Raw genomic sequence first — 56,793 nt, 5'->3', positions numbered from 1 at the left:
CAACAGCGAAAGTCTCAATTCTCCCTTGTCTTAGCCTTCTGTAAGATGGCGGTGATGATGATTGTTTAAAAAGTGTGAAGGAATTGTCATTCGAACGAATGATTACGGTGAATCAAATAAAATTGTCACCATTTATTCACGTGAACTCGGAAAAGTAGGACTCATGGCAAGAGGGGCGAAAAAGCCCAATAGTCGCTTAGCTTCCGTCACACAATTATTTACGTATGGATACTTTTTTATACAAGCAGGTTCAGGAATGGGTACTCTCCATCAAGGAGAAGTTATCTCATCTATGAGAAGCATACGCGAAGATATCTTCACAACAGCGTATGCTTCTTATATTCTTGAATTAACAGATAAAGCTACTGACAACAATAAACCCAATCCATTTCTATTTGAACTGCTGCACCAAACCATTCATTATATAAACGAAGAGTATGATGCAGAAATCTTAACATTTATTTATGAAATGAAAATGTTAAACGTTCTAGGTCTTCACCCTACATTAAATGAATGTGCAGTCTGTCATCAAGGTGAAGGAACATTTCATTTTTCCATTCGAGAAGGCGGGTTTATTTGTCATCGATGCTTAGAAAAAGATCCTTATCATTTGAAAATTAGTCCGATGACGGTTAAACTATTAAGACTATTTTATTACATTGATTTAAAGCGGTTAGGTTCTATTTCTGTTAAGCCCGAAACAAAAAAACAATTAAAGTTTGTAATTGATCAATATTACGAAGAATATTCAGGATTGTTTTTAAAAACAAAGCGGTTTTTGAATCAGATGGAGTCTTTAAAACAATCGCTCTCTGATGAGAAATAGGAAAGATAATCAGTGATATGCAAGGAATTGCTGTCGCTAGGGTGCCTCGTAGTATGTAGGGGACACCCTTTTTACTGTGGAGCAAAGGGGGAGTTTCGCTTATTGTAAGTGTAATGCCTGCTTTTTTTGAAAAGCCGTGGTAAAATAAACGGCATTCTAAAAAGATAAAATGCTAAAATTAATAAGTTATAGCTTTTACTTTTGCTTAAAAAGTATATAATGTTTTATAAATAGTATGTCACATTTGATGATTAGGTGGTGAGTACAATCGAACTGAACAAACGACAAGAACAAATTTTGCAAATTGTCAAAGACGAAGGACCTATTACAGGTGAGCATATTGCAGATCAGCTTAGCCTTACGCGGGCAACGCTAAGACCGGACTTGGCTATTTTAACAATGGCTGGTTATTTAGAAGCGCGACCGCGCGTAGGTTACTTTTACACAGGTAAAACAGGAGCACAGCTTCTTACAGATAAAATAAAAAAAATACAGGTGCAAGAATATCAGTCTATCCCGGTAGTCGTGAACGAAAATGTGTCGGTATATGATGCTATTTGTACAATGTTTCTAGAAGACGTGGGGACCCTTTTTGTAGTGGATGAGAAATCTCAGCTAGTGGGAGTACTGTCGCGTAAAGATTTATTGCGCGCGAGTATCGGAAAGCAAGAGTTAACATCTATTCCTGTTCATATTATCATGACGAGAATGCCCAACATTACATATTGCTATCGCGAAGATTTGTTAATTGATATTGCTAAGATCTTAATTGAAAAACAGATTGATGCTATGCCCGTTATTAAAGAGGGAGACGGCAATTTTGAAGTGGTGGGACGCATTACCAAAACAAATATTACAAAACTACTAGTAGCATTAGCAAATGATGAAGTATTATAAGTGAAAAAGGATTAAAAAGGGGATGCACAAAATATGAACAACCCATGTCTTTATGTCATTTCGGATTCTGTAGGTGAGACAGCTGAACTAGTTGTAAAGGCTGCATCAAGTCAGTTCAATATGACAGACTTTGTAATTAAAAGAGTACCTTACGTAGAGGACATCGCAACACTTTCAGAAGTGGTTTCAGTAGCGAAGATGAACAACGCTATTATTGGCTTTACGCTAGTAAAGCCCGAAATGAGAGAATTTTTAATTCAAGAAGCGTCCAAGAACGGGGTAGAGGTATTTGATATTATTGGACCTTTAATTGATAAAATTCAATCTTCTTATCAACTTTCTCCTCGCTATGAGCCTGGCATGGCTAGAAAATTAGACGAAGATTATTTTAAGAAAGTAGAAGCCATTGAATTTGCAGTGAAATATGATGATGGGCGTGATCCGAGAGGCATTCTTAGAGCGGATATCGTATTAATCGGTGTATCAAGAACGTCTAAAACACCTCTTTCTCAATTTTTAGCACATAAGCGTTTAAAAGTAGCCAATGTTCCGATTGTACCTGAAGTAGATCCGCCAGAAGAGCTGTTTCACGTATCACCTGAGAAGTGTATAGGGCTTACTATTAGTCCCGAAAAATTAAACGATATTCGTAAAGAGCGTTTAAAGTCTCTTGGTCTAAACGATAAAGCAATTTATGCTAATATTGGCCGTATTAAAGAAGAACTTGAATTTTTCCAAGGGATTGTAGATAAGATCGGCTGTGAAGTGGTTGACGTATCCAACAGAGCCGTAGAAGAAACAGCTGGTATCATTCTTAATACCATCAAAAAGAAATAAACGATGGATCTCCTCTGTGCGTGACATAAAGGAGATTGCTTTCTTATTTTTTTAGACTGTAAGCCTAAAAAAATATACCGAAGATGAATATGACAGAACTTTTAAAAACAAGTGACTTTTGTATAGAAAATATAGGTTGTTTATATTATAATAAAAAATTGTGATAAAAAAGAATAGTTTTAGGTTTAGACTTTGTTAAGAACGAATAAACTATTTATATAAAAGTCAAGTCAAAATCGAAAAAAGTATTCGACAAATGCCATCTACAGGAAATAACAAATTGTTAGAAGGAATCTCTGGAGGGATGTAGAATACAGAGTTATAGCAAAAGAAAAAGTAAAGTTTTTGTCGATGCTGATGCATGCCCTGTTAAAGCAGAAATCGTTGAACTTACACATACATATGACATCGAGCTTGTGTTTGTTGCTTCCCATGCTCACATGCAAACAAATCCTACACCAGGAAAATGGGTCTATGTGGATGCAGAAAAGGAAGCCGCAGATTTATATATTTTAAATCACGCAGTCAAGCAGGATATTGTCGTAACTCAAGATACTGGCTTAGCAAGCATGTTAGTAAGTCGAGGGGTTTACGCACTGTCTCCTCGTGGAAAGTACTATAATGACGACGAAATGAATACGGTGCTTTTCTTTCGCTATGTTTCTGCAAAAGAGCGACGGTCAGGGCGTCATACTAAAGGCCCAAAGGCATTTAGTGAAGAAGATCGCCAGCATTTCATTCAAGCTTTTGAAAAAATGTTGTCGAAACTTGCAGGAATTTAGCACTTAGTGAAGAATATTATATGAAATACGGAGCTGTTACTATGGCAAATCGAATTCCTGATGAAGTAATCGACCGTATTCGGCATTCAGTAGATATTGTCGACGTCATAAGCGATTATGTACAACTAAAAAAACAAGGGCGCAATTATTTTGGACTCTGTCCGTTTCATGGGGAAAGCACACCATCTTTTTCAGTATCGCCTGATAAACAAATTTATCATTGCTTTGGATGCGGTGCAGGAGGTAATTCATTTTCATTCATAATGGAATTAGAAGGACTGTCCTTCACGGAAGCAGCTCAGCAGCTTGCTGAAAAAGGAGATATTCCTTTCGAACATGAGATACATCCTCATGAAGAAGATAATCAAAAGCCTAGCAATAAAATGATTGAAGCACACGAGCTTTTAAAGAAATTTTACCATCATTTATTGGTAAATACAAAAGAAGGCCAAGATGCTTATGATTATTTAATAAATCGAGGGTTTTCACGCGAAATTATCGATGAATTTGAGATAGGTTTTGCTTTAGATTCGTGGGAATTTGTAAGTAAGTTCTTAACAAAACGTGGGTTTAATCCGCAAGAGATGGAACATGCAGGTTTAATCATTAAACGCAACCAAGATGAAACGTACTTTGATCGTTTTCGTGATCGAATTATGTTTCCTATTGCTGACTTGCAAGGCAAAACAATTGCATTTTCAGGGCGCCTGCTAAAAGAGATAAAAGGGCAGCCTAAATATTTAAACAGTCCCGAAACTTCTATTTTTAACAAAAGTCGCACACTCTACAACTTTCACCGCGCTAAAAAACATATACGCAAAAATCAGCAAGTTATTTTATTTGAAGGATTTGCAGATGTTATTTCGGCTGTTAAAGCGGGGTGTCCAAACGCAATTGCAACAATGGGAACTGCCTTAACAGAAGAACAAGCCAAGATTATTCGCCGAAATGTAGAGTCCGTTATCATTTGCTATGATGCAGATTCTGCCGGAATTGAAGCAGCGCACAAAGCAACTGCTATCTTAACAAATGTGGGTTGTACCGTTAAGATTGCTGTGATGCCGGATGGTTATGATCCGGATGATTATATTAAAGAATACGGGGCAGAGAAGTTTCAAAATGATGTTATTAACAGCAGCTTGACCTTTATGGCATTTCAAATGAGGTATCTCCGCCGAAAACGAAATCTACAAAATGAATCTGAACGTATGCAATACATTGAAGACGTTTTGAAAGAAATAAGTCTCCTTACGAAAGCCGTAGAACGAGATCATTATTTACGCCAATTGGCACAAGAGTTTTCCATTTCATTAGATGCGCTTAAAGAACAGCAGTATCAAGTGTATCGAACTGAAAAAAAGAAAAAGGATAATGATTCTCCAAATCGAAATAATATAAATAGACAACCAGTCGTAAAGAGAAGCTTATTACCGGCTTATCAAAATGCAGAACGTTTTTTGATCGCTCATATGTTGAAAGATAAGGATGTAGCATTTAGAATTCAAGACCGACTTCAAGGTCAGTTCAATGTCGAAGAACATCGTGCGCTTGTTCTATATTTGTATGCCTATTACGAGGAAGGACATGAGCCTAATCCGAGCGGATTTATCGAACGGTTGCCCGAGTCTTCGTTGTCTAGTCTAGCTTCAGAACTGGCGATGATGTCAATTAATGATGAATTGTCGGAGCAAGCATTGAATGATTATATCCAAACTATATTGATTTACCCACAAAGGGTAGCGGTAGAAAAAAAAGAAGCAGAAAAGCAAGAAGCAGAGCGTCAAAAAGATTATTTAAAAGCTGCGACAATAGCAATGGAAATTTTACAGTTAAAAAAAACGTTAAAATAAACGATATTGCGTATTAGTCCCACTTTTAGAAGGTTTTCCTTAAAATTTTGGAAGGAGGGGATCTGATGGCTGAAAAATCAGCTCAATCAAAACAACTTGATTCAGATTTAACAATTGAACAAGTAAAAGATCAATTGACCGAAATCGGAAAAAAACGTGGTGTGCTCACATACGAAGAAATTGCAGAGCGTATGGCGAACTTCGAAATTGAATCCGATCAAATGGATGAATATTATGAATACCTTGGAGAACAAGGTGTTGAAGTAATGAGTGAATCTGAAGCAAATGATGACGATGCCGATCCCGATATTCAAGAACTGTCAAAAGAAGAAGAGTTTGATTTAAATGATTTAAGTGTACCTCCTGGTGTGAAAATTAATGATCCAGTTCGTATGTACTTAAAAGAAATCGGACGCGTTGACTTATTGTCAGCAGAGGAAGAAATCAATTTAGCAAAACGTATTGAAGAAGGCGATGAAGAAGCGAAACGTCGTCTTGCTGAAGCAAACTTACGTCTTGTTGTAAGTATCGCTAAACGCTATGTTGGACGCGGTATGCTGTTTCTTGATTTAATTCAGGAAGGAAACATGGGTCTTATCAAAGCGGTAGAAAAATTTGATTATCGCAAAGGTTATAAATTCAGTACGTATGCGACATGGTGGATTCGTCAAGCTATTACTCGTGCGATTGCTGACCAAGCAAGAACGATTCGTATTCCCGTTCATATGGTTGAAACGATTAACAAGCTAATTCGTGTTCAACGTCAGCTTCTTCAAGATTTAGGTCGCGAACCATCTCCTGAAGAAATTGCAGAAGATATGGATTTAACACCAGAAAAAGTTCGTGAAATCTTAAAAATTGCCCAAGAGCCAGTTTCTCTTGAAACACCAATTGGTGAGGAAGACGATTCTCATTTAGGTGACTTCATTGAAGACCAAGATGCAACATCACCTTCTGAACATGCTGCGTATGAATTATTAAAAGAGCAGTTAGAAGACGTCCTTGATACGTTAACAGATCGCGAAGAAAATGTTCTTCGACTCCGTTTTGGTCTGGACGATGGACGTACGCGTACGCTTGAAGAAGTAGGAAAAGTATTTGGCGTAACGCGTGAGCGTATTCGTCAAATTGAAGCTAAAGCGCTTCGTAAGCTCCGTCACCCTAGCCGAAGCAAACGTTTAAAAGATTTCTTAGAATAGATAAAAGCGTAAATAACGCTTATGAGATAGCTTCTTTCCCTGAGGAAAGGGGCTATCCATTTTTTATGGAATAAATTTCATAAAAACGCATTTTGAAGAAGTATATTGATTTTTTTACCAACTTTTCTTCTTTCATATATTTTACTGAATTGTCCTTCGTTTTGCAAATGCTCCTTTATATTCTTTTGTTATAGAAGCGTAAGCTGTTCAAATTACATTTAAACATCCGAAAAATGGAATCGCTATCATTTTATTCTTGCTTTGATTAGTACTCTTCTATTATAACATGAAAAAATTAAAACGTTTTAAAAGTTGAGAAAATTTACAAAAATGAATTATAATTAAATAATGTAAGCGTATACATTTTTTTAGGGGGAATAAAAATGAATTTTGAATTAACCAATGAACAAAAGATGATTCAACGGACGCTCAGAGAGTTTTCAGAGGCTGAAGTAGCACCAAATGCATTAGAGCGCGATCGAAGTAAACAATTTCCGCTTGATGTTTTTAAAAAGTTAAGTGAGCTTGGTGTGATGGGCCTTCCTTTTCCTGAAGAGTATGGAGGCGGAGGAGCAGATACGGTTAGTTTTGCTATTGTCGTAGAGGAATTAAGTAAAGCTTGTGGCTCTACAGGAATTACATACTCAGCTCATGTTTCGCTCGGGGGGGCACCTATTTATCTATTCGGAACAAAAGAGCAAAAAGAACAGTACCTACCTGTTTTATGCTCGGGGGAATCTTTTGGAGCGTTTGGTTTAACCGAACCGAACGCAGGAAGTGATGCGGGAGGAACGGAGACCGAAGCAGTGTTGAAGGATGGAACATTTAAGATTAATGGTAGTAAATGCTATATTACGAATGCCAGCTATGCAAAGTTTTTAGCTTTAACAGCTGTTACAAATCGTACAGAAGGTAAAAAAGAAATCTCAGCTATTATCGTACCTACAGAAGCTCGAGGTTTTACCGTAATAGACAATTACGAGAAAATGGGTCTACATGCTTCAAATACAACTGAACTCGTTTTAGAGGATGTTGAAGTGCCTGAAGAGAATTTACTCGGTGTAAGAGGAGAAGGTTTTAAACAATTTCTAATGACGCTTGACGGAGGAAGAATTGGAATTGGAGCAATGGCCGTTGGAATCGCTCAAGCTGCTTATGAAAAAGCACTGTCATATGCGCAGGAAAGAAAGCAATTTGGGAAAGCTATTTCATCATTTCAAGCGATTCAGTTTAAATTAGCTGATATGGCGATGAAAATTGAGTTAGCAAGAAATATGGTGTATAAAGCAGCATGGTTAAAAGACCAAGGAAAGCCATTTACGAAAGAAGCTGCTATGTGTAAATTGTACGCTTCTGAAATTTGTATGGAAGTAGCCAGTCAAGCTGTTCAGATTCATGGAGGATACGGTTACATGAAAGAGTATCACGTGGAACGGTATTTACGGGATGCTAAGCTTTTAGAAATTGGAGAAGGAACTTCGGAAATTCAGCGCTCGGTTATTGCAAGGCAAATTGGTTGTTAAGATAAGCACTAAGAAATTAGTTAATTATGTAAATAAAACCCTTTCACTTATGAGCATTTTCAAGTAAAATAAAAGTGCTTATACTATTTTGTTATTTCTAGGGATGGGAATACATAAAGGGGGTATAGTGAGTGAAGCGAAATCCGCTAATACCATTTTTATTAATTGCGGTAATTGGGATTGCTTTAATGTTAACGCTTTCGTTCAACGGATTGAACAATGCGAAAGAAATTGCGGCTGAAAAAGAAGGCGGGGGCGCGGAACAGCAGGCTTCAGCTAAACCAGAAGAAATTTATCAAAAAACTTGTATTGGCTGTCACGGTGATCAATATCAAGGTGGAGTAGGTCCTTCGTTAAAAGGAATTGGGAAAAAAGTTTCTCAAGACGAAATTGCAGATATTGTTGTAAACGGTAAAGGAAACATGCCGCCTGGGCTGGTTCCTCCGGAAAAAGCGAAGGAAATGGCTAAATGGGTATCAGAAATTAAATAGAGTTCAGAAACATGATTTTCTGGAAAGCCGCTCATTTATAAAGCAGGCTTTTTTTTTATAACTTTTTTAGACGCATTCAGCTAAAAGGAAAACATGAAGAGAAATAGGAATCATGTACCTATCTATGTTAAAATAATGAACAGTAATCACATAGAGAATAGGTGACAAAATGAATGAATTAAACTTATCAACAAGACTTGAAGAAGTAGTAAAGTCGATTCCTTTGGGAGCAAAAATAGCAGACATTGGCTCAGATCATGCATACTTGCCGTGTTTTGCTTATTTAAATGGATATATTAGCAGCGCCGTAGCAGGAGAAATTACAGAAGGTCCTCTTCAATCTGCTATTCAGCAGGTTAAAAAAACAAACTTAACGAACGTTATTGATGTTCGAAAAGGAAACGGCCTAGAAGTAATATCACCGAATGAAGTAGACTGTATTACAATCTGCGGAATGGGCGGAACGCTTATTACGATGATTTTAGAAGAAGGAAAAACAAAGTTAGAAGGAGTAAAAAGACTTGTGCTTCAGCCGAATATTGGTTCACATCATATTCGCAGCTGGCTGATTCAACACAACTGGGAAATCATTGATGAAAAAATCATCGAAGAAGACGGTCGTATGTATGAAGTCATCGTCGCTGAACCCGGAAATGCCTTAGCTCCTTATAACGGTGAAGTAGAAGCCGGTGTATTAATGGGCCCTATTTTAAAAGAAAAACGCTCTTCTGCTTTTATTACAAAGTGGACGCATGAACTAACTCATCTTAAACAAATTGTCAGCCAAATGGAGCAGGCTCAGTCAGAGGAAAGCAAAGCAAAACTTCAAAAACTTACCCAAGACATCTCATTAATTGAGGAGGCGTTAAAATGAGTAAAATCCCTAACGGATTTCAAGTAATTGAAGCATTCGAATCATTTTCTCCCAAGCATTTAGCGGTTGAAGGAGATAAAATTGGTTTACAGATTGGAACGTTAAACAAGCCTGTAAAAAAAGTAATGGTAACGTTAGATGTTCTTGAAACAGTCGTAGACGAAGCAATCGAAAAACAAGTGGATTTAATTATTGCTCATCATCCTCCTATTTTTAGACCTCTAAAACAAGTGGTTACGGATCTTCCTGAAGGACGTATTTTAGAGAAATGCATCAAACATGATATTGCCGTATATGCTGCCCATACAAACTTAGATATAGCTAAAGGCGGAGTAAATGACTTGTTAGCCGAAGCGTTGGAGTTACAAGAGACAAAAGTGCTGGTTCCGACAACGTCTATTCAATTGAAAAAGCTAGCTGTATTTGTTCCTTCAAATCACGCTGAGGCAGTGCGCACAGCTATTTGTGAGGCAGGAGCTGGACATGTTGGTCTTTACAGTGACTGTACGTTTTCAACAGAAGGCGAAGGCACATTTAAACCTTCTTCAGAAGCCAACCCATACATTGGCTCAAAAGGAGAGTTAGAACGTGTAAATGAAACAAAGGTTGAAACTATTTTTGAAGCGAGTCAACAAAATAAAATTATTCGTGCCATGCTCAGTGCTCATCCTTACGAAGAAGTAGCCTATGACATTTATCCAGTTGAACAAACGGGCGAGACGCTTGGACTTGGCCGAATGGGTAAGTTAAAAGAAGAGATGACGTTAAAACAGTTTGCCGCTCACGTTAAACAAGCATTGGATGTAGATGGTGTCAGAGTAGTAGGGTCTATGGATGCCACAGTGAAAAAAGTAGCTGTTCTTGGCGGAGACGGAAACAAATATATTACAAACGCAAAATTTAGCGGAGCAGATGCCTATGTAACAGGTGATTTGTATTTCCATGTTGCTCATGATGCAATGGCAATGGGATTAAACGTTGTAGATCCTGGTCATCATGTTGAAAAAGTCATGAGACAAGGCGTAACGCGTGTATTAAACAATCTTTTTGCTGCGAAAAATTTTGAGTGTGAAGTATTTGATTCAAAAGTAGACACAAATCCGTTTACGTTTATGTAACAAAGAAGGTGTTGACGAATGTCAACACCTTCTTTTGCGTCTATTAAGACGATTTTTTTGTTCGAACTTTTGGTAAAATCTTTGAAAGAGGCACACTTTTTTCACGTGTCCATGTTGTTTCATCTTCTGGATCGAACTGATCTAGAAAATTGATGACCTCTTTTGTAATTGGAGTAGGGGTAGATGCACCTGCCGTAACAGCTACGGTTTTCGCGTTCATCAACCATTCGATCTGAAGCTCTGAGATGTCACCGATGCGATATGCCTCAGTGCCGGCAATCTCCATTGATACTTGAGCCAAACGGTTTGAATTGTTACTTTTAGGATCTCCTACTACGATTGTAACATCTGCTTCACCTGCTTGCTCAGCTACAGCTTCTTGGCGAACTTGTGTAGCTAAACAAATTTCCTTGTGAACTTCAGCGTGCGGATATTTTTCTTTTACCTTTTCCATTACTTCTGCAACGTCCCACTGACTCATTGTTGTCTGATTTGTTACAATGATTTTCTCACGTTGAATATTTAAATGGGCTACGTCTTCTGCTTTTTCAATTAAATGAACGATATCTGGTGCGATGCCAAGTGCACCTTCTGGCTCAGGATGATTTCTTTTTCCGATATAAATAACGTCATAACCTTCTTTTTCTTTTTGGCGAATAAGGTCATGGGTTTTTGTAACATCCGGACATGTAGCATCGATTGTTGTTAAGCCTTTTTCTTTTGCCCGTTCTTTTACTTCTGGAGATACTCCGTGCGCAGTAAAAATAACGGTTCCTTCATTTATTTGGTCTAAGATTTCTAGGCGATTAGCACCGTCCAGTGTGATAATGCCGTCCTCTTCAAACGCATCTGTAACGTGTTTATTATGAACAATCATTCCTAAGATATAGATTGGTCGAGGCAATGATTTATCTAAAGCGGCGTTTCGTGCAATGACCATTGCGTCTACTACACCATAACAATAGCCGCGCGGTGCGATTTTAATAACTTTCATTTCAATTTCCTCCTCATCATAATCCTGACGAGCAATTCAACTCGCTTCTATTATATAAAAGAGGAAGGAAGAATACAAAGATATTCTTTTTTTACTCACTGTATTTCCTTAAGGAATCAGCGGATTTATCAAATATAAAGTTTTGGTTTAGACACCCGATCTCTCGATGAATGTTCAATTTCTTCTTCGAAGAAATCCAGCTCATCATCGGAGGAATCCGTGCTTTCTGCGCCTGCTGATAAAACCTTACTGTCTTTACTTTCATCAGTTTCAGAAACCTCTGTTCCTTCTGCTTCGAGTACTTCATCTGTGTCATCACTTGAGCGCAAGGCCTGATAGATTTTCCATAGAGAAGGAGCATTTTTGACAAGAGGTCCGTATTGTTGAATCATAGGTCCCATCGTTTCCGCTGCTTTTAATACTCGTTGAACATTTCCCATCATGGAGCTCAAGTTAGCAGGGTTCGTTAATCCTTGCAAACCTCCAAGCAGGGAAGAAGAGTTAGTCGCTCCTGCAGTACCTTGGGCTCCTGAAAGGCCAGAAAACAAAGAACCTCGAGGAGCAGCCGCAGCCGCTTGTTGAAATGGTATGTTTCTATTTCCGCCTCTTCGGAATAGGCGAGTTAAGAAGTTACCTCCTCCACGGTTCAGGCCTTGCTGATTCGGGTAAAATGATTGTTGAGCATTTGTTTGCTGGGCAAAGTTACGGAACTGCTGTAATGGATTAAATTGGCCAAAGTTACCAGGTTGCCCAAAGCCATTTTGTGGTGGCATTCCTGGCATCATTCTTCTTTGCATACCGGGGGGAAATGGTGGTCTTCGCTGTAGCAAAGGACGCACCTCCTTTAGTAAAGTAGATTTTCTTTTACTATGGTATGCAACTCGCGATAAAATGTTTTTGAAACAGGTAATAAGTTTTAGTAATATGAATGAGAAGTAGTCACAGAAGGAAAAATCGATTATAATCATATATTGTGCCTTAAAAGATGAACGTGAATGTAAAAAAGGAGACTATTATGGAAAAAACAAACTTTGAACGTTTTGAGTTTCAACCATTTTTAATAGAAGCAATTAAACAATTAGGTTTTTATCAGCCTACAGAGATTCAGGAGCGCTTAATTCCTTCCGTTTTAAAAGGGGAAAGTGTAATTGGTCAGTCACAAACAGGGACGGGCAAAACACACGCTTATTTATTACCTTTACTTGAAAAGGTAGACCCTAAAAAAGAAGAAGTACAAGTTGTGATTACTGCTCCAACTCGTGAGCTTGCTTCTCAAATTTATCAAGAAGTATTAAAGCTAACAAAACACAGTGCTGAAGGAGAAGAAATTTCAGCAAAATGTTTTATCGGCGGTACAGATAAGCAGCGTACAATCGACAAATTAAAGAAGCAGCCTCAAGTTGTTGTAGGAACACCGGCTCGTTTGTTTGATTTAGTAAATGAAAAAGCGTTAGTAGTGTATACAACAAAGGCGCTAGTAGTAGATGAAGCAGATTTAATGCTTGATATGGGATTTTTAGAAGATGTGGACCGTTTGGCAAGCAATATGCCTGAAAAATTACAGATGCTTGTTTTTTCAGCAACTATTCCTGAAAAATTAAAGCCATTCTTAAAAAAATACATGGAAAATCCAAAATTTACGCATGTTTCGCCTAAGCAAGCGGCAGCGGCTAAATTAGAGCATGTATTAGTTCCACTACGTCATCGTAACAAGTTTAAGCTACTGCATGATATGCTTATTTCGTATAACCCTTATTTAGCTATCGTCTTTACAAATACAAAGAAAATGGCGGACGAAGTAGCAGATGACCTACTGTCTAAAGGCTTAAAAGTAGGAAGAATTCATGGAGACTTATCTCCTCGTGACCGTAAGAAAATGATGAAGCAAATTAATAATTTAGAATTTCAATACGTAGTAGCGACAGATTTAGCAGCTCGCGGTATTGATATTGAAGGAATTTCACACGTAATTAACTTTGAGCTTCCTTCAGATCTAGATTTCTACATTCACCGCGTAGGACGTACAGCTCGTGCCGGTCATTCTGGAATTGCTGCTACAATCTTCGATGTGGAAGATGAAGATGCAGTAAATAAGCTAGAGAAAATGGGGATCGAGTTTGTAAACAAAGATCTTCAAAAGCAAGAATGGATTTCCATTGATGACCGTAACCGCCGTAAAAAGCGTCTGAAGAAAGCGGATGAAGTGGGAGAAGAGGCACATCGTTTTATTCAAAAGCCGAAGAAAGTAAAGCCTGGCTATAAGAAAAAACGTGCTCGTGAAATTACAAAATATGTGCAAAAGAAAAAGCGTAGTGAAAGACGCAACAATCGTTAATCGCAATAGGTTAGAGGTGTAAAAAGTAATGTTGAAAATTGGTTCTCATGTATCGATGAGCGGCAAAAAGATGCTTTTAGGAGCAAGTGAAGAGGCTGCTTCTTACGGAGCAAATACGTTTATGATCTATACAGGCGCTCCGCAAAATACTCGTCGTAAAAAGATTGAAGAGCTTAATATTGAAGCTGGTCTTTTGCATATGAAAGAGCATGGAATGAAAGATATTGTTGTACATGCTCCCTATATCATTAATTTAGGAAATACAACAAAGCCCGAAACATTTGAGCTTGGAGTAGATTTCTTATCGTCTGAAATTCAGCGCACTCATGCTCTTGGTGCGAAGCAAATTGTTCTTCATCCAGGGGCTCATGTGGGCGCTGGAGCAGATGCTGGTATTCAGCAAATTATCAAAGGACTAAATGAAGTTCTGACAGCTGACCAAGAAGTTCAAATTGCGCTTGAGACAATGGCTGGAAAAGGAACAGAGTGTGGAAGAAGTTTTGAAGAAATCGCACAAATTATTGACGGTGTGACGCACAACGAAAAACTCTCTGTTTGTTTTGACACATGTCACGTTCATGACGCTGGTTATGATATCGTTCAAGACTTTGATGGTGTATTAAATGAATTTGATAAGACGGTAGGAATACAGCGAATTAAAGTGCTTCACATCAATGATAGTAAAAATGTATGCGGTGCTCGAAAAGACCGTCATGAAAATATTGGATTTGGTGAAATCGGATTTGGTGCACTAAATTATATTGTTCATCATCCAGCGTTTAAAGAGGTTCCAAAAATTCTAGAAACTCCTTATGTAGGAGAAGATAAGAAAAATAAAAAAGCGCCATATCAATTAGAAATTGATATGATCCGTGCACAAAGCTTTGATTCAGAGTTAAAACAGAAGCTTATGTAATTTCATATGTGATTGAAAAAGGTCATGTCTATAGACATGACCTCTTCTTTTACATCAACTGCTGAAATAATTCGTTCACTCGTTTGGCAGTTTCGCGATCTGTTACTTGAGCAATTTGTTTGATTAAATTTCGGCGTTCTTCAAGGTTATAAATATTTACGGGTTGCTGTCTAATGACGGATACAAGGGTGTGTGCCTGCTGATCTGTAAGGGGGATGTTGTATTGTTTGCTATACTTTAAAAGCTCTTTCGGGGTAATGTTATTTACTTTTTTATTGACAATCTGCTGTACAATTTTCATATGATTACCTCCTCGTCATATACAGTTTATGAATAAAAAAGAAAGATGTGCCTATATTGTGTAATAAAACAAAATTTTGAGTCGGATGAACTTACGGAGGCAAGAAAGCGAATGAGTGAAACGGCTTAGTTTACAAATAAAAGACAATCCTGTATACTACATTAATGATTAAATCGTAATGATTCTGAGAAAGTAAATGGGTAACGGAGTATACGATAGAAACCGTGCCCTCTTTTGTATGGAGAAATATAAAAAAAGAAGGGTGAGGCGCATATGAGTACACCTGATATTATTGAAATTGATCATTTATCATTTCAATATGATGGAGTGAATGTATTAGAAGATATAAGTTTTTCAATTCCAAAAGGAGCTTTTTTGGGTCTCGTTGGTCCAAATGGTTCTGGAAAATCAACGCTAATTAAATGTTTACTTGGTTTGCAAAAACCATCTCAAGGTGCAATTCGGTTATTTGGAAAAGATCAGAGAAGGTTTAAAGAACGAAGTAAAATTGGATATGTATCGCAAAAAGCGAATAGTTTTAACAGCGGCTTTCCTGCTACCGTTTTTGAAGTGGTTTCAACAGGTCTTACTTCAAAATTAGGTTTGTTTCGCTTTATGAATGCTTCTCACAAACAAAAAGTAAAAGAGGCGGTAGAAGCAGTAGGGATGAGTGAATTTTTAAATCGAAACATAGGAGAATTATCGGGTGGTCAGCAACAGCGAATTTTTATTGCTCGCGCGCTTGTAAGTGAACCCGAGCTGTTAATTTTAGATGAGCCAACAGTCGGAGTGGATGCACAAAATGTGTACACTTTTTATGAGCTTCTTGAAAAGTTAAATAAAGAAAAAGGAATTACGCTTGTGCTTGTTACCCACGATATTGGCACTGTCTCAGAAAAGGTAACCCACGTTGCTTGTTTAAATAAATTTCTACACTTTCATGGGAATGCCAAAGAATTCGAACAGCTTTGTGAACATGATGTATCTATGTTTTATGGTCATAATGTTCATGTGTTAACCCATGATCATCATGGAGGGCAGCACGTATGATAAGCAGTTTATTTCAATTTGAGTTTTTACGAAATGCATTTTTAACCGGTATGATTATTGGCGTCTTAGCTCCTTTATTGGGAACGTTCATCGTAGTGAGGCGCCTTTCTTTAATTGCAGACGCTTTAAGTCACGTGACGCTAGCGGGGATTTCCGCGAGCTTACTTCTTAGTCAGAAAATAGGGTTTATGCAAGGAGTGAACCCCGTCTATTTAGGAATGGTATCTTCCGTTACAGGCGCTCTTTTTATTGAGAAGCTTCGAGGGGTCTACAAGCATTATCAAGAGCTGGCCATTCCGATTATTTTATCGGGCGGAATTGGTATTAGTGCAATTTGTATCTCGCTGGCAGACGGTTTTAATAATGATTTAATGAATTATTTGTTTGGAAGCGTAAGTGCGGTAAGTCGTTCGGATCTTTGGACAGTTGTTGTAATAGCCGTATTTGTAATAGCTATTGTCTTTTTCTTATATAAAGAATTGTTTATTTTATCTTTTGACGAGGAGCATGCTTCTGCTTCTGGAATTAAATCGAAGTGGATGCACTTTTTATTTATTGTGATGGTTGCTCTTGTCATTGCTGTATCGATGCGTATCGTCGGTATTTTATTGGTGTCATCTCTTATGACTCTTCCTGTAGCAGCAAGTATTCGCTTAGCTAGAGGCTTTAAACAAACGATTCTGCTTTCGGTAATTTTTGGTGAAATATCTGTTTTAGGCGGATTATTTTCAGCGTACTACTTGGATTTAGCACCAGGGGGTACAATTGTTGTCATCGCTGTTGTTATTTTAATCATATCTATTATGATTAATAAAGGACGGAAGGGGAAACAAAAATGAATTTAACTGAAGCCATTCATTTATTAAAAGATCAAGGATATAAACATACAGGAAAACGTGAAGAAATGCTTGCCCTGTTTTCAAAGTCAAATAAGTACTTAACGGCAAAAGATGTATTAGAATACATGAAACCTGATTATCCTGGTCTAAGTTTTGATACAATCTACCGTAATTTATCATTGTTTGTGGAATTAGGCGTACTTGAAATGACGGAGCTTTCGAGCGAAAAGCACTTTCGATTTAAATGTGCAACCGCTCATCATCATCACCACTTCATTTGTTTAGATTGTGGAAAAACAAAAGAAATTGAAGCTTGTCCTATGGAGTATGTAGACGAGGATTTGCGAGGATATAATATTACAGGCCATAAATTTGAAATCTATGGACAATGTATAGAATGTAATCAATAAAAAAGAGAGGGCGTTATGCACCTCTCTTTTTTATTTTTGCTGTTCTTTTAACCAGCTGGCTACCCACTGATCCGCTTCTAGCCAATTGTATACGCGAACCACTCCTTTTGGAACAGGTAAGCGATTATAAGGAGTATCAAATAAGATAACGGGAATGTTGCATTCTTCACTGATTTCACAAGCATTATCATGTTTATCTTCAAAAAAGATATCAACATCGTATCGTTTTGCTGTCTCAACTTTAAAATGAGAGCCAACTAATTCAATGTGATGAAACGATAGTTCATTTTTTTGAAACCATTCTTCCGTCACGTCCAATAGCTTATCGTGCCTTGCACTAATAAAAAATAATTTATGCTTTTGATGCCATTTTTGTAAAACCGCTTTTGCGTCGTCTGCAAGTGGAGAAGTTTCGTAAATAGAGCGTTCATTTGCTTTAAACCATTTTCCTAATTCTGCAGGTGATACATTTACAAAAGGGCTGAAATCATATTCTGTAATATCTTCAAGTGTTAAATTTAAGTTAAAGGCTTTATTTAAATGAGGAACAAAAGTTTCAGGAGAGGTAACAGTTCCATCAATGTCAATTCCAAACTTTTTCGTCAAATACGTGCACTCCTTTAATACGTTTATTCTACTTAGATGCTTGATTATTCTTGTCTAGTGTAACATAAAGCCCAAAGAGAAACAGTAATACTTTTTATACGCCTTGAGAAAAAACGTAATGATGATCACACGGTGTGGTAATCGTGTATGTAGATATTTTTTGTAAGGAAATGAGCAGCTGTATAAGATTAACACTTATAATTTTTCCTCGCATTCAGATACTATAAATGCTCCTTATTTACGAAAGCGAGGGATTAAGCATGGAGAATGAAGAACAAAGGCGTAGAAAAGATGTATATGAAGCTGATTTCATGGAAGAAACTGCAGCTGAAGTAGGTGTTCCTTACCGAGTAGGAGAGCCTCATGCAGAGCGTGAAGTTATAGATATTGATCGCAATCATGAAGTCGCTGGACGAGGAGAAGGAACGGGATACGGTCGTTTCGCACTCGTGCTTTCGATTCTTTCACTATTCTTTTTACCAATTATTCTTGGTGCCGCTGGGATTATTCTAGGGTTTATCGCACGCAGAAAAGGAGCACTTACGCTAGGAGCATGGGCAATAGGGATCGGAGTTGTATCGATTATTGTCGGTACGTTTATATTACCGTTCTTTTCATAAAAAAAGCGAGGCGCATATGCGCCTCGCTTTTTTTGATTATGATTTAGCTGCAGCTTTTTCAGCTTCTTGCTTTGCGTGATATTCAGCAGCAATTTTATCAATTTCTTTTTTTAGTTCCTCAACCATTGTTTCTTCAGGAACTTTACGTACGATTTCACCTTTACGGAATAGAAGGCCTTCACCGCGTGCTCCTGCAATGCCGATATCAGCTTCACGAGCTTCACCAGGACCGTTTACAGCGCAGCCAAGTACCGCTACTTTAATCGGTGCTTTTACAGTTGAAATATACTCTTCAACTTCATTAGCAATGCTAATTAAATCAATTTCAATACGTCCGCAAGTTGGACAAGAAATAAGGGTTGCAGCATTGGAAGCTAAACCGAATGATTTTAGCAATTCGCGCGCAACTTTTACTTCTTCTACAGGATCCGCACTTAAAGAAATACGTAATGTATTTCCGATTCCTTTAGATAAAATAGCGCCAAGACCTGCTGCACTTTTTACAGTTCCTGCAAATAATGTACCGGATTCTGTAATTCCTAAGTGAAGAGGGTAGTCAAATGCTTGAGCAGCTTTTTCATACGCTTCAATTGCCAAGTTAACATCCGATGCTTTCATTGACACGATGATGTCATGGAAATCAAGGTCTTCTAAAATTTTAATGTGATGAAGTGCACTTTCTACCATGCCATCTGCTGTCGGATAGCCGTATTTATCTAAAATACGTTTTTCAAGTGAACCGGCGTTAACTCCAATACGAATTGGAATATTTTTAGCTTTTGCAGCATTTACAACAGCTTCCACTTTTTCACGACGTCCGATATTACCGGGGTTGATACGGATTTTATCCGCTCCGCCTTCAATTGCTTTTAATGCTAAGCGATAGTCAAAATGAATATCCACAACTAATGGAATGTTAATGCGTTTTTTAATTTCAGGGATTGCATCTGCTGCGCGCTCGTCTGGGCAAGCAACACGAACAACTTGGCATCCTGCTTCTTCTAAACGTTTAATTTCTGCAACCGTTGCTTCAACATCATGTGTCTTAGTGGTTGTCATACTTTGAATAACTAATTCGTTGCTGCCCCCGATTGTTAAATCTCCAACTTTAACCGGGCGTGTTTTTGTACGATGTATAATTTCACTCACGTGATAATCTCTCCTTCAAAATGAAATCAAGAATTTGAATTCATTAATAGAATAACTCTTTATGAACAAAATAACTAGTAGAAAGTACTACCCTAGCTATTTTAACAATGACTATCCCATCTTGACAAGAAGAATGCTGTCATTACTTGTAAATAGGGAACTTATACGTTTTTCCAATTTGAATATCCTCAGGCGCTGTACCGTTATTTAACTTTTTAAAATCTGTAATCATTTCGTTCATAGAAACCGGTATCGATTTTTTGGTAAGCTTTTCAATTACGGACAAAACTGTATCGCCTGGCTTAATTTTTATTTTTGTATAGGTGGAAGAAGAGCTAGCGGCTTTTGTTTCTGCAGGCTGCGCTTTGCTGACTTGAACTGCTTCAGTAGCAGTAGGAATGGTCCCGTATTTAATGTCATAGTGACAAATATATCCGATAAAAGCGAAAGCGGCTAATGCACATAGCTTTTTCATTGTGCTCCTCCTTCATTCTTTTGCTTATGTGTAAAGCCTATGCTTGTCCTACTTAAATATGATTGGAGAACGAAAATTGAAAGAAAAATTAATGATTGTTTCATTAGGTTTATTGCCTTTAATCATGGTACTGGGGAATTCCATGCTCATTCCTCTGCTACCGAGCATTCAAAAATCGCTTCACTTAAGCGGAGTTCAAACCAGTTTGATACTGAGTGCATTTTCGATTCCAGCTGCATTGTGTATTCCTGCTGTGGGGATTTTATCAGACCGATATGGGCGTAAAAAGTTAATTATGTATTCGCTCATCATGATGATAATCGGTAGTTTTGTCGCTGCTAGTAGCGCTTCGTTCTCTTCTGGAAGTTTTGCTGTGTTGATGGCTGGCAGAGTGATTCAAGGGATTGGAGCTGCTGGTACTACAACGTTGGCAATGGCATTAACTGGAGATGTATTTATAGGGGAAAAAAGAGCAAAAGTCCTCGGGATTTTAGAAGTGTATAACGGAGCTGGAAAAGTGGTTGCGCCTATAATCGGAGCATCGGCAGCACTCGTTGTATGGTATGCCGCATTTTTTGTTTATCCTTTAGTTGCAGGCGCTGCTTTAGTAGGTATAGTCATCTATGTGAGAGAAGGGAAAATAGGTTCGGATTCAGTATCTGTCCGAGAATATTTAAAGAGAGCCATTCAGATTGTCTATGATAAAAGAAAATCGCTTTTTCCTTTATTTTTTGTCGGGGGATTGGGGTTGTTTTTATTATTTGGCATTTTATATTACTTATCTTTTTTAATAGAGGAAACGTATCATATAGACGGTTTTTTAAAAGGAACCGCTTTTTTATTTCCTCTTGGCGCGATGACGCTCGTTTCTTATTGGACCGGTCAGCGAATCAAAACAGATGTAGAGCTCATGAAAAAATTAATGATAGTAGGAATGATTCTTTTATTCGTGATGTTTGGAGTATTAACAATTATTTACACGCTTCCTATTTTGATGTTTTGTTTGACAGTCGCCTTTGGCGGCTTAGGATTTGTTCTTCCGTGCATTAATATGATGATTACTTCAGCGGCTTCAGACGAAGAAAGAGGGTTTATTGTATCCATTTATGGAACGGTGAGATTTTTAGGAGTAGCATTAGGGCCTGTTATTTTTGAAATGTGGATGCATAATGAAAGGCTGATGTTTATTTATAGCTTTATCCTGCTCGCAGCAGGAGGTTTATGGGTTTTGTATCAGTTGAAAATTCTTTCTTCTGCAATGGTAAGAAAAAAAGTTGTACAGAAATAAAGAGGCTGGGACAAAAGTATTTTAGTTGAAGGAAGCTCCGAACAAATTTGATTCTTGATCAAGAATCAAATTCGTTCGGATTTTTTCATTGGTAGGGTGAACATAGGTTTCTTGTATGTAGGTGCTTCTAGCTGTTGATTGGAGGGCAAGGCGAAGACTCCTGCGGGAGAAGCGGAATAGGTGAGACCCCGCAGGAGCGTGAGCGACGAGGAGGCTCATCGGCCGCCCGCGGAAAGCGAAGTCTTGCACGGAAATCAACAGCGGTGGAACAAGCGATCCCTACTAGCTCATTTATCCAATTTGTTCGTCTTTAGATTGGATTGATTTTGTTAGGTCTCAATCTCTTTATTAGGCTTTACGTTTTTTCTTATAGGAAGCCCTATGATAAGCAACAAGTAAATGAAGAATGTTCCTATCCAGTAAAGAGAGCTATGTGTTGCTAGAGACAAGGAAAAAGCTTCAAATAGCGTATAGATCAACGTGAAGGCTACCATACTATAAGCGCTCAGTGCCCATAGCTGTTTGAAAGGCAGCTGCTTTTTAGTAATGAGCCCAATCAGTTTTCCAAGGTAAGCGAGGCAGGTAATGAAAAGAAAGTTTAGTCCAGATGTTAATACGTACAGTAAAAGCATAGAGATAGGGACCAGTATGTATAAAGAAGATTTTTGTTCGTGTAGCAAGTTTAACAGTTCATTTTTCTCTTTATGATGCCAATTTAATAAATCATATGAATACGTTTGTGTTTGTGAATTAGTCGTGATGTAAATTCCATCCTTTAAAAAACCAATCGCATGAGCAGAAGAATGAAACTGTTCAATAGATTGTGAGGAATTTAAGATAAAAGCAGTACCGTTTACTTTTTTTGTGAAAGGCTGACTTGACGTAAGCCGCGAATTTGAAATAGAAAAAGAAGAAACAGATTTCGGAAGATCTGTAGTAGCGATATGATAGCCGTTTACAATCGTCAAAGTCATAAAGAAAAATGTAGGCAGCAAAGAAATAAGTGTTAAAAACAACACAAAGCCAATCGTCTTATTCGTATGCTCAAAGCGAAGCGACCTTATTTTTTGGAAGGAAGTAAAACTCCATGCCATCTTTTTCAGCATGCTCATTGTAAAGCCTCCTACTATTAAAAATTCTGATTATACCTTATTTTATAGCGAAAATTTAAGGTTTACAATAGATTTTAGAAACCGTTCCCAATTACAATGATGCCATGGAGCGTTTTGTCAAAAGCACATCTTATGCTTAAATAAACGTATATGTACAGGTTTTGCTGTCATTGTTTTTGAGGATATTACCGGCAGCTTGAGGACCGTGCTGTTAATATTGCAGAAGTGCCACTCGAAAATCGTTATCTGAAGACGTATTCGAAAGTAAAATAAAGGAAGGTCTCGTGGTGCAAGGTCTTTCTTTATAGGAGTAGTTATTGTATGATAAATAGTAATAATAAAAAGGATAGGTGCGGGCATGGCTATTTTATGTTGGGCATTAATTATCATTAGCTTTGTTGTATCGTTTGTTGGGTTGGTTTACCCCATCATCCCAAGCGTGCTATTTGTAGCTCTAGGGTTTGTTATATACGGTTTGTTTTATGATTTTAGTTCCTATAGCTGGTTATTTTGGGTGATACAAGGATTGTTAGTTATAGCGCTTTTTTTAGCAGACTATATAGCCAATATTATCGGTGTAAAAAAATTCGGAGGTACTAAAGCAGGTGTGTGGGGAAGTACAGTTGGGCTGCTTGTTGGGCCGTTTATCATCCCGGGATTTGGAATTATTTTAGGTCCGTTTATCGGAGCGGTCGTGGGAGAACTGATTGTTCATCGAACAACGATTAGCAACGCAGTGAAAATTGGAGTAGGTTCGGTTATTGGGTTTTTTAGTGGCGCTATCTCAAAAGGATTTATTCAACTTTTGATGATTGCATATTTTTTATACGCTGTTTTAAAATAATATATTGACTTTAGGCTAGAAACATGTTAAATTTTTAATGTCGCTAGTAAATGTTATATTGTTCCACAGTAGCTCAGTGGTAGAGCAATCGGCTGTTAACCGATCGGTCGTAGGTTCGAGTCCTACCTGTGGAGCCATGGCGGTGTAGCTCAGCTGGCTAGAGCGTACGGTTCATACCCGTGAGGTCGGGGGTTCGATCCCCTCCGCCGCTATTTCTCAATTTACATTTGTGATATACATAATTCATATTGTTCCACAGTAGCTCAGTGGTAGAGCAATCGGCTGTTAACCGATCGGTCGTAGGTTCGAGTCCTACCTGTGGAGCCATGGGGACCCTTAGCTCAGCTGGTTAGAGCAGACGGCTCATAACCGTCCGGTCGCAGGTTCGAGTCCTGCAGGGTCCACCATTTATACGGTTGGAGGAATACCCAAGTCCGGCTGAAGGGATCGGTCTTGAAAACCGACAGGGGTGTTAAAGCCCGCGGGGGTTCGAATCCCTCTTCCTCCGCCATACTATTGTCTATTCAAAGCTTCTTTTAAGAAAAAGAAGCTTTTTTATGTTTAAAAGAATAGTGAATGGGAATTAGGTAAATATAAATCATGGATTAAGTACTTTTTATTTGAAACAGTAGGGTAAATTTGCTAATCTAAATGTATACGGTGCTTTTGCGCCAAAATGCTTACATATTTTGAAGGAGGAATTATTCATGGCTTACAAATTACCAGAACTACCTTATGCATACGATGCACTGGAACCACATATCGACAAAGAAACAATGAATATTCACCACACAAAACATCACAACACATATGTTACAAACCTAAACGCTGCTGTTGAAGGCAAATCGGATCTAGAAAGCAAAAGTATTGAAGAGTTAATTTCAAACTTAGATGCTGTTCCTGAAGATATCCGTACAGCAGTACGCAATAACGGTGGCGGTCATGCGAACCACTCATTATTTTGGACAATCCTTTGCCCTAACGGCGGCGGTGCTCCAACTGGTGAATTAGCAGACGCTATCGCTAGCAAATTCGGCAGCTTTGATCAATTCAAAGAAGAATTTGCAAATGCAGCTAAAACTCGCTTCGGTTCTGGCTGGGCTTGGTTAGTTGTAAACAACGGCGAATTAGAAGTAATAAGCACACCAAACCAAGATAGCCCATTAATGGAAGGCAAAACGCCAATCCTTGGTCTAGACGTTTGGGAACACGCTTACTACTTAAATTACCAAAACCGCCGTCCAGATTACATTTCAGCATTCTTTAATGTTGTAAAATGGGACGAAGTTGCTAAGCGTTACGACGCTGCAAAATAAGTTAAAGACGTATTTAAGAGCCAGTAAAGTAATTATTACCTTTACTGGCTTTTTTGTTTTCCAATTCTTTTACATATCTCCTTTTCTTTTTCACACACTAGGTGTAGAAGAGAAAAGGAGTTTTTTGATATGCCTTTATTAAAAAAAGTAGTTGGAGATGTAGAAGTTAGTAAAGATTTACTTTTGCTTTTAATTATAGGCGGTCTTTATGCCTTGGCTATTTCAATTTCCAATTCGTTTGTTAACATTTATCTGTGGAAACAATCAGGCGAATTTTCGGATCTCGCTATTTATAATTTAGCGGTAGTGGTGCTTCAGCCGCTTACGTTTATTTTAGCAGGTAAATGGGCCAAACGAATTGACCGGGTTGTGGTTTTAAGGTTAGGTGTATCTTTTTTAGCTGTTTTTTATATCGCTGTATTAATCAGTGGAGCTAACGCAGCCGAGTATTTAGTATTGCTTGGTGGACTGCTGGGTATAGGATATGGCTTTTATTGGCTAGCTTTTAATGTGCTAACTTTTGAAATTACAGAACCTGATACAAGAGACTTTTTTAACGGATTTTTAGGAATCTTAAACTCTTTTGCAGGGATGATTGGTCCTTTAGGAGCGGGCTTCGTTATTTCCGCTTTGTATGAATCACTTGGGTATAAAATTGTCTTTGGTGTATCTCTGCTATTATTTATTGGGGCCGTTGTGCTTAGTTTTTTTATTACAAGACGTGCAGCGGAAGGAGTATACAAATTTAAAGAAGTATGGGCTGAACGAAAAGTCAATAAAGATTGGAATCGAATATTGCAAGCTCATTTCTTCCAAGGGTTGCGTGAAGGTACGTTCATTTTTGTTGTATCCGTCATGGTGTTTATTACGACGGGAAGTGAATTAGCTTTAGGGACATATGGACTGGTGAATTCAGCGGTTGCGTTTGTAGGATACTATGTAGCCTCAAGATTTATTAAGCAAAAAAATCGCCTTCGATTTATTTTCACAGGGGGACTCCTTCTCTATGGAGCAGTCTTTTTGCTTATCTTTAACTTATCGTATCCAAAGTTAATTATATATGCTGTTTGTATTGCCATTGCCTATCCTATTTTGTTGGTTCCATTCATTTCTCTAACGTACGATGTGATTGGACGAGCAAAAGACGTTGTTTCAAAAAGAATCGAATACATTGTTGTCAGAGAAGTATTTCTGAATATTGGACGCGTCGTTTCCATCTCTTTATTTTTAATAGCTGTACTGTTTTTTGATGAAGCAAAAAGTATTCCCATTTTATTAGCTATTGTTGGAGCAGGGCATACAATCATTTACTTTTGTGTGAGACATATTTCACAGCCTCTACACAAAAAAGAAACTACGGTTACTCCCCCAGTATTAAATGAAGGAGACGGAGAATCTCCAGCTTAGAGTGTTGTCAGCTCCTTCATTTGTACTATGGAAAATGTCTCGCTTTTCTTTTAGAATAAATACGTTGCGTAAATAGGCACCTGCCAGGTGTCTATTTATTTGCTAAATGTCTGATTTTATGGTGTTATGGTATATATGTTTTATAAAGTGTAGGTGTTGGTATGAAAAAGAAAAAAAGAAGAAAAAGTCACGTGCCTTTTCGTGTGAACTTACTTTTCTTGACCGTATTTGCCCTATTTTCCGTATTAATTTTGCGGTTGGGACTTGTTCAAATTGTGTACGGTGAGAATTACGAACGAGAAGTCGAAAAAACACAGGACGTTACAGTCAGTACGCCTGTTCCCCGAGGGAAAATGTACGATCGTTATAACCGCGTAATTGTAGATAATACCTCTTTAAATACGATTACATATACTCGTTTTCAAGGAAACACAGCTGAAGAAAGGCTACGCATCGCTAAAAAGTTAGCCACTATGATCGATGTTCCTTACACCACAAATGTGATTGATATTCCAGAAAGTAAAAAGAATAAAGATGCTAAAAATGTGGTAAAAATTACAGAACGCGACATGAAGGATTATTGGATTATGCTTCACCCTAAAAAAGCGGAGCAGAAAATTATGCAAGCTGATCGCAAAAAAGTTCAAGACGGTGAAATGACTGATGACGAACTGTATCAACGTCAGTTGGACCGCATCTCTAAAAAAGATTTAGAAGGTTTAAAAGGTGATTTAGAAGTTCTGGCTATTAAGCGTCAAATGGAGGCAGGTTATTCTAACACGCCACAAATTGTTAAAAGCGGTGTGACAAATGAAGAGTATGCCGTTGTAAGTGAGCATTTAGATGAGCTTCCAGGTGTCGATACAACAACGTATTGGGATCGCTCATACCCAGAAAACAGCACTCTCCGTACTTTGCTTGGAAATGTATCCTCTGCCAACGAGGGACTGCCCAAAGATAAAGTGCAGTATTACTTGTCAAGAGGCTATAGCCGAAATGACCAAGTTGGGACGAGCTATTTAGAGAAGCAATACGAAGCTCAGCTCAGCGGTCAAAAAGAAAAAGTCCAGTATGTAACAGATGATAAAGGAAATCTCCTTGATACACTTCAAGTGTCTAAAGGTGAACGCGGCAGTGATTTGGTATTAACCATTGATATGGAGCTTCAAAAAGCAATAGAAAAACAAATTACGGACCAGCTTTTAGCCAAAAAGCAAATGAAAGGAACGCAATTTTTGGACCGTGCTTTTGTGATTATGATGGATCCTCACACAGGAGAAATCTTAACGATGGCAGGTAAAAAATACACCATTGATAAGAAGACTGGAGTGCCTAAAATAGAAGATTTTGCATTAGGAAATATTTCAACATCTTATACAATGGGTTCTGTTGTAAAAGGAGCGACGGTTCTAGCTGGCTTAGATTCAGGAGCTATTAAGCCAAATACAGTGTTAGTCGATGAACCGTTAAAAATTAAAGGAACACCCGTTAAAAAATCAGCTGAGGCTGAAGGATTAGGACCATTAACGTATTCATCAGCGTTAAAATATTCATCCAACGTATTTATGTTTAAAACGGTAATGGCTATGGCTGGATTACAGTACCATAAGAACATGACTTTACCGATTAAACCTGATACATTCAGCGAACTGCGTTCTTACTACAGTCAGTTCGGCTTAGGCGTATCAACAGGCATAGACCTTGATAACGAATCGACAGGTGTCCAAGGCGGAAGCGATATTCCAGGTACGGCGCTTGATTTAGGAATTGGTCAGTATGATACGTACACGCCGCTGCAGCTTGTTCAATATACTTCTGCAATAGCTAATGGAGGATATCGGATCAAGCCGCAGCTAGTAAAAGAAATCCGAAAACCAACGATTAAAACCGATGAAATTGGCGGTACGCAGCATTCATTTGAACCTGATGTGTTAAATCGTATCACGATGAAAGAAGAATACATTAAAGATGTTCAAAATGGCTTTAAGCGCGTTACGCAAGAACAAGGCGGTACAGGATATGCAGCTTTTCATACAGCGAACTATAATCCTGCTGGTAAATCAGGAACGGCACAAGCCTATGAGAAAAACCCAAGCGGAGGAGATCCGATTAAAGTTAATAATTCAAACTTCGTGGCCTTTGCTCCGGCAAATGATCCTGAAATTGCAGTAGCTGTCGTTGTACCATCGGCATTTGTGCCAAGTGCACCAAATACCATTACAAAAGAGCTTGCTCGTTCTGCGCTCGATACGTATTTTGATTTAAAGAAAAAAGGCGAACAAGAAGTAAAAGATCAAGAAGAGAATCAACAGGCTGTCATTGCAAACGACGCCAATTAAAGCACTGATAAAATCAGTGCTTCTTTTTTTATTAAAAATCTTTACATATATGGTTTTTTATTGAATTTAAGAGTCGTAAGAACTAGTTTTTTACCTAAAAAATACGCAGATAGACCTTCGTTTACAAAAGCTTTACATTGAGTTAAAACACAATTAATAGTCGACTATTATTCTGTAAGTGTAAGGGTTAATAGGAAATGATAAAAATAAGGAGAAGCGTTTTGGCTTCTCGTATTTACAATGATAGTAAACAATAGATAGTAAACAATAGATATTAAATAGACATAGAGAGACTTTTATTGTGCTCAAAACGGTTAAAGACGATGAAGGAGGATTATCCAATGGCAATAACAATGGAATTGACTAACAAAGAAAAAGTGAATACTCCGCAAACAAAAGAAATTGTATATAAAACAAAAGGTTTGAATTTATGGTATGGCAACACACATGCCTTAAAAAATATTGATTTAGACATTCATGCTAACGAAGTTACCGCGATCATCGGTCCATCAGGCTGCGGAAAATCAACATATATTAAAACGTTAAATCGTATGGTAGAAATGACCCCAATTGTCCGTACATCAGGTGAAATTGAGTATAGAGGGAAAAATATTTTTGATAAATCGTACCATGTAGAAGAGCTACGGACGCAAGTAGGAATGGTTTTCCAAAAGCCAAATCCGTTCCCGAAATCTATTTATGATAATATTGCGTACGGTCCAAGAATTCATGGCGTTCGCAACAAGAAAAAGCTAGATGAAATTGTTGAAAAAAGTTTACGAGGAGCAGCTATTTGGGACGAAGTTAAAGATCGTTTGAATCAAAATGCGAATGGTTTGTCAGGTGGACAACAGCAGCGTATCTGCATTGCGCGCTGCTTGGCTATTGAACCAGACGTTATTTTAATGGATGAGCCTACTTCTGCACTTGATCCAATTTCAACGTTAAAAGTAGAAGAGTTAGTACAAGAATTAAAGAAAGACTTTAGCATTATTATTGTTACACATAATATGCAGCAAGCGGCACGTATTTCAGATAAAACAGCATTTTTCTTAAATGGAGAAGTGGTAGAGTACGCAGAAACAGATGAAATCTTCTCAATGCCATCTGATAAACGCACAGAAGATTATATTACAGGTCGTTTCGGTTAAGACATACAAGGAGATGGGATGAGTGGTTGTACGCGAAAAGTTTCATGGTGATTTAAAGATATTACGTGAAAAATTATTAGAAATAGGGCGCTTAACGCATGAGGCGCTATCAAAATCAATTGAAGCATTGCAAACAAGCAACGTTGAGCTGGCGCTAGAAATTATCGACGGCGATGCATACGTTGATGATTTAGAAGAAGAAATTAATGACCTAGCTATCTTACTTATTGCAAAGCAACAGCCGGTGGCTATCGATTTAAGACGTATCATTGTGGCAATTAAAATTGCTTCGGATGTTGAGCGTATGGCGGACTTTGCGGTTAACGTAGCAAAATCGGCTATACGAATTGGAAATGAAGAATTAATTAAGCCGTTAGAACATGTGAAGAAAATGCACGATATTTCGATTGAAATGCTGAGTCTTTCGTTAAAAGCTTATCACGAGGAAGATCTTGTGTTAGCTAAAAAAGTAGCGGAAATGGACGATGAAGTGGATGAGCTTTACGGAATAACAATCAAAGAACTTTTAAGTCTTGCTAAGGAAAAGCAGGAGGCCATGAACCAAATTACACAGCTTTTATTTGTAGCCCGCTATTTAGAGCGTATGGCTGATCATACCACTAACGTAGCGGAAAGCGTATTTTACCTTGTGAAAGGCAAGCGCTACGATTTAAATGAATAGTAGCAAAACCTCTTCTAATAAGCGAAGAGGTTTTTTTGTTAGTAAATTACAATCACTATATTAACCTGAATTTTTAACACAAATCGACAAATTGCGTTTATTGTGGCAACTTTTTCTGAATGGTAAGATGTTAATAAGTTTATACGGCACTTGTATGTAGAAAAAACAATCTAAGAAACGAAGTGATAAAACAGTGGCTGCTAATCTTATTCAAAACTTAAATGTGTGCATAGCTACTCAACTTGACTCATCTCGTATTTATGTTCACTGGTCGTTTTCAGAGCATATTCGAGAGATGGTAGAAAGTATGTTTTCGACACGGTGGGAAGAATTGAATCTAGCTATGTGTACGTATGATATAACAGGTCTTCATTTTAACGGCCATGAATCAAACCGCTATTATATGAAGGGCCTTACCCCTAAGCAAGACTTCATGTTTATGAATAGCTTGGAAAGTGAGCGCACGTATGTAATAGATATTGGCATTCAAGATAAAGAAGGAAGTTTTTTTTCCCTTCTTCGTTCGAATCCGGTTTATTTGATGAAAGAAAAACATGAACAAGTGAATGTAACTTCGTTAGGTTGGATGTACGAACCTGTAAAAGTTCACCAAGGTGTTCAAAATGAATTTAGCACATATTCCTTATATTCAAATGACTTGGAGCAGGTGAAGAAGCAATATGAATAGTGATGACTGTATTCTTTTAACCTATATGCATTATCCGTTGCTACATGTAATTCAAGTAGAGAATGAGTATCCGCTGTTTGAACAAGTAACGAACGAATTCATCCCTTTTTTAGATCAAATTGAGTCTAAGAAATTGATAGGTACAACAACCGTGATGTCTTCTGTGTTTTTGAACGTATTAAACGACGAGGAGTTTAACACTCGTTATGCTCAATATTTACACCAGTTTTCAAGCCGGCAGCATCAGAGAGCACTCTCTTTTTTAACAAAGTGGGACGGGAGCCTATTCTCAGCCTGCAAGTATTTCTTTCAGCATAACATGATGGAATGTATTCCTACTACCGTAACGAACGCGTTTGTTTCCATCCTTAAAACCGAACAAACATTAAATCTCCAAATTACAGAAGCAATACGTGTTTTTCAACAGTTTTTTGAAAAAAAGCCCGTCGGTTTTTTTATACAACAAGGAGAATACACTCATCAAATAGATATGCTGCTGAAGTCTCATGAAATTCGCTATACATTTGTGAAGTCATCAACAGATGAACTAAAAAAGTCGCCTGCTGGCATTATCCTGTTTCCATATCCTAAGCAAGGAAAACAAGTTGAGGAAGGAACAATGAATAAAGCGAGCGCTGTTTTGGATTTGAAAGCTAAGGACACGCTTGGCTTTCAGCGAATGCAAGCAGCAAGCGGTACATTTCAATATCCTTTAGATTACGCGAGGGATATACAGTTTCACCAAAACGAAACTCTTGCGCTCTACGGTGCAACAAAAAGCGCCGAATTTGTCAGTGAGAACAATCAATTGTTTATTTCAACCGTACAGAAGTCAGAGGCAATGCTAGATGTTATCGATTCTAAAAATCCTAGCGTGGTGAATGCCATCTACCGACAGTGGCTCCTTTTAAGTAGCAGCGATTGGCTTTATAATTTTGAAAAGGTCAGAGATGAATACGAAAGGCAAGTAAAGCTGTTTGATTTTCTTTGTCACGAAGAGAATCCAATGATGGATAGTGAAAATAGTTTTCTTTCAGGAAGTTCTTTTTTATACCCTATAAAAGAGATAGAGCCGGCGGCTTTATCAGTAAATCAATATAAAGGCGGTCTCTCTATTTTAATGCTTGCATGGGAATTCCCTCCTCTAGTTATCGGAGGACTTGCACGACATGTATTTGATTTATCCAGAGCGTTAGCAAAGGCGGGCCATCACGTTAGTGTATTAACAACGTATGTAGAGGGGCTGCCGGAGTATGAGCGTTTATATGGTGTTCACGTTTACCGAGTTAAAAGCCTGCAGCCTCATCATCCGGATTTTTTGACATGGGTAAACAGTTTGAACGTGGCTATGGCTCTTAGAGGACTGCAGTTAGGTTACAAGTTATCTTTTGACGTTATTCATGCTCATGACTGGCTTGTTGCATCCGCAGCAAAATGTTTAGCGGATAAAACGGATAGACCGCTAATTACAACCATTCATGCGACAGAACATGGGCGCAATAATGGTATTCATAATGACATGCAGCAGAAAATTCACTCGCAAGAAGAGGAGCTGATTCGACAATCAAGCTCAATTATTGTCTGCAGTGACTATATGAAGAAAGAATTAATCACTTTATTTCATGTAGAGCAAGATAAAATCGCTATATTTCCAAATGGAATTGACAAGCAGCTAGTAGTTGACGCAGTCAATGAGCGGTTAAAAGAAAGTTTACAAAAGAAATATAATTTTAGAAAGGCCCCTATTATTTTTTCGATTGGACGAATTGTATATGAAAAAGGATTTCAGCTATTTATTGAAGCAGCGGAAATATTTAAGAAAAAACAAGTAGATGTTCAATTTGTTGTGGCAGGAAAAGGCCCTTTACTTCATGAGTTTCGAAAACAGGTAAGTGAAAAGCAATTAGACAAATACGTGTATTTTATTGGATACATTACCGACAACGAACGAAATCAGCTTCTTCAAACTTGTAAAATGGTTGTTTTTCCAAGTCTATATGAACCTTTTGGGATTGTGGCTTTAGAGGGGATGGTAGCTAAGAAGCCAACTATCGTTGCCGATACAGGAGGTCTAAGCGATATTGTTTCACATTTCGACACGGGCCTGACGTTTGCTCGAGGAGATACGCTCGAATTAATCAACTGTATTGAATTTTTGTTGAAAAATGAAAAAAAGGCTGCGGAAATCAGCGAAAATGGGTATAGAAAAGCAACAACTATGTTTAGCTGGGAAAAAATCGCTATTGATACAAGTAAGCTGTTTCAACATCACATTTGCCAGGATAAAAAAAGGAGGGAGGCAAAAAAGTGAAAGCCATTATACTTGCTGGCGGTAAAGGAACAAGACTGCAGCCCCTGACCTATACTATTCCAAAGCCTATGCTGCCGCTTTATGATAAACCTGTGATGGAATATAGCATTGAACTGCTTAAGAAACATGGAATTACAGAGATTGGGATTACGCTGCAGTATAGGCATGAACAAATTATTGAATACTTTGGGGATGGCTCTCAGTGGGGAGTAATGCTTACTTATTTTATCGAAAAAGAGCCTCTTGGAACAGCGGGTGGAATTAAGCGAGCAGAAGCCTTTATTGAGGAAGACTGTATCATTATTAGTGGAGACGCCTTAACAGAAATTAATCTTCAAGACGTTATTCATTTTCATTATGAACAAAAAAGCGAAATGACCATTGTTACAAAAGAAGTAAACGACGTGCGGGGTTATGGAGTGGTGACGGTAGATGAAGGGCATCGAGTCACCGGGTTTGTAGAGAAACCGACCTACGAACAGGCCAATAGCCGATTGGTTAATACGGGAGTGTATGTGATCAAAAAATCCGTTCTTGATTACGTGAATTCTTATGGTCCTACAGATTTTAGCTTTGACATTATTCCGCTTCTTTTGGAATATAACCATATTGTGTGTAGTTTTGTAACGGAGGATTATTGGATTGATATTGGGCAAATCCACCATTATCGTCAAGCATACTATGATTTGTGGAGCAAGTGGTTTGGCAATAGACAGGAAAGTATTGTCTCAGATGACGCGCTCATAGAAGAAGGGGTGACTGTTTACGATCCTGTTTACGTAGGAGAAAATGTGGTGATTAAAAAAGGTGCTTCTATTGGTCCTTACACGATTATCGGAACCAATAGTATCGTAGAAGCACATGCTGCAATCGATAAAACGATTTTGCTTCAAAACGTAACGGTGGGGGCAGAATCGTTTTTATACAACGCTACGATAGGTCCCTATGTAAATGTTCAAGCAATGACTACGTATGTCCAAGATACAGTAGCTGAAAATCAAGTGCTACCTCAACTTTCTGTAAAACCAGATGTTTCTATCTTCAAAAATGGTCGCCTGTATGTACATTCATCCGTTGATCGAGAAAGACTATATAATGCTTTATTACTTGTATGCAAACATCAAGGGTCGTTCTGTCTAGCAAGCGATGATGAAGCAGAAGCCGTTCAACTTCGCAAAGAATGCTTTTCTTTTTTACGAAGTAAGCATTCAGCTGTGTATGATATTAAAAAAGAAGCTCTTCCTGTGTTTCGATATTACATGATGATTTCACAAACGAGCATTGGTATTTATATTGGTGTTGATACCAAAAACAGCGGCCTATTTTTAGAAATATATGATAAGAAAGGGCAATTAGTTAATCAGCTTATTGAAAAAAAGATTGAGCGGATGTACCTTCAAGCTAAAAAAGCAAACATAACGACTTCTGTTCCACTTAAAGAAACAAGCATACACAATATCCGTGAAGAGTATTCGGATGCTTTAGTGAAATCAATTAATCAGCATGTTTTATTAGAAGACAGTATGCGGATTGGCGTGATTTGTTCGCCGTTTATACAGGAAGTTGTCGAATTATTATGTAAGCGTCTTCGTGTCCATGTTTTGTTTTTAAACAAATGGGAGAAAACAGAAGAAATCAAACGAATGATTAAAAAAAATAAGCTGTCTTTTTGTATTCAGATTAAAGAAGATGGAGAAACATTTGCTCTATATGATGAAAAAGGCTGCAGTGTAAATGATTCAGAAATTATGTCGCTTTATATTTATAGCGTATACATGACAAAAAAAGTAGCATTCGTTCCTATTCCCATACACTATTCATCCACACTAGAAACATTTGCTCAATCTCTCAATCAATCATTTATGAGGACAAAAGCAAAAAAACGTGATTTGCTTAGTCTTTTGGGTCCCGTTCAATTTCAGTTAGATGCAATGTACGCTTTATGTCAGCTGATAGAATTAATCATGGTGCAACAGCGGAGAATTTCTGAAATGATTCAATATGTCCCGCACGCTTATATGAACTGGCGCTATATTTCATGTCCGCTAGAAATTCAAGAACAAGTGATGAAGAAGCTATTAGAAGAAGCAATCGGTAAACAAGTATATGTAATTGATGGCTTGAAAATTTACCACGATCCCCACGAATGGACGCTTATTTTGCCAGATGGTCACTTGCCCGTATTAAATATTTATTCAGAGGCGTTAAACACTCAGACTGCAAAGAAGCTTTCGGCATATTTTGTGGAAAAAATACAGGAGTATCAAAGAGTGTAAATAATGGTTTTTATTTAAAAGAAAGGAAGTACACCTCTCATAAAGAGAATTCTGCTTATTTCAAGAAACTTCATCTATACAAGCGTAGCAGAGAAGGAGCTCAGGCTCTAAGACAAAAGAAAAAGTGAAGAAATAAAATTAAATGACTTTCTTCAAAAAAACAGACTGGCATTTCCTTTCGAAAAATGATATTATATTAAAGTCTGATTTATGTTTATAATGTTTGGAGGGAAAATAGATGCGCGTAAACGTTACATTAGCTTGCACTGAAACTGGTGACCGTAATTACATTACAACTAAAAACAAGCGTAATAACCCAGATCGTCTTGAGTTAAAAAAATACAGCCCAAGACTTAAAAAAGTTACACTTCATCGTGAAACAAAGTAAGCAGTAGGAGTACAATCCTGCTGTTTTTTTTATAGGGGGAATTAAAATGAAATCTCATCTGCGCAAAGAGATGAAGCGCGTTCTTAATTTAATTTCTGAAGAGCAGCACGAGGCACATTCAACGAGCATAGCAAATGCACTGTATGAAACTTATTTATGGAAAGAAGCTAGAGTCGTTGCAGTTACGGTTTCAAGAAATAAAGAAGTTAATACGAAAGCTATCATTGAACGTGCTTGGAAAGATGGAAAGAAAGTAGCTGTTCCAAAGTGCAACCCCACAACATCTCAAATGGTCTTCTACGAGATTACGAATTTTTCACAGCTTGAAACAGTTTACTACGGTTTAGCCGAACCAATTGTTGAAGAAACTGTTCCCGTTTCAAAATCTTCAATTGATTTACTCCTTGTTCCTGGCGTGGTATATAGCAAAAATGGATATCGTATCGGCTATGGTGGCGGCTATTACGACCGTTACTTAACAAACTATACCGGACATAAGCTAAGCCTTGCGTTTGATTGTCAAGTCGTTTCAGAGGTTCCATATGAATCTCACGATGTTCCCGTTGAATATATTTTGACAGAGAAGGAGCTTATTTGCTGTGAATCCGTTTGATATTGTCATGATAATCGTAATATTACTCATGGCAGGAGCAGGCTACATAGCAAAAGCACTGACTGTATCGGGAGCCTGCATGTCTTTTATCGTAGGAGCGAGCGTTTATATCGGTTTTTCGCTTCAAGGTTTTTTACTCTTACTCTTATTTTTTAGCACCTCTACGTTGTGTAGTAAGTACAAAAAAGAAAAAAAACGTGTATTAGAAGAAAAGCTGCAAAAGCACGACAGGCGAGATTATATTCAAGTCCTTGCTAACGGAGGTGTAGCTGCTGCTTGCGGTTTGTTATATGCTGCAACAGCTTTGCCTGTTTGCATGTGGATGTTTATGATCAGTATTTCAGCTGCTAATGCCGACACATGGGCATCTGAAATAGGGTCTCTTAGTAAGAAGCCGCCGTTTTACATTTGGCCGTTAAAGAGAGTAGAAGCGGGTACCTCAGGAGCCGTTTCGCTGTTAGGCACAGTAGCCGGAGCAGCCGGAGCTTTTCTTATTGCTGCCGCTTGTTATTTTGCTTTTCCATCCGTATCGCTGAGTAGTATATTGCTAGTCGGGTGCTTTGGTTTTATTGGCAACGCTATAGACACTCTTCTTGGAGCAAGTGTGCAAGTTCGCTTTCGCTGTCAAAGCTGCGGTATTGAAACGGAACGGAAAGATCATTGTCGTAAATCAACGGTAAAAGAAAAAGGAATAACTTTTTTTAACAATGATGTTGTGAATCTTGCTTCTATTTTGCTTGCTGCTTTTACAGGCGGAATCCTTATACTGCTTTTACCTATATAAGAGCATAAAATGTTCGTCATAGGAGCAAAGTAAACGTAAGGAGGCTTGAAAATGAGACATATTGTATTAGTACTTACGCTTTTAGTCGTTGGAACGCTGGGCTACCAAATGAGATACCGTGTTTTAAATTCGTTGTTTGGAAATTCGTTTATCCGCAGTCTAGCTGTTCGTTCATTTTTTAATTTGCCGTTTGTTCGGGATCGTTTAATGAAGCAGGTCTTCCGCTAAGAGCGAAAGATACATAAAAAACACCTTACGAGCCTGTAAGGTGTTTTTTTGTAGAAAAAGAAAAAGGGAAAATCGTTGCTTTTTTCCTGGCTTTCTGCCATCTTTACATATAGAGAGTATGAGGAGGTGACTATTTGTCTAGGCAAGATTTTTATTATTTGCAGCTGGCACAGCAATTGCTTGGCCATTCTTCATATGAGTTGATTTCGATGAAAGCTGATGCTTCAGAGTTATGGTTTCAATCTCCGCATCGCAAAGACAAGTCAATTGTCCGCATAGTCCGCCGGAATTTCAAATCAGCCGTTGAGCAGCAAAAAGATGTATTATATGCATTACAAAGAGCTGAGAATGTGCGAAAGCAGAGCGGTAAATCAACGCTTACTCTTAACACGATTTACTTTGCGGATTTTGATCCTTTTTATACAGAGCAATCCTTAGAAAGTGCGCCAAGTCCCTCTAAAGTGAATAGCTACGTTGAACAACTAACGGCAGAGAAAGCAAGTGCTTATGAACCTCTATTCGAACAGCTTGGTCTTACATTAGAAAGCGCAGACAATTTCTCTTCCGTAGAAGAAGCCCAGCGAATAGAACAGTGGAAAAATGAAATTGTGCTTTTTGTGCAGAAAAAACAAAGCGAAGAACAACAAATAGCTGGGGATGGAAAACCTATTTTTACATATATATTTTTAGCGCTGCAAATCTTAATGTTTCTATTTCTGGAGTGGAAAAGCAGTACACAAAATACGCTCACTCTGATTCAATACGGAGCTAAATACAACCCCTTAATCATGGAAGGAGAATGGTGGCGTTTTTTTACACCCATGATTTTGCATATAGGACTTCTGCATTTGCTTATGAATAGTGTAGCCTTGTATTACCTAGGAACGCTTGTAGAGAGGATATATGGCAGCGGGCGTTTTGTCTTTATTTATATATTTGCCGGGTTTGCAGGGGCTCTAGGAAGTTTTATATGGAATACGTCTATTTCGGCAGGGGCCTCAGGCGCCATTTTTGGTTGCTTTGGAGCTTTATTGTTTTTAGCAAGAACAAATCCGCGCTTCTTTTTTCGAACAATGGGGTCGAGTTTCATTGTTATCATTGTGATTAACTTGATTTTTGGGTTAGTTGCGCCGAACGTCGATAATGCAGGGCATATTGGAGGCTTGGTTGGCGGATTTTTAGCTGCGAGCATCGTCAGTTTACCGAAACAAAAAAAGCTTTATATTCAAATTCCGGCTTTCATTTGCACGCTCTTATTAGTAGGAAGTCTGCTTTTTTATGGATATCATGAGCGTTCTGTTTATCAAGATGAGCCCTATGCACTCAGCGTAGCCGCTACGTATCTTCAGCAGAAGCAGTATGAAGAAGCAAAGGACGCCATTAAGCTTTTTATTGAAAAAGGGACAAGCAATAGTGACGTATATTTCATCAGTGCTAGTGCTGAATTTTACCTTGAAAATTATAAAGAAGCTAAAAATCAATTGAAGCAAGCTATAAAGTATGATTCAACTTATCATCAAGCTTATTACAAGTTGGCTCTGGTGAATATCAAATTGAATGATATTCAAGCAGCTACAAAAAATATAGATAAAGCAATTGCGCTTGAACCACAAAGTAAAAAATATGAAAAGCTGAAGCGACAGCTACAAAATTAAAACTGTGGAATGACGAATTTAATATTTTATACTTTACTATTGTGAGAACGTTTACTAGAATATTAATATGTAGACCTAGCAGTGGGCGTTAAATACGGCCGCTGTTTATGACTGAATGACTGTTGAGTTATCTCAAAATAAATGAATCATATCACCTAGAAAATAGGATAAAGGTGACAGAATGAATACGTTATATGATGTACAACAATTATTAAAGTCCTTCGGCATTTTTATATACGTGGGCGATCGTACTGCTGATTTAGAGCTGATGGAAGCGGAAGTGAAAGAGTTATATCAGTCTAATTTGATTGATGTACGTGATTATCAAATGGCAATTCTTTTGCTTCGTCGAGAGTTAAAACAACAAAAAGAGAAAAAGGATGAATGAACATGGATGACAAATGGTTAGTTGGAGTTGATTTAGGCGGTACAACAATAAAAATGGCCTTTATTAATCATTATGGAGAAATCATTCACAAGTGGGAAATCAATACGGATGTGAGCGAGCAAGGCCGTAAAATTCCAACGGATATTGCAAAAGCAATTGATAAAAAGTTAAACGATCTTGGAGAAGTAAAGTCAAGGTTAGTGGGAATTGGTATTGGTGCACCGGGGCCTGTCAACTTTGCAAACGGTTCGATTGAAGTAGCTGTCAATTTAGGGTGGGAAAAGTTTCCTATCAAAGATATCTTGGAAGTAGAAACTTCTCTTCCTGTTGTGGTAGACAATGATGCAAACATTGCAGCGATTGGAGAAATGTGGAAAGGTGCTGGAGACGGAGCAAAAGATTTGCTTTGTGTTACGCTTGGCACAGGTGTTGGTGGCGGTGTCATTGCCAACGGTGAAATTGTACAAGGTGTAAATGGAGCAGCTGGTGAGATCGGCCACATCACATCTATTCCTGAAGGCGGAGCGCCATGTAACTGCGGCAAAACCGGCTGTTTAGAAACAATTGCTTCAGCAACTGGAATTGTACGTTTAACAATGGAAGAATTAACGGAAACGGACAAACCAAGTGAGCTTCGTACAGTGTTAGAGCAAAATGGACAAGTCACATCTAAAGATGTATTTGATGCAGCTCGTTCAAAAGACGAGTTAGCTATGCATGTTGTAGACAAAGTTGCCTTTCATTTAGGTCTAGCACTAGCAAACTCTGCTAATGCATTAAACCCTGAGAAGATCGTTCTAGGCGGTGGTGTGTCTCGTGCAGGCGAGGTATTACTTACACCGGTAAGAGATTATTTCAAACGTTTTGCATTTCCTCGCGTAGCGCAAGGTGCTGAACTAGCAATTGCTACTTTAGGAAATGATGCGGGAATTATTGGAGGAGCTTGGTTAGTTAAATCTTATTTTGAATAATAAGCAAGAATCCAACTGAGATAAAAAAGCGCTTTGACTAAATGTCAAAGCGCTTTTTTATCATGTATCTTTTTAATCTTTACATATACATAGTGTAAAGGAGTGAAGATTATGCGAGTTGTAGATATCCAAAAGCCATACGATTACACGCGAACAATAAAAGATATACAAACACTTTTGACGTATTATCCCTATGGTTCTCTTGAATGGATAGGGTGCAGCGTACTTGGAAAGCCGATCCCTCATATTTTAATTGGAAACGGAGAGAGAAAGGTTCATATTAATGCGTCTTTTCATGCTAATGAATGGATTACCACGAATGTTCTTCTACAGTTTATTGAAGATTATTTAGCTGCTCTTCACTATGACCAGGCGTTAAATGGGCAGGATGCAAGAGCTCTTTTTGATCAAATTACGCTTTCTGCGGTTCCGGTTGTTAACCCAGACGGAGTAGATCTGGTCTTAAAAGGTCCTGCTGTAAGTGAACCTTATGCGTCTTTTCTTTCTAAAATAGGGAGAGATTTTCCAGATTTTCAAAGTTGGAAAGCAAATATCCGAGGGGTGGACTTAAACAATCAGTTTCCAGCTTATTGGGAAATCGAAAAAAAGCGTAAAGAACCTAAAGCGCCGCATTATCGAGATTTTCCAGGCTATGAATCTCTCTCTGAACCTGAAGCTCAGGCAATGGTAAAACTCGTTGAGCGTCATGATTTTGATTGTGTGATTGCTTTACATACCCAAGGAGAAGAATTTTATTGGGGGTATATGAATGAAGAGCCGGAGGAAGCAGAGGAAATAGCAAGCTATTTTGAAAGGGTAAGTGGTTATAAAGCAGTTAAAACGATTGATAGTCACGCGGGATTTAAGGATTGGTTTATTTTAGAAAAGAAAAAGCTGGGGTTCACCTTAGAACTGGGGAAAGGAATTAATCCGCTGCCTTTATCTCAAATATCGCGCGTGTATAATCCGACCAGGGCTATTTTAGTTGCGGCAATGGATTATCTATCTATTTAAAAAGCCATGCAAAGCATCTGCTTTGCATGGCTTTTTTAATGATGTACCGCCGGATAGCCGTGATGTATAATGGTCATCACGGTAAACCATCCGAATACACCGAATGTTAGTACCGAAAAACCAATGCCTAATATGTTTTTATTTCTAAAAGATGAAATAGCTGCAAATACGCCTAGCAATGTTGTTAGTGCAAAAATAATCATAAGACCCACTCGAAGGAACCTCCTTTAGGCAACTTAAAATTAAAGCGCTATCATTAGCTTATCCCTTTAATTGTAAAACTTTTCTAACCGTTTGTCGAGATGAAAACCAATCTTTCTTTCGCTTCTTTGGCTTAGAATGGTCCTTACTTTCATTTATAAGATGATGTGTGTATGATAATGCATATAACGGAAATAAATTTTACAAGGAGGACACATTATGAACTATCATCGTATACCGCTAGGACCTATTCAAACGAATTGTTACGTCGTTGCTAACGAAAAAAGAGAATGTTTAATTTTTGATCCGGGAGCTCAGGGAAAACAGCTGGTTGAATTTCTCGAAAAACAAACGTATAAACCATTAGCTATTTTGCTGACACACGCTCATTTCGATCACATTGGAGGAGTAGAGGAGATGAAGAATCACTACTCTATCCCGCTTTATGTACATAAAAACGAAAAAGAATGGCTTCATAATAGTGACTTAAACGGTTCGAAATTTTTTGACTTAGGAGAAATCACAGCTCCAGATGCAACCGATATTATTTCATCCGAAGGCAATTTAACAATCGGTTCATTCCAATTTGAGGTGTATGAAACGCCTGGTCATTCTCCTGGCAGCGTTTCATATTATTTCAAACCGGGTAACTTTGTAGTATCTGGTGACGCGCTTTTTGCAGGCGGCATCGGACGCACAGATTTACCTGGAGGTAATCAAGCTCAGCTGTTAGAAAGCATCGAATCGAAATTGCTGTCCCTTCCAGAAGATACGCTTGTACTAAGCGGTCACGGACCTGAAACAACTGTGGGACACGAAATGGATCAAAATCCTTTTCTAAATGGTTTTTAAGAATACAAAAAGCGATGGAAGCCCATCGCTTTTCTCTTTACTGTCCTGGTGTCATCATAAAAGTTGACCAGTACGTGAACCCCACAAAAAAGACGGTCAAATATGCTCCGAAAACGTAAATGTACATTCTTTCAGACAGCTTTAAATAACTAAGAATTACAAAAAAGCCTGTTTGAGCTAAAAAGAGTAAAGAAGTCTTATGCATGTGACCGAGGTAAAACATTACAGTAAAAATTGCTGTCCAGAACCCCATTACACGGTACATTCTTTCCACGTCCATTTCCTCCTTTATCACACTTAGTTAGTGTCATGATGAATGTCATCGTTGTGTAAGCACTAGAAAGCACTTATGAAACTATATCGATACTTTTCCATTATAATACATCCTTCCTTTCCTGAAAACGCTATCTTTTCCTTGAAATACGACAGAAGAAAAAAGTTATACAAAACGTGTGCGAAATTCTATACAAATGTTATACAAAACATGTACAATATATATAAACAAACTATAACTAAAAAACGGGAGGGTTTCATATGGAAGAAATTAAATTTTATACGTACCCGAGCTGTACATCTTGTCGTAAAACGAAAAAGTGGTTAGTGAAGGAAGATATAAATTTTAAAGAGCGTCATTTATTTAGAGAAACACCTACTCATAAAGAAATGCTTGAACTTCTTTCCATGACAACAGAAGGGATGGATGAACTTCTTGCTAAAAGGAGTCAAGAATATAAAAAGTTAAATGTTGATGTGGACAGCATGACGTTATCAGAAGTAGTCAATCTATTAATTGAGCATCCCCGTTTGCTTCGCCGACCAATTTTAACAGATGGCAAAAAGCTTGTAGTAGGCTATAACGAATCCGCTCTTAAAAATTTAGTCAAGAAAAAAACAAGTCTTGCGTCTCTAGTTGTGTAAGCGTACATGATAAAAAAGCTCAATTTAGTAAATACCGAATAAAACGACAGCGTAGAGTTTACATCACGTTGTCTTTTTTTTATGTAATCGTTTAGAGGTGTACAGAAGTTGTACACTGTGTACAAGGATTGAAACGAAAAAAAGAAACGTATACTAAAAAATTTATAAAAAATAAAAAAAGAAGGAGGGAAATCTCGAAAAAGGTCGAAATTACTGTTCTAGATGTTTTAACAATCATCTTTATTACAAATAAAGGAGCGATGATCGTTTGACCGAAATTGAACAGTTTGCTACTTACGTTATACGAGATGCATGTGAGTGCCGAAGTTCTGATGTGCATATTGTGCCCCGAAAGAAAGATGCTGTGATTCAGCTGCGAATTGACCAGGAGCTTATTTTAAAGAGAGTCATTTCGAAGGAAATGTCTGAACGGCTCATTTCGCATTTTAAATTTTTAGGAGGAATGGATATTGGTGAGCGAAGAAAACCTCAAAATGGTGCCTTGACCACTTCCATTGATCACTACCAAGTAAATCTGCGTTTATCGACTCTTCCTACTTCTCATGATGAAAGTCTTGTTATTAGGCTTTTACCGCATCAACAATCTACATCTCTCAAACATTTATCTCTTTTTCCTGAACATACTAAAAAGCTTATTTCTCTCTTGAAATTCTCTCATGGATTGATTATTTTTACCGGTCCTACAGGATCAGGTAAAACCACTACTTTATATACTCTTTTACACGAAGTAAAACACCTTTTAAATCGAAATGTCATTACTCTAGAAGATCCTATTGAAAAACCGAGTGAAACCGTGCTTCAAGTTCAGGTAAATGAACGCGCAGGGATTACGTACACGAGTGGTTTAAAAGCCATATTGCGCCATGACCCAGACATTATCATGGTGGGAGAAATAAGAGATAGTGAGACAGCCAAAATTGCTGTGAGAGCGGCGCTTACCGGGCACTTGGTTCTGACAACGATGCATACTAAAGATACAAAAGGCTCTTTGTACAGGCTGCTTGAGTTTGGAGTTAGCTTTCAAGAAATGGAACAGACTCTTGTAGCAGTAGCCGCGCAGCGCCTTGTAGAAATTCGCTGTCCGCTGTGTCCCGGAAAATGCCACCCCGTATGTAAAAAAATGAGGAAGCATCGTCAGTCCAGTATATATGAATTGCTTTACGGCAAGGAGCTTAGCGCAGTGATGAGAGAAGTGAAAGGAGAAAATGCGGATTATGATTATAAAACGCTCCGAGATGTTATTCTGAAAGGAATCGCGCTTGGCTATTTATATCCGCATTCGCTAGACGGATGGGGGTAAAGACAAACAGACAAAAAAGGTGGTCTCTTGCTCAGCAAGCTAAAATTCTTAAGCAGGTCTCTAAACTTTTAGAGAAAGGATACACTCTTTCTCAAGCTCTTTCGTTTTTGACGTTTCAAGTATCTAAAAAAGAAAAAACGGATATTGAAAAATGTCTTGAACAATTAAAACGAGGAGAATCTTTACACGATGCTTTTGTTAAACTTCAGTTTCACCGTGATATTTTAAGCTATTTATATTTTGCGGAACAGCATGGAAATCTTCAATTTGCTTTAAAAGAAAGTAGCTCAATGATTGAAGAAAAAGTAAGGCATCGTAAGAAATTTCAAAAGCTTGTTCAATATCCCGTGTTGCTACTCCTGTTTATTCTTTCGGTTTTGTTTGTTTTAAGTACGGTTCTACTTCCACAGTTTGAAGCTCTGTACTTATCCTTTGGAAACAAACAGTCTTCGTTTATCCTCCTGTTTATGAAGGGGATGTCGCTCTTTCCTTTTGTGTTACCTGTAGTCATCAGTATGCCAATCATCCTCTCTTTGTTTTATGTGATTTATATCAAAAAATTGCCTCCAGTAGTTCAAATGCAGCTTTTTATGAGAGTTCCCGTTATCCGAACATTCACAAGGCTATTTAACTCTTACTTTTTTTCTGTTCATATGAGCAATTTATTAAACGGCGGTTTATCTATTTATGAATGCTTTGCTCTTTTTCAAAAGCAGGAGCATCATCCATTTTTTCAAGTAGAAGCTTTTGCTTTTACAGATCAACTTTCCTCAGGAATGCGACTAGATCATATCGTCTCAGCTAAATCTCATTATGAAAAAGACTTGGCTCAAGTTATTGTGCATGGACAGCAGAACGGTGAGCTTTCTCAAGAGCTGTATGATTACAGTTTATTTATGATGGAAAGAATGGAACAATTTATTTTTCGTATTTTAAAATATGTACAGCCACTTACATTTTTATTCATCGGGATTGTCATTCTGCTTATGTATATGTCTGTTATGCTTCCGATGTTAGAAGTGATGTCGAGCTTGTAGAAAGGTGAAAGAATATGATTCTAAAAGGTAATAAAGGATTTACTCTTATTGAAATGTTAATTGTTATGCTTGTTATTACCGTGCTTTTGCTCATTATGATTCCAAATGTGTTAAAGCATAATACTGTTATTAACAACAAAGGCTGCTCGGCTCTTGTCAAAACCGTAGAGGCTGAGGTACAAGTATATGAACTTGAAAACGGCGAAACACCAAGCCTAGAAGAGCTTGAAGCAGGAGGCTACTTAAAAGAAGGCACCGTATGTCCAAATGGTCAAGCTATTCAAATTGACGGTACCGGAAAGGTTACAGCTAGTGGTTCTTCTTAAGCAAAAAGGATTCACTCTCATTGAAATGCTAATGGTTTTATTTATTGTGCAAGTGATGATGTTTTCCATTATCGTAACCATTCGGCCGCTTGTGGAATATTACAAAATCACATTATTCTTGCGACAGCTGCAAAGCGACACGTTTTATGTGCAGCAGACAGCCATGAACCGAGAATCTCCAATTAAAATTAGCTTCGCATCGAAGGGAACAGAATATATTGTTTCTGATTCTCGAGCCGTTCTTTATAAACGCACCTATGACTCCACCATTCATATCGCGTTTGGAAGCGGAAATTCCACGATACAATACAACAAAAACGGAAATATTTCTCAAGCAAAGACCATTTTTATTAACAACCAAAAATTCAAATACAAAGTTACTTTTCAAATAGGTAGAGGCCGTTTTTATGTGGACAAGATGTAAGGGTCAGCAGGGCTATACGCTGTTAGAAATGCTTGTTTCATTTAGCATGCTTCTACTCCTAACCGGTACAATTATTCCTTTGTATGTTCAGATGAAGGAAGCAGAAAAGAAGCAATATGTTTCGTACCAAGCTGATGCTATCTTGCACGAAGAGCTATTGAAATATAAATATGAAGCAGGATATAAACGGCGAGAAAAAATCGTAAAAGAAAACGTTGCGTTTTATCTGAAGTGGAACGGAGAGAGTACTCAAAAGCTTTGTGTAGAATGGACAGATTCCACTGAGAAAATGAAAAAGAAGTGTGATGTGATGTTAAAGTGAAAAGTGAAAAAGGCTTTACGCTTGTGGAGATGTTAGTCAGTTTTACTCTTTTTTTGATCATCGTTTCGTTTTTGCCCATTATCATTCCGCTAGCCAAGCAAACATATAATCCAGACTTTAGTATGAATGAAATGGAGTGGGAAATTTTTGTGAATCAACTTGCTATGGAATATCGAGAAGCAAAAGAAGTGGGAATTCATGCGACTACTCTTACTTTGAAAATGGAAAATAACCAGATCATCACTTATGAACGCTATGAAGACAAGATAAGAAGACGAGTGGATGAAAGTGGCCATGAAGTTGTGCTGCAGCATATTAAGAATATTATGTATGAACAGCAAAAGGAAAGGCTGCTGATTCGTTCAACAGACGGTTTTAACAAAGTCAGAGAAGAAACCATTACGACGTTTTTGATGCTTGCTTATGAAACGTAACGAGCAAGGATTTATTCTACCGGTTGTTTTAGCATTTTGTGCGCTTTTTCTTCTGTTAGTAGCTCAGCAAACCACATATTTTGTGACGAAAAGTTCATTTTATCAAGAAGTAGAACAGAAAAATCGTCTGCAGCATCTTTTAGAAAATGCGGTTGTACATGTGAAAAAAGAAATAAAAGAACATAATAAATCCCCATCTGCACCTTTAGTATTAGAAACTGGTACGGTTTCATACGAAGTAGTAAGTGAAGATGAACAGATAATTATCCTAAAAATAAGGTGTCAAACATTGCAAGGAAGAGCATTGACGGAAACGGCATATATTCAAAAAAAGGATCAACACATTGTGAAGTGGACGGATTAAGTCTCTTTCTCTCCGGATATAATAGTGCTGAGGAGATGATTATATGAAAACGAATGATTATGTAAAATATATGACTCAGCAATTTGTACAATATATGGATCAGCCAAAAGAAGAAAGGAAAACGAAAAAGATTCAAAAAAAAGAAGAGCGAGCACCTTTTGCAAACAGATGGTTTGGGATGATTCCGCTGTCGTTTATGCTGTGGTATCGAAAGAAAAAAGAAAGATGAGCATATGATATGCTCATCTTTCTTTTTAACCGGCTTGTGTTTTGTTAAATTGACGAGACATCGTTTCGGGCGATATGTAAAATAAGCCACCGTTTATAAACTTAAATAATATAGTTGGTTCGTACAGTTCTTGAAGCGCTGTTTTTTCTGTCATATATATTTCTGGCAGCTCTTCTGCTGTTTCGTAAAAATGATCAAGAAGCGCTAAGTCTTCATACCATCTCTCCTGCGCTTTTTCAGCCCATTCAGTTGGCTGAGCTTTAACATAGTCAGTCACATATGATGTGAGTCGTGCGATCGCACTTTTAGGTTTAATAAAAGGTGAGAGAGTAAAGCAATAGTCTGAGATTTTAGATGACAAATTTTGATTAATGATTAATTCATGAAATGATTCAATAATTTGTCCATTGATTAAATTAATGCCAAGCGACAAGAGCTCATCTTTTTTACGATCGCATTTGTACGAGACTTTAATATTTAATGCAAGCCAAGGGTGTAAAGGCTGATTTGTTGGCTGAGCTGATGCAACTTGTTCATACAAGTGAATAAACCCGCCTAGCTTTTGAGTAGAAGCGAAAATTTGGTGCAGCCTAGGTGAACCAAAATGAATTCGTTCTCCTTGAACGGAATCGTCTTCAAATGCTGGGTCTGTAATGAAAGTGAGGGAAGCAGGAGTTGCTTCTCCTCCTGTCTTTTCAATATAGTGCCAATAAAATGGACGATTCATCAATTCTTTATCGAGTTCAATCGTTAATTGAACCGTCAGATAAGACGGTGTTTCTGTTACAATAGAACAATTATTAGCTAGAAAATAACGTTTTAAAAATTGATGAATATCAGTTTGCTGCATGCTGATCCTCCTCGCTGTCTTCGTATTGAATAATAGACGTCAAGTTCTCCATTTTGATTTTTATTTCTCCTTCACTCCGTGAATGAAATAAAATATCTTGAATATGCTCTTCGATATTTTTTAAATCAAGCTTTGTTAAAATATCATCTAACTCTCCAACAACTCGTTCAAAAAGATTTATTTTTTCGTATAACAATTTTAAAATATGTTCTTCGACCGTATGTTGAATTGCTAAATTGTAAATGTGAACATCATGTTTTTGACCTAAACGATGGACCCTTCCAATTCGCTGTTCTAGACGCATTGGATTCCACGGTAGATCATAGTTAATGATATGATGACAAAACTGAAGGTTGATTCCTTCTCCGCCCGCTTCAGTGGCAATAAATACTTGCGCGTGGCTTTCAAAAAGCTGCTTCATCCAGTCTTTTTTACCTCGCTTAAATCCTCCTCTAAACGGTACAGAGGTAATTCCATGCTGTTTTAAATACCACTGTAAATACAGCTGAGTTGCTCTATACTCAGTGAAAATAATAACTTTGTCATCAATTTTTTGAACGAGTTCTAGCACTTTTTCTGCTTTTGCATTTTGCGGCACTTGCTGAAGTAATTCCATTAACGGAGTAATCATATGTTCCGTTAATGCGCTGTTTTGATCTTCTTGACGTTCCAGCATGTTTTTTAAGGTCATATACACAGCTTCACGGCTGCTGCAGGCTTCTCGCTGCAAGGTTAAAATTGAAAAAGCGCTTGAAGGGTGAAGCCCGTTTCCTTTAAAAGACGTAATCGCATCGTATAGTTCGCGTTCTTTTGGTGAAAATTCGACAGGAATGGTTTGAACAATTCGCTTTGTCCATTCGATACCCGTGTCGTGGCGGCGATTTCGAATCATAACTTTGTTAACAAGCTCTTTTAAGTATTCATCATTTTGCAAAGAACGTTTTTTAGCAGAAAATAACTCTTCAAAATAGTCTTTATTGCCGAGATGTCCAGGCTTCAAAAGAGAGACTAAATTAAAAATTTCTTCAATTCGATTTTGAATTGGTGTTGCGGTTAGCAACAGACAAAATTTCTTCTTCAGACTTTGAACAAATTCATAGTTTTTTGTTTTGTTGTTTTTGAGTTTATGAGCTTCATCAATGATGATGAGGTCGTAGTCTTGTTCTAGCACAATTTCTCGGTGAGGAGAACGTTTTGCTGTATCAATTGAAGACACAACGATGTCACACTGATCCCACACATATGATTTTCTTTGAGGGACTGCGGGAATATAAAATTTTTGATTCAATTCCATAGCCCATTGTGAAACAAGCGAAGCTGGAACTAAAATGAGAACTTTTTTAACAAGTCCGCGAATCATATATTCCTTTAAAATTAACCCCGCTTCAATCGTTTTCCCAAGTCCTACTTCATCTGCTAAAATGGCTTTCCCATTCATTGTTTCAACTACTTGTTTGGCTACTTCGAGCTGATGAGGAAGCGGCGTTAAATCGGCTAGGTGTTTTGGGCTTTGTAGTCCTTCAAATTCTGAGATAAGCGTTTGGTCTTCTATTTCATAGGCAAGCTTATACAAATCCCATGCAGACCAAGGGCCGTCTTGCTCCAATTTAGTCGAGAAGGCCGCTTCCCATGTTTCATCAATGTTTAATTTCACTTTCATAATAAAAATGCTCCTTTGTGAAAAATTTTTATTGAACAAATGATAAGAATCAGGTAGGATAAAAATATATTTAGAAAATTTTAAAAAGAAAATAGATTAGCACTTTACAAATGATTGTGTGAATAAAGATAGATACATCTTTCAGTAGTATGCCCAACTTTACCAACTTTATAGAAGCGAATGATGACACGGGGAGAGACTACTTGAATGTAGCGCCGAAGGAGCAAGCAATAAAATTGTGAATCTCTCAGGCAAAAAGACTCTTGTTTGACGCAGCTCTGGAGAGTGTCTATGCGTTTATAGACCACCCACGAGGCAAACCTATTTGTTTATAGGTAAACTTTCAGGTGAAAAGGACAGAGACTTCCTACTAAATACAGTAGGGGGTTTTCTGTCCTTTTTTGTTTGGATACATAGTGATCCCCACACTATTTGAAAACTCCCCGTTATGAAAAGTTTCACGTGAAAAAGAGGAGGACATGAATATGACAACAGAATTAAACAAAACGCCGCTTTATGATACCTATCAAAAATATGGTGCCAAAACAATTGATTTTGGTGGATGGGCTCTTCCAGTTCAATTTTCTTCTATTAAAGAAGAGCATGAAGCTGTACGTACAAAGGCAGGTCTTTTTGATGTTTCTCATATGGGAGAAATTCTTGTAACAGGAGCTGATAGCTTAGCTTTTCTTCAGCACACGATGACAAATGACGCTTCTACTCTCGTAGATGGAAAAGCGCAGTATACGGCTATGTGTTATGAAGACGGAGGCACGGTAGATGATTTGCTTATTTATAAAAAAGCAGATCAAGAGTATTTGCTAGTCGTAAATGCTGCTAATATTCAAAAAGACTATGAGTGGTTAGCGTCTCACAAACAAGGAGATGTAACGCTCGTTAATCAATCTGATGAAATTGCACAGCTAGCTTTACAAGGTCCTTTAGCAGAAAAAGTTCTACAAACTTTAACGAACGAAAACTTATCTTTATTAAAGCCATTTACATTTGCTGATGATGTAGAAGTAGCGAATGTAAAAGCTCTTGTTTCACGTACAGGATATACCGGAGAAGATGGATTTGAAATTTACTGTTCTTCAGCTGACGCCTCTCACTTGTGGACGGCTATTTTAGAAGCAGGCAGTGCTGACGGTGTGTTGCCTTGCGGATTAGGAGCTCGCGATACACTTCGTTTTGAAGCTACTTTGGCTTTATATGGCCAAGAGCTTTCAAAAGATATTACGCCAATTGAAGCTCGAATTGGATTTGCAGTAAAAACAAACAAAGACAGCTTTATTGGAAAAGAAGTGCTAAAAGAACAGCGTGAAAGCGGAGCGCCTCGTAAATTAGTAGGAATTGAAATGATTGATAAAGGTATACCACGACACGGTTACGAAGTATTTGCAGACGAAGAGCAAATTGGGTTTGTGACAACAGGTACACAGTCACCTACACTAAAGAAAAACATCGGTTTAGCGCTATTATCAGCAGAGTATTCAGAGCTTGGTCAAGAAGTGGAAGTGCAGGTTCGAAAAAAACGCTTAAAGGCAAAAGTGGTTTCAACACCTTTTTATAAACGTTCAAAGTAAGCTTTGGGGAGGAATTTAACATGTTACATCGCTATTTACCAATGACAGAACAAGATCAGCAGCAAATGTTAGCAGCAATTGGTGTTTCATCTGTTGATGATTTATTTTCAGATATTCCGCAGCGCGTTCGTTTTCAAGGAGAATACAATATTAAAAAAGCTGCTTCAGAGCCTCAGCTATTAAAAGAATTAAATAATATGGCTGCTAAAAATGCTCATTTAAAAGACTATTCTTCTTTTTTAGGAGCAGGGGTTTATGATCATTACATGCCGGTTATTGTTGATCATGTTATTTCTCGTTCGGAATTTTATACGGCCTATACTCCATATCAACCAGAAATTTCTCAAGGAGAACTTCAGGCCATCTTTGAATTTCAAACAATGATTTGTGAGTTAACGGGAATGGACGTGGCCAATTCTTCTATGTATGACGGAGGAACTGCTTTAGCAGAAGCCGCTATGCTTAGTGCGGGTCAAACCAAAAAGAAAAAAGTACTTGTCTCTGCGGCCGTTCACCCTGAGTCAAAAGATGTTTTAAAAACGTATGCGAAGGGTCAATACATTGAAGTGGTAGAAATCCCTGCAGCAGACGGCATAACAGATATGATTGCATTAGAAAAAGAGATGGGAAATGACGTGGCAGCTGTTATTGTCCAATATCCAAATTTCTACGGGCAAATCGAGCCGTTAAAAGAAATTGAAGAAATTACTCATCAAGAAAAATGCATGTTTGTTGTTTCCAGTAATCCTTTGTCATTAGGCTTATTGACACCTCCTGGAGACTTCGGAGCGGATATTGTTATTGGAGATGCACAGCCATTTGGTATTCCAAGTCAATTTGGAGGTCCACACTGCGGATACTTTGCAACTACGTCTAAGCTTATGCGAAAAATTCCAGGGCGATTAGTAGGGCAAACTGTGGATGAAAACGGTAAGCGAGGGTTTGTTTTAACCCTTCAAGCTCGTGAACAGCATATACGCCGCGATAAAGCGACGTCTAACATTTGTTCAAATCAAGCGTTAAATGCTTTAGCGGCATCAGTTGCAATGACAGCTTTAGGTAAGCAAGGTGTAAAAGAAATGGCGCTGCAAAACTTATCAAAAACGCATTATGCATATGAAGCGTTAAAGGCAAAAGGGATAAATGTAGCATTTGAAGGACCGTTTTTTAACGAATTAGTCGTGAAGCTTCCTGTTTCGGTAACAGAAGCAAACAATCATTTATTAGCATCAAAAATAATTGGCGGTTATGATCTTAGCCGTGATAACCAAGCGCTTGAAAATCATATGCTGCTTGCTTTTACAGAGCTCCGTACAAAAGAGGAAATTGACCAACTTGTAAATGAATTGGGGGATCTTCATGCTTAATCAAAATCAATCACTTATTTTTGAAAGCAGTAAAGAAGGGCGAATCGGCTATTCATTGCCTGAATTAGATGTGCCGCAAGTAAATGCTGAAGAACTGCTTGGAAAAGCGTATGTGCGTACAGAAGCTCCTGAGCTTCCTGAAGTATCAGAACTTGATATTATGCGTCATTACACAGCGCTTTCAAAACGAAATCACGGAGTGGATTCAGGATTTTATCCGCTTGGTTCATGTACGATGAAATATAATCCAAAAGTGAATGAACAAGCAGCACGCATTCCTGGATTTGCGCATATCCATCCGCTTCAAGATGAGCAAACGGTTCAAGGTGCTCTCGAACTTCTATATGATTTACAAGAGCATTTAACAGAAATTACAGGAATGGATGAAGTAACACTTCAGCCAGCAGCAGGTGCTCATGGCGAGTGGACCGGACTTATGATGATTCGTGCCTATCACGAAGCAAATGGTGAGACGCAGCGAACAAAAGTCATTGTTCCAGACTCAGCTCACGGAACGAACCCGGCTTCGGCAACAGTTGCAGGATTTGAAACGGTAACGGTGAAATCAAATGAACATGGCTTAGTGGACTTAGAGGATTTACGCCGCGTAGTAGGAGCTGATACAGCTGCTTTAATGTTGACAAATCCAAATACGCTAGGGTTATTTGAAGAAGATATTTTAGAAATGGCGGAAATCGTTCACGCAGCAGGTGGCAAGCTCTATTATGATGGTGCAAATTTAAACGCAGTATTAAGTAAAGCTCGTCCTGGAGATATGGGGTTTGACGTTGTTCATTTAAACCTTCATAAAACTTTTACAGGTCCTCATGGAGGTGGAGGCCCTGGTTCTGGCCCGGTAGGTGTAAAAGCAGATTTAATTCCGTATCTGCCTAAACCAGTGCTGGTAAAAACAGAACAAGGCTATCACTTTGATTATAACCGTCCTCAGTCAATTGGACGCGTAAAGCCGTTTTACGGAAACTTCGGTATCAACGTTCGCGCTTATACGTATATTCGTTCAATGGGTCCAGACGGCTTAAAAGCCGTAACGGAAAATGCCGTGTTAAATGCCAACTATATGATGCGTCGTTTAGCAGAACACTATGAGCTGCCGTTTGACCGTCACTGTAAGCACGAATTTGTTTTATCAGGAAAACGTCAGAAAAAGCTTGGCGTGCGCACATTGGATATCGCAAAACGATTGCTTGATTTCGGCTATCATCCGCCGACTATCTACTTCCCGCTTATCGTAGAAGAGTGCATGATGATCGAACCAACGGAAACGGAGTCGAAAGAAACGCTAGACGCGTTTATCGATGCGATGATTCAAATTGCAAAAGAAGCAGAAGAGACGCCTGAAGTCGTGCAGGAAGCTCCGCATACAACGGTTGTGAAGCGCCTTGACGAAACGCTGGCAGCGAGAAAACCAGTCCTTCGTTATCAGAAAGAACAGGCTGTTCAAAACGTCTAACAAAAAACCTCGCCTTTTGGGCGAGGTTTTTCTATATAACATACCATTATTTTTTCTTTTTTACTTTACCGTTCCACATTTTGAAGCCGCCTTTTAAATCATAGATTTCTTGGACACCGTGGCGACGAAGCATTTGTGCTGCACGTCCTGTGCGCATTCCGCTTTGACAATAGATGTAGACTGGCTGATCTGGACGAAATTCTTTAATGCGCATACGGAACTGTGAAAGAGGAATATTTCGTGCGCCTAAAATATGTCCGTTCTCGAATTCATTCGGTTCGCGAATATCAACTAGCTGTGCTTTGCGGTAGCCGGTGCGAAATTCTTCTTCAGTTAACGTTTTCATTATGCGACGTTGGTAAAAGAACATAACGACAGAGTATATGATGATTACTCCAAGTAAAATGAGTACTGCTGTAATTGCTGACATGCTGATTCTTCCTTTCTTCGACAAAATCCATACTCTTATTATATAAGTGAATGAAATTAGAAGTAAAGCGATTTTGCCTTGAATCTAGCGGATTTCTTCCCGAAAATGAAAAAACTACCACATTTGAATTCACAGTTTTATGTTGCTCTTTGCTTTTCCTTAGCCCAATCTTTTGGTAGACTAAAAAACGGATTTATTTTTTATATTACATATAGCTGAGGATGAGGTAGATGAAAGCAAAGTGGAGATTTATTGATTCCAACAACCGTTCGCCTTATTACAATATGGCGTTAGATGAAGCGTTATTAGAATGGCATAGTAAAGGGGAAATTCCACCTACGATTCGTTTTTACGGATGGAACCCTCCAACGCTGTCAATCGGTTATTTTCAAAAAGCTGAAAAAGAAATTAACTTTGATAAAGTAAAAGAATTAGGATTAGGCTTTGTAAGACGTCCAACGGGCGGCAGGGGCGTGCTTCATGATGAAGAGCTTACTTACAGCGTAATTGTATCTGAAGAGTATCCTAACATGCCTAAGACAGTTACAGAAGCATATCGCGTGATCTCTGAAGGTTTACTGGAAGGATTTCGTTCGTTAGGGCTCGAGGCTTATTTTGCTATTCCTCGTTCAGAAGAAGAAAAAAATAGTTTGAAAAACCCTCGTTCATCCGTGTGTTTTGACGCTCCTTCTTGGTATGAACTAGTTGTAGAGGGCCGCAAAATTGCAGGAAGTGCCCAAACAAGACAAAAAGGAGTTATTTTACAGCACGGCTCTATCCTGTTAGAGATTGATGAAGATAAATTATTCAGCGTATTTAATTATCCAAATGATCGCGTTAAAGAAAGAATGCAGCGGGCATTTCGTTCTAAAGCGGTAGCGATTAATGCAATTGCGGGCCGCAAAATCTCTATTGAAGAAGCGAAAGAAGCGTTTTATAAAGGATTTGCTTCAGCTCTTGATATTGATTTAGAACCATATACACTGTCTGAAGAAGAGGAAGCATACGTAGAAGAACTAGCGCGCACAAAGTATGGATCGGATGAATGGAACTTTAAGCGCTAAACGGATGTGGAGGGAAATAGATAAAAGTGCAACTTCTTATAAGTTGCACTTTTTATTGGAATTTTTAGAAATAATTCTTGGCTAATAGAATACATAGGGAAGAAAAGTCAAACACTTTTTTTACGAAAAAAAAAATATTTCACTTGACACCCTTCTATATGTAGATGTTTGGATAAGTGTCAAATACTATATATTGAATTCGTCCGAGCCGTGTGGTAAGTTATTGATAGTTGATTGAAAAACTCTTTTTCCTTTTAAAGGAAAAAGAGTTAATAAATTTATAGATGTTCGATAGGTAAGGAGTTGTGAGAATGACTGTTTTGTTAAATCAAAAAGTGAATATGAATGTTGAAAAGCTCAATTCAGATATTGAACGCTTTCCGCAAGTAC

Annotated in this window: 62 protein-coding genes, 5 tRNA genes, 1 pseudogene and 1 riboswitch (2 of these 69 running past the window's edge); of the genes and pseudogenes, 56 read left to right on the top strand and 12 right to left on the bottom strand. The window is 38.0% G+C overall.

All coding sequences use genetic code 11. The annotated features are described in order from the left end of the window. From M3225_RS04785 to M3225_RS04735, 11 genes are all read left to right on the top strand, one after another. On the top strand, nt 1-34 hold the final stretch of the coding sequence (locus M3225_RS04785; RefSeq protein ID WP_014458193.1) for a YqzL family protein. The gene continues 110 nt to the left of window position 1, outside the view; the window shows 34 of its 144 coding nt (coding positions 111-144); its start codon lies beyond the left edge, outside the window; its stop codon occupies nt 32-34. A gap of 27 nt (nt 35-61) precedes the next feature. Beyond that, nucleotides 62-826, top strand: coding sequence for a DNA repair protein RecO (gene recO / locus M3225_RS04780; protein WP_251391429.1), 765 nt, complete (start codon nt 62-64; stop codon nt 824-826). A 258-nt stretch (nt 827-1,084) separates the two neighbouring features. After that, entirely contained in the window at nt 1,085-1,723 is a 639-nt protein-coding gene (locus M3225_RS04775; RefSeq protein ID WP_025750542.1) for a helix-turn-helix transcriptional regulator, read from the top strand. A 33-nt stretch (nt 1,724-1,756) separates the two neighbouring features. Then, nucleotides 1,757-2,560 (top strand): pyruvate, water dikinase regulatory protein, encoded by an 804-nt coding sequence (locus M3225_RS04770; RefSeq protein WP_013059222.1) that lies wholly within the window; start codon nt 1,757-1,759, stop codon nt 2,558-2,560. Nucleotides 2,561-2,871: 311 nt separating this feature from the next. Then, nucleotides 2,872-3,342, top strand: a complete 471-nt coding sequence (locus M3225_RS04765; protein WP_308215725.1) for a YaiI/YqxD family protein — start codon at nt 2,872-2,874, stop codon at nt 3,340-3,342. A 41-nt stretch (nt 3,343-3,383) separates the two neighbouring features. Next, nucleotides 3,384-5,192, top strand: a complete 1,809-nt coding sequence (dnaG, locus tag M3225_RS04760; protein WP_251391428.1) for a DNA primase — start codon at nt 3,384-3,386, stop codon at nt 5,190-5,192. 65 nt (nt 5,193-5,257) lie between these two features. Next, the gene (rpoD, locus tag M3225_RS04755) at nt 5,258-6,391 is read left to right on the top strand and encodes an RNA polymerase sigma factor RpoD (RefSeq protein WP_013059219.1); all 1,134 of its coding nucleotides are present in this window, start codon (nt 5,258-5,260) and stop codon (nt 6,389-6,391) included. A gap of 383 nt (nt 6,392-6,774) precedes the next feature. Further along, nucleotides 6,775-7,914, top strand: coding sequence for an acyl-CoA dehydrogenase family protein (locus tag M3225_RS04750; RefSeq protein ID WP_251391427.1), 1,140 nt, complete (start codon nt 6,775-6,777; stop codon nt 7,912-7,914). A 131-nt stretch (nt 7,915-8,045) separates the two neighbouring features. Continuing rightward, complete coding sequence (gene cccA / locus M3225_RS04745; protein WP_013059217.1) at nt 8,046-8,405, top strand: cytochrome c550; 360 nt, start codon at nt 8,046-8,048, stop codon at nt 8,403-8,405. Between the two features lie 169 nt (nt 8,406-8,574). Beyond that, nucleotides 8,575-9,279 carry a tRNA (adenine(22)-N(1))-methyltransferase gene (locus tag M3225_RS04740; protein WP_251391426.1) on the top strand — a complete coding sequence of 235 codons (705 nt, stop codon included), beginning with the start codon at nt 8,575-8,577 and terminating at the stop codon, nt 9,277-9,279. Further along, nucleotides 9,276-10,397: a Nif3-like dinuclear metal center hexameric protein gene (locus tag M3225_RS04735; RefSeq protein ID WP_251391425.1), complete on the top strand. Its 1,122-nt coding sequence runs from the start codon at nt 9,276-9,278 to the stop codon at nt 10,395-10,397. Before M3225_RS04740 ends, M3225_RS04735 begins: the two co-directional genes overlap by 4 nt. A gap of 43 nt (nt 10,398-10,440) precedes the next feature. Here the strand turns inward: M3225_RS04735 and M3225_RS04730 are convergent, their stop codons facing one another. Beyond that, nucleotides 10,441-11,391 (bottom strand): 4-hydroxy-3-methylbut-2-enyl diphosphate reductase, encoded by a 951-nt coding sequence (locus tag M3225_RS04730; RefSeq protein ID WP_013059214.1) that lies wholly within the window; start codon nt 11,389-11,391, stop codon nt 10,441-10,443. 128 nt (nt 11,392-11,519) lie between these two features. After that, the gene (locus M3225_RS04725; protein ID WP_251391422.1) at nt 11,520-12,230 is read right to left on the bottom strand and encodes a YqfQ family protein; all 711 of its coding nucleotides are present in this window, start codon (nt 12,228-12,230) and stop codon (nt 11,520-11,522) included. Nucleotides 12,231-12,406: 176 nt separating this feature from the next. Here M3225_RS04725 and M3225_RS04720 point away from each other — a divergent pair, with 176 nt between their 5' ends. Beyond that, nucleotides 12,407-13,726, top strand: a complete 1,320-nt coding sequence (locus M3225_RS04720; RefSeq protein WP_251391420.1) for a DEAD/DEAH box helicase — start codon at nt 12,407-12,409, stop codon at nt 13,724-13,726. A gap of 28 nt (nt 13,727-13,754) precedes the next feature. Continuing rightward, nucleotides 13,755-14,642 (top strand): deoxyribonuclease IV, encoded by an 888-nt coding sequence (locus M3225_RS04715; RefSeq protein WP_251391418.1) that lies wholly within the window; start codon nt 13,755-13,757, stop codon nt 14,640-14,642. 49 nt (nt 14,643-14,691) lie between these two features. Here M3225_RS04715 and M3225_RS04710 read toward each other — a convergent pair whose 3' ends face one another. Next, entirely contained in the window at nt 14,692-14,943 is a 252-nt protein-coding gene (locus M3225_RS04710) for a DUF2624 domain-containing protein (RefSeq protein ID WP_251391416.1), read from the bottom strand. 273 nt (nt 14,944-15,216) lie between these two features. Here M3225_RS04710 and M3225_RS04705 point away from each other — a divergent pair, with 273 nt between their 5' ends. The 3 genes from M3225_RS04705 to M3225_RS04695 are packed head-to-tail and all read left to right on the top strand — an operon-like array spanning nt 15,217 to nt 17,242. Then, a complete protein-coding gene (locus M3225_RS04705) occupies nt 15,217-15,993 on the top strand; it encodes a metal ABC transporter ATP-binding protein (protein ID WP_251391414.1) in 777 nt (258 codons plus the stop codon). Beyond that, on the top strand, nt 15,990-16,832 hold the full coding sequence (locus M3225_RS04700) for a metal ABC transporter permease (protein ID WP_028411633.1): 843 nt from the start codon (nt 15,990-15,992) through the stop codon (nt 16,830-16,832). Before M3225_RS04705 ends, M3225_RS04700 begins: the two co-directional genes overlap by 4 nt. Then, nucleotides 16,829-17,242 (top strand): Fur family transcriptional regulator, encoded by a 414-nt coding sequence (locus M3225_RS04695; protein WP_013059207.1) that lies wholly within the window; start codon nt 16,829-16,831, stop codon nt 17,240-17,242. The genes M3225_RS04700 and M3225_RS04695 overlap by 4 nt, the downstream gene beginning before the upstream one ends. Before the next feature lie 30 nt (nt 17,243-17,272). Here the strand turns inward: M3225_RS04695 and M3225_RS04690 are convergent, their stop codons facing one another. Beyond that, the gene (locus M3225_RS04690; RefSeq protein ID WP_251391412.1) at nt 17,273-17,848 is read right to left on the bottom strand and encodes a 5' nucleotidase, NT5C type; all 576 of its coding nucleotides are present in this window, start codon (nt 17,846-17,848) and stop codon (nt 17,273-17,275) included. 260 nt (nt 17,849-18,108) lie between these two features. On the opposite strand from M3225_RS04690, the gene M3225_RS04685 reads away from it, so the two are divergent. Continuing rightward, the gene (locus M3225_RS04685) at nt 18,109-18,468 is read left to right on the top strand and encodes a membrane protein (RefSeq protein WP_029320185.1); all 360 of its coding nucleotides are present in this window, start codon (nt 18,109-18,111) and stop codon (nt 18,466-18,468) included. Nucleotides 18,469-18,504: 36 nt separating this feature from the next. On the opposite strand, the gene ispG is transcribed toward M3225_RS04685, so the two are convergent. Continuing rightward, complete coding sequence (gene ispG / locus M3225_RS04680) at nt 18,505-19,608, bottom strand: flavodoxin-dependent (E)-4-hydroxy-3-methylbut-2-enyl-diphosphate synthase (protein ID WP_201763664.1); 1,104 nt, start codon at nt 19,606-19,608, stop codon at nt 18,505-18,507. Nucleotides 19,609-19,759: 151 nt separating this feature from the next. Further along, a complete protein-coding gene (locus M3225_RS04675) occupies nt 19,760-20,092 on the bottom strand; it encodes a hypothetical protein (RefSeq protein WP_251391409.1) in 333 nt (110 codons plus the stop codon). Between the two features lie 76 nt (nt 20,093-20,168). Here M3225_RS04675 and M3225_RS04670 point away from each other — a divergent pair, with 76 nt between their 5' ends. Together M3225_RS04670 and M3225_RS04665 are read left to right on the top strand one after the other, a co-directional pair. Then, nucleotides 20,169-21,380 carry an MFS transporter gene (locus M3225_RS04670; RefSeq protein ID WP_251391408.1) on the top strand — a complete coding sequence of 404 codons (1,212 nt, stop codon included), beginning with the start codon at nt 20,169-20,171 and terminating at the stop codon, nt 21,378-21,380. A 134-nt stretch (nt 21,381-21,514) separates the two neighbouring features. Further along, on the top strand, nt 21,515-21,694 hold the full coding sequence (locus tag M3225_RS04665; protein WP_251391406.1) for a hypothetical protein: 180 nt from the start codon (nt 21,515-21,517) through the stop codon (nt 21,692-21,694). Nucleotides 21,695-21,709: 15 nt separating this feature from the next. Here M3225_RS04665 and M3225_RS04660 read toward each other — a convergent pair whose 3' ends face one another. Continuing rightward, nucleotides 21,710-22,492: a DUF1189 domain-containing protein gene (locus M3225_RS04660; RefSeq protein ID WP_251391404.1), complete on the bottom strand. Its 783-nt coding sequence runs from the start codon at nt 22,490-22,492 to the stop codon at nt 21,710-21,712. Between the two features lie 358 nt (nt 22,493-22,850). On the opposite strand from M3225_RS04660, the gene M3225_RS04655 reads away from it, so the two are divergent. From M3225_RS04655 to M3225_RS04550, 22 genes are all read left to right on the top strand, one after another. After that, nucleotides 22,851-23,336 (top strand): DUF456 domain-containing protein, encoded by a 486-nt coding sequence (locus M3225_RS04655; RefSeq protein WP_251391402.1) that lies wholly within the window; start codon nt 22,851-22,853, stop codon nt 23,334-23,336. Between the two features lie 62 nt (nt 23,337-23,398). Beyond that, nucleotides 23,399-23,473: transfer RNA gene (locus M3225_RS04650), tRNA-Asn, on the top strand. A gap of 1 nt (nt 23,474) precedes the next feature. Then, nucleotides 23,475-23,548 (top strand) — tRNA-Met (locus tag M3225_RS04645). 40 nt (nt 23,549-23,588) lie between these two features. Then, nucleotides 23,589-23,663 (top strand) — tRNA-Asn (locus M3225_RS04640). Nucleotides 23,664-23,666: 3 nt separating this feature from the next. Next, nucleotides 23,667-23,743: transfer RNA gene (locus tag M3225_RS04635), tRNA-Ile, on the top strand. 11 nt (nt 23,744-23,754) lie between these two features. After that, nucleotides 23,755-23,847: transfer RNA gene (locus tag M3225_RS04630), tRNA-Ser, on the top strand. Between the two features lie 196 nt (nt 23,848-24,043). After that, nucleotides 24,044-24,652, top strand: coding sequence for a superoxide dismutase SodA (gene sodA / locus M3225_RS04625; protein ID WP_251391400.1), 609 nt, complete (start codon nt 24,044-24,046; stop codon nt 24,650-24,652). Nucleotides 24,653-24,781: 129 nt separating this feature from the next. Continuing rightward, nucleotides 24,782-26,059: an MFS transporter gene (locus M3225_RS04620; RefSeq protein ID WP_050689133.1), complete on the top strand. Its 1,278-nt coding sequence runs from the start codon at nt 24,782-24,784 to the stop codon at nt 26,057-26,059. 161 nt (nt 26,060-26,220) lie between these two features. Continuing rightward, nucleotides 26,221-28,398, top strand: coding sequence for a peptidoglycan D,D-transpeptidase FtsI family protein (locus tag M3225_RS04615; RefSeq protein ID WP_251391398.1), 2,178 nt, complete (start codon nt 26,221-26,223; stop codon nt 28,396-28,398). 353 nt (nt 28,399-28,751) lie between these two features. After that, nucleotides 28,752-29,549, top strand: a complete 798-nt coding sequence (gene pstB, locus M3225_RS04610) for a phosphate ABC transporter ATP-binding protein PstB (RefSeq protein ID WP_374109811.1) — start codon at nt 28,752-28,754, stop codon at nt 29,547-29,549. A gap of 22 nt (nt 29,550-29,571) precedes the next feature. Then, the gene (phoU, locus tag M3225_RS04605; RefSeq protein ID WP_045292064.1) at nt 29,572-30,231 is read left to right on the top strand and encodes a phosphate signaling complex protein PhoU; all 660 of its coding nucleotides are present in this window, start codon (nt 29,572-29,574) and stop codon (nt 30,229-30,231) included. 193 nt (nt 30,232-30,424) lie between these two features. After that, complete coding sequence (locus M3225_RS04600) at nt 30,425-30,919, top strand: DUF4912 domain-containing protein (protein ID WP_251391394.1); 495 nt, start codon at nt 30,425-30,427, stop codon at nt 30,917-30,919. Beyond that, complete coding sequence (locus M3225_RS04595) at nt 30,912-33,230, top strand: glycosyltransferase (protein WP_251391392.1); 2,319 nt, start codon at nt 30,912-30,914, stop codon at nt 33,228-33,230. The genes M3225_RS04600 and M3225_RS04595 overlap by 8 nt, the downstream gene beginning before the upstream one ends. Beyond that, complete coding sequence (locus tag M3225_RS04590) at nt 33,227-35,506, top strand: sugar phosphate nucleotidyltransferase (protein WP_251391390.1); 2,280 nt, start codon at nt 33,227-33,229, stop codon at nt 35,504-35,506. Before M3225_RS04595 ends, M3225_RS04590 begins: the two co-directional genes overlap by 4 nt. Before the next feature lie 238 nt (nt 35,507-35,744). Beyond that, nucleotides 35,745-35,894, top strand: a complete 150-nt coding sequence (gene rpmG / locus M3225_RS04585) for a 50S ribosomal protein L33 (protein WP_013059189.1) — start codon at nt 35,745-35,747, stop codon at nt 35,892-35,894. Between the two features lie 46 nt (nt 35,895-35,940). Continuing rightward, complete coding sequence (locus M3225_RS04580) at nt 35,941-36,507, top strand: 5-formyltetrahydrofolate cyclo-ligase (protein ID WP_251391388.1); 567 nt, start codon at nt 35,941-35,943, stop codon at nt 36,505-36,507. Beyond that, complete coding sequence (locus M3225_RS04575; protein ID WP_251391386.1) at nt 36,494-37,291, top strand: DUF92 domain-containing protein; 798 nt, start codon at nt 36,494-36,496, stop codon at nt 37,289-37,291. The genes M3225_RS04580 and M3225_RS04575 overlap by 14 nt, the downstream gene beginning before the upstream one ends. Before the next feature lie 51 nt (nt 37,292-37,342). Then, a complete protein-coding gene (locus M3225_RS04570) occupies nt 37,343-37,519 on the top strand; it encodes a hypothetical protein (protein ID WP_013059186.1) in 177 nt (58 codons plus the stop codon). Between the two features lie 134 nt (nt 37,520-37,653). Then, nucleotides 37,654-39,174 (top strand): rhomboid family intramembrane serine protease, encoded by a 1,521-nt coding sequence (locus tag M3225_RS04565; protein WP_251391385.1) that lies wholly within the window; start codon nt 37,654-37,656, stop codon nt 39,172-39,174. Between the two features lie 181 nt (nt 39,175-39,355). Next, complete coding sequence (locus tag M3225_RS04560) at nt 39,356-39,562, top strand: YqgQ family protein (protein WP_028411617.1); 207 nt, start codon at nt 39,356-39,358, stop codon at nt 39,560-39,562. A 2-nt stretch (nt 39,563-39,564) separates the two neighbouring features. Further along, a complete protein-coding gene (locus tag M3225_RS04555) occupies nt 39,565-40,533 on the top strand; it encodes an ROK family glucokinase (RefSeq protein WP_251391384.1) in 969 nt (322 codons plus the stop codon). A gap of 111 nt (nt 40,534-40,644) precedes the next feature. Further along, nucleotides 40,645-41,547 carry a M14 family metallopeptidase gene (locus M3225_RS04550; RefSeq protein WP_251391383.1) on the top strand — a complete coding sequence of 301 codons (903 nt, stop codon included), beginning with the start codon at nt 40,645-40,647 and terminating at the stop codon, nt 41,545-41,547. A 35-nt stretch (nt 41,548-41,582) separates the two neighbouring features. On the opposite strand, the gene M3225_RS04545 is transcribed toward M3225_RS04550, so the two are convergent. Then, nucleotides 41,583-41,759, bottom strand: coding sequence for a DUF2759 domain-containing protein (locus tag M3225_RS04545; protein WP_013059181.1), 177 nt, complete (start codon nt 41,757-41,759; stop codon nt 41,583-41,585). A 208-nt stretch (nt 41,760-41,967) separates the two neighbouring features. Between M3225_RS04545 and M3225_RS04540 the strand changes: the two genes are divergently transcribed. Continuing rightward, nucleotides 41,968-42,600, top strand: coding sequence for an MBL fold metallo-hydrolase (locus M3225_RS04540; protein ID WP_251391382.1), 633 nt, complete (start codon nt 41,968-41,970; stop codon nt 42,598-42,600). A gap of 37 nt (nt 42,601-42,637) precedes the next feature. On the opposite strand, the gene M3225_RS04535 is transcribed toward M3225_RS04540, so the two are convergent. Next, on the bottom strand, nt 42,638-42,874 hold the full coding sequence (locus tag M3225_RS04535) for a DUF2626 domain-containing protein (RefSeq protein WP_013059179.1): 237 nt from the start codon (nt 42,872-42,874) through the stop codon (nt 42,638-42,640). Nucleotides 42,875-43,134: 260 nt separating this feature from the next. Between M3225_RS04535 and M3225_RS04530 the strand changes: the two genes are divergently transcribed. From M3225_RS04530 to M3225_RS04490, 9 genes are all read left to right on the top strand, one after another. Further along, a complete protein-coding gene (locus M3225_RS04530) occupies nt 43,135-43,518 on the top strand; it encodes a Spx/MgsR family RNA polymerase-binding regulatory protein (protein ID WP_217598386.1) in 384 nt (127 codons plus the stop codon). Nucleotides 43,519-43,786: 268 nt separating this feature from the next. Continuing rightward, complete coding sequence (gene comGA / locus M3225_RS04525) at nt 43,787-44,839, top strand: competence type IV pilus ATPase ComGA (RefSeq protein WP_251391381.1); 1,053 nt, start codon at nt 43,787-43,789, stop codon at nt 44,837-44,839. Beyond that, nucleotides 44,830-45,876: a competence type IV pilus assembly protein ComGB gene (gene comGB / locus M3225_RS04520; protein WP_251391380.1), complete on the top strand. Its 1,047-nt coding sequence runs from the start codon at nt 44,830-44,832 to the stop codon at nt 45,874-45,876. Before comGA ends, comGB begins: the two co-directional genes overlap by 10 nt. A 14-nt stretch (nt 45,877-45,890) precedes the next feature. Next, entirely contained in the window at nt 45,891-46,202 is a 312-nt protein-coding gene (gene comGC / locus M3225_RS04515; RefSeq protein ID WP_251391378.1) for a competence type IV pilus major pilin ComGC, read from the top strand. Next, nucleotides 46,144-46,626, top strand: a complete 483-nt coding sequence (gene comGD, locus M3225_RS04510; RefSeq protein WP_251391377.1) for a competence type IV pilus minor pilin ComGD — start codon at nt 46,144-46,146, stop codon at nt 46,624-46,626. The genes comGC and comGD overlap by 59 nt, the downstream gene beginning before the upstream one ends. Then, a complete protein-coding gene (locus M3225_RS04505; RefSeq protein ID WP_251391375.1) occupies nt 46,610-46,948 on the top strand; it encodes a type II secretion system protein in 339 nt (112 codons plus the stop codon). The genes comGD and M3225_RS04505 overlap by 17 nt, the downstream gene beginning before the upstream one ends. Beyond that, nucleotides 46,945-47,382, top strand: a complete 438-nt coding sequence (gene comGF / locus M3225_RS04500) for a competence type IV pilus minor pilin ComGF (protein ID WP_251391374.1) — start codon at nt 46,945-46,947, stop codon at nt 47,380-47,382. The genes M3225_RS04505 and comGF overlap by 4 nt, the downstream gene beginning before the upstream one ends. Further along, nucleotides 47,372-47,746, top strand: a complete 375-nt coding sequence (gene comGG, locus M3225_RS04495; protein WP_251391371.1) for a competence type IV pilus minor pilin ComGG — start codon at nt 47,372-47,374, stop codon at nt 47,744-47,746. The genes comGF and comGG overlap by 11 nt, the downstream gene beginning before the upstream one ends. A 43-nt stretch (nt 47,747-47,789) precedes the next feature. Then, nucleotides 47,790-47,975: a YqzE family protein gene (locus tag M3225_RS04490; RefSeq protein ID WP_013059170.1), complete on the top strand. Its 186-nt coding sequence runs from the start codon at nt 47,790-47,792 to the stop codon at nt 47,973-47,975. Between the two features lie 25 nt (nt 47,976-48,000). On the opposite strand, the gene M3225_RS04485 is transcribed toward M3225_RS04490, so the two are convergent. Both M3225_RS04485 and M3225_RS04480 read right to left on the bottom strand, forming a co-directional pair. Beyond that, the gene (locus M3225_RS04485) at nt 48,001-48,825 is read right to left on the bottom strand and encodes a YqhG family protein (protein WP_116073644.1); all 825 of its coding nucleotides are present in this window, start codon (nt 48,823-48,825) and stop codon (nt 48,001-48,003) included. Beyond that, nucleotides 48,812-50,485: a DEAD/DEAH box helicase gene (locus M3225_RS04480; protein WP_251391370.1), complete on the bottom strand. Its 1,674-nt coding sequence runs from the start codon at nt 50,483-50,485 to the stop codon at nt 48,812-48,814. The genes M3225_RS04485 and M3225_RS04480 overlap by 14 nt, the downstream gene beginning before the upstream one ends. Before the next feature lie 180 nt (nt 50,486-50,665). Beyond that, a riboswitch (glycine riboswitch) is annotated at nt 50,666-50,758 on the top strand. Between the two features lie 212 nt (nt 50,759-50,970). Between M3225_RS04480 and gcvT the strand changes: the two genes are divergently transcribed. The 3 genes from gcvT to gcvPB are packed head-to-tail and all read left to right on the top strand — an operon-like array spanning nt 50,971 to nt 54,909. Beyond that, complete coding sequence (gcvT, locus tag M3225_RS04475) at nt 50,971-52,071, top strand: glycine cleavage system aminomethyltransferase GcvT (protein ID WP_251391368.1); 1,101 nt, start codon at nt 50,971-50,973, stop codon at nt 52,069-52,071. Nucleotides 52,072-52,091: 20 nt separating this feature from the next. Continuing rightward, complete coding sequence (gene gcvPA, locus M3225_RS04470) at nt 52,092-53,438, top strand: aminomethyl-transferring glycine dehydrogenase subunit GcvPA (RefSeq protein ID WP_251391366.1); 1,347 nt, start codon at nt 52,092-52,094, stop codon at nt 53,436-53,438. Continuing rightward, complete coding sequence (gene gcvPB, locus M3225_RS04465; RefSeq protein WP_251391364.1) at nt 53,431-54,909, top strand: aminomethyl-transferring glycine dehydrogenase subunit GcvPB; 1,479 nt, start codon at nt 53,431-53,433, stop codon at nt 54,907-54,909. Before gcvPA ends, gcvPB begins: the two co-directional genes overlap by 8 nt. Nucleotides 54,910-54,955: 46 nt before the next feature. Here gcvPB and M3225_RS04460 read toward each other — a convergent pair whose 3' ends face one another. Continuing rightward, nucleotides 54,956-55,339, bottom strand: a complete 384-nt coding sequence (locus tag M3225_RS04460; protein ID WP_013059164.1) for a rhodanese-like domain-containing protein — start codon at nt 55,337-55,339, stop codon at nt 54,956-54,958. Nucleotides 55,340-55,569: 230 nt separating this feature from the next. Here M3225_RS04460 and M3225_RS04455 point away from each other — a divergent pair, with 230 nt between their 5' ends. Both M3225_RS04455 and M3225_RS04450 read left to right on the top strand, forming a co-directional pair. Beyond that, nucleotides 55,570-56,403, top strand: coding sequence for a lipoate--protein ligase family protein (locus tag M3225_RS04455; protein WP_013085005.1), 834 nt, complete (start codon nt 55,570-55,572; stop codon nt 56,401-56,403). Between the two features lie 311 nt (nt 56,404-56,714). Continuing rightward, nucleotides 56,715-56,793 (top strand): annotated as a pseudogene (locus M3225_RS04450) (ribonucleotide reductase N-terminal alpha domain-containing protein) (its annotated part continues 710 nt past the right edge of the window); the annotation flags it as partial.

The sequence above is a fragment of the Priestia aryabhattai genome, from assembly GCF_023715685.1.
GTDB lineage: Bacteria > Bacillota > Bacilli > Bacillales > Bacillaceae_H > Priestia > Priestia aryabhattai_B.
Note: the sequence above shows the minus strand (reverse complement) of the source record. Positions and strands in the feature narration are given on the sequence as shown.

Excerpts from the sequence above, each read along its gene's own strand:
- M3225_RS04770 (WP_013059222.1), top strand. The coding sequence starts at position 1,757 with ATGAACAACCCATGTCTTTATGTCATTTCGGATTCTGTAGGTGAGACA.
- dnaG (WP_251391428.1), top strand. The coding sequence starts at position 3,384 with ATGGCAAATCGAATTCCTGATGAAGTAATCGACCGTATTCGGCATTCA.
- rpoD (WP_013059219.1), top strand. The coding sequence starts at position 5,258 with ATGGCTGAAAAATCAGCTCAATCAAAACAACTTGATTCAGATTTAACA.
- M3225_RS04750 (WP_251391427.1), top strand. The coding sequence starts at position 6,775 with ATGAATTTTGAATTAACCAATGAACAAAAGATGATTCAACGGACGCTC.
- M3225_RS04740 (WP_251391426.1), top strand. The coding sequence starts at position 8,575 with ATGAATGAATTAAACTTATCAACAAGACTTGAAGAAGTAGTAAAGTCG.
- M3225_RS04735 (WP_251391425.1), top strand. The coding sequence starts at position 9,276 with ATGAGTAAAATCCCTAACGGATTTCAAGTAATTGAAGCATTCGAATCA.
- M3225_RS04730 (WP_013059214.1), bottom strand. The coding sequence starts at position 11,391 with ATGAAAGTTATTAAAATCGCACCGCGCGGCTATTGTTATGGTGTAGTA.
- M3225_RS04720 (WP_251391420.1), top strand. The coding sequence starts at position 12,407 with ATGGAAAAAACAAACTTTGAACGTTTTGAGTTTCAACCATTTTTAATA.
- M3225_RS04715 (WP_251391418.1), top strand. The coding sequence starts at position 13,755 with ATGTTGAAAATTGGTTCTCATGTATCGATGAGCGGCAAAAAGATGCTT.
- M3225_RS04710 (WP_251391416.1), bottom strand. The coding sequence starts at position 14,943 with ATGAAAATTGTACAGCAGATTGTCAATAAAAAAGTAAATAACATTACC.
- M3225_RS04705 (WP_251391414.1), top strand. The coding sequence starts at position 15,217 with ATGAGTACACCTGATATTATTGAAATTGATCATTTATCATTTCAATAT.
- M3225_RS04700 (WP_028411633.1), top strand. The coding sequence starts at position 15,990 with ATGATAAGCAGTTTATTTCAATTTGAGTTTTTACGAAATGCATTTTTA.
- M3225_RS04695 (WP_013059207.1), top strand. The coding sequence starts at position 16,829 with ATGAATTTAACTGAAGCCATTCATTTATTAAAAGATCAAGGATATAAA.
- M3225_RS04685 (WP_029320185.1), top strand. The coding sequence starts at position 18,109 with ATGGAGAATGAAGAACAAAGGCGTAGAAAAGATGTATATGAAGCTGAT.
- M3225_RS04675 (WP_251391409.1), bottom strand. The coding sequence starts at position 20,092 with ATGAAAAAGCTATGTGCATTAGCCGCTTTCGCTTTTATCGGATATATT.
- M3225_RS04660 (WP_251391404.1), bottom strand. The coding sequence starts at position 22,492 with ATGAGCATGCTGAAAAAGATGGCATGGAGTTTTACTTCCTTCCAAAAA.
- M3225_RS04655 (WP_251391402.1), top strand. The coding sequence starts at position 22,851 with ATGGCTATTTTATGTTGGGCATTAATTATCATTAGCTTTGTTGTATCG.
- sodA (WP_251391400.1), top strand. The coding sequence starts at position 24,044 with ATGGCTTACAAATTACCAGAACTACCTTATGCATACGATGCACTGGAA.
- M3225_RS04620 (WP_050689133.1), top strand. The coding sequence starts at position 24,782 with ATGCCTTTATTAAAAAAAGTAGTTGGAGATGTAGAAGTTAGTAAAGAT.
- M3225_RS04615 (WP_251391398.1), top strand. The coding sequence starts at position 26,221 with ATGAAAAAGAAAAAAAGAAGAAAAAGTCACGTGCCTTTTCGTGTGAAC.
- pstB (WP_374109811.1), top strand. The coding sequence starts at position 28,752 with ATGGAATTGACTAACAAAGAAAAAGTGAATACTCCGCAAACAAAAGAA.
- M3225_RS04595 (WP_251391392.1), top strand. The coding sequence starts at position 30,912 with ATGAATAGTGATGACTGTATTCTTTTAACCTATATGCATTATCCGTTG.
- rpmG (WP_013059189.1), top strand. The coding sequence starts at position 35,745 with ATGCGCGTAAACGTTACATTAGCTTGCACTGAAACTGGTGACCGTAAT.
- M3225_RS04580 (WP_251391388.1), top strand. The coding sequence starts at position 35,941 with ATGAAATCTCATCTGCGCAAAGAGATGAAGCGCGTTCTTAATTTAATT.
- M3225_RS04570 (WP_013059186.1), top strand. The coding sequence starts at position 37,343 with ATGAGACATATTGTATTAGTACTTACGCTTTTAGTCGTTGGAACGCTG.
- M3225_RS04560 (WP_028411617.1), top strand. The coding sequence starts at position 39,356 with ATGAATACGTTATATGATGTACAACAATTATTAAAGTCCTTCGGCATT.
- M3225_RS04555 (WP_251391384.1), top strand. The coding sequence starts at position 39,565 with ATGGATGACAAATGGTTAGTTGGAGTTGATTTAGGCGGTACAACAATA.
- M3225_RS04550 (WP_251391383.1), top strand. The coding sequence starts at position 40,645 with ATGCGAGTTGTAGATATCCAAAAGCCATACGATTACACGCGAACAATA.
- M3225_RS04540 (WP_251391382.1), top strand. The coding sequence starts at position 41,968 with ATGAACTATCATCGTATACCGCTAGGACCTATTCAAACGAATTGTTAC.
- M3225_RS04530 (WP_217598386.1), top strand. The coding sequence starts at position 43,135 with ATGGAAGAAATTAAATTTTATACGTACCCGAGCTGTACATCTTGTCGT.
- comGB (WP_251391380.1), top strand. The coding sequence starts at position 44,830 with ATGGGGGTAAAGACAAACAGACAAAAAAGGTGGTCTCTTGCTCAGCAA.
- comGC (WP_251391378.1), top strand. The coding sequence starts at position 45,891 with ATGATTCTAAAAGGTAATAAAGGATTTACTCTTATTGAAATGTTAATT.
- comGD (WP_251391377.1), top strand. The coding sequence starts at position 46,144 with ATGGTCAAGCTATTCAAATTGACGGTACCGGAAAGGTTACAGCTAGTG.
- M3225_RS04505 (WP_251391375.1), top strand. The coding sequence starts at position 46,610 with ATGTGGACAAGATGTAAGGGTCAGCAGGGCTATACGCTGTTAGAAATG.
- comGG (WP_251391371.1), top strand. The coding sequence starts at position 47,372 with ATGAAACGTAACGAGCAAGGATTTATTCTACCGGTTGTTTTAGCATTT.
- M3225_RS04490 (WP_013059170.1), top strand. The coding sequence starts at position 47,790 with ATGAAAACGAATGATTATGTAAAATATATGACTCAGCAATTTGTACAA.
- M3225_RS04485 (WP_116073644.1), bottom strand. The coding sequence starts at position 48,825 with ATGCAGCAAACTGATATTCATCAATTTTTAAAACGTTATTTTCTAGCT.
- M3225_RS04480 (WP_251391370.1), bottom strand. The coding sequence starts at position 50,485 with ATGAAAGTGAAATTAAACATTGATGAAACATGGGAAGCGGCCTTCTCG.
- gcvT (WP_251391368.1), top strand. The coding sequence starts at position 50,971 with ATGACAACAGAATTAAACAAAACGCCGCTTTATGATACCTATCAAAAA.
- gcvPA (WP_251391366.1), top strand. The coding sequence starts at position 52,092 with ATGTTACATCGCTATTTACCAATGACAGAACAAGATCAGCAGCAAATG.
- gcvPB (WP_251391364.1), top strand. The coding sequence starts at position 53,431 with ATGCTTAATCAAAATCAATCACTTATTTTTGAAAGCAGTAAAGAAGGG.
- M3225_RS04460 (WP_013059164.1), bottom strand. The coding sequence starts at position 55,339 with ATGTCAGCAATTACAGCAGTACTCATTTTACTTGGAGTAATCATCATA.
- M3225_RS04455 (WP_013085005.1), top strand. The coding sequence starts at position 55,570 with ATGAAAGCAAAGTGGAGATTTATTGATTCCAACAACCGTTCGCCTTAT.